Genomic DNA, 57,671 nt, shown 5'->3' on the forward strand with positions numbered 1-57,671 from the left:
TAACCGGAAATCGAAAAGAAGTCGTGGTTATTCGCCAGTATCCGCACGGTACCGAAATGCATACGATCAACCTGACCGATGCCAAAGCCATGAAATCACCGTATTATTATATTCAGCCGAATGATTATATTTACGTTAAACCACTTAAACAAAAATCATGGGGAACCGGAACAACCGGAATGCAGACTGTTGCAACGGTAATTTCGGCGATGTCCCTTGTAACAACAGCGTTATTACTCTTTAAAAACCTATAGTATATGCTCAATGCTAAAGACTTTTCCTTATTTGAAAATCAGAATAATTTTGATTTTAAAGGATTTCTTTTAAAAATTATCAGTTATTGGAAATGGTTTTTAGCCTGTCTTATTGTTACGTTTTTCATAGCGTATCAGGTGAATATCCGTAAAGAAAAAATTTACGGAATGGATGCATCTATAGTGGTAAAGGATGAAAATAATCCGTTTTTCACATCGAATACCAGTTTGGTGTTTAATTGGGGCGGAACTTCCGATAAAGTGCAGACTGTTATCAATACACTGAAATCACGTACCCATAATGAATATGTAGTCGATAAACTGGAATTTTATATGGATTATCTCCGAAAAGGAGAATATAATTTTCAGGATATATACGGAGAAACACCATTCTATATTCAAATTGATAAGAATAAAAACCAGTTAGCCGGAATACCGGTTCAGATCAAATTTCTGAACGAAAAAGAATACCTGCTATCCGTTCCGTTTGACGAAAACGCTTCCGTAGAAACGTTTAATTATGCACAGGGTATTACTGAAAAAGTAAATGTGGCATCAGGAACTTTTGAGAAAAAATATACCGTTGGTGAAACGGTGCATTTGCCTTTCCTTAATTTTAAATTACTGATTAATAATAATCCGGGAATGTATACCGGGAATGAATATTATATCCGTTTTAATAGCTTTGACGGTACTGTAGCCAATTATAAAGGAATTAATGTTGATATTGATACCAAAGCGGCTTCAATTGTGCGTTTGTCATTGCAGGGAACGAATAAAAAACGTTTGGTTGACTATCTGAATATGACGGTTGAAGTACTAAAGAAAAATCAACTGAACAGTAAAAACCAGTTTGCAAAAAATACCATAGCTTTTATCGACAGTACGCTGATTGCAATGGAGGGACAATTGAAGGATTCTGAAAAAGAATTAAAAGATTTCAGAAAGGATAAAAATGTTTTTCAATTACAGGGCGGAGGAGAAAAAATCACAGAGCAATTAACGGAGTTTGATATCGAAAAAGATGCTATCACACGAAAAATCAACTATTATAATTCATTAAGTAGTTACCTGCAAAAAAGCACTGATTATTCGAAGTTACCGGCGCCTACAGTTGCCGGAATTGAAGATCCGAATATTGTAATGAATGTAGCAAAGCTGATCCAATTCTCACGGGAGCGATCGGAAATGGCGTATTCGGTGAAAAGTCAAAAGCTTTTTAATGAGTTCGACAACCAGATGAACGCAACAAAAAGAGTTTTGTTGGAAAATATCAGTTCGGCAAAAAGTGCCATCATGATGGATTTAGGGTTGATCAATAAAAGAATCGGTCAGGCAGAAAGTACGATCAGACAATTGCCTGAAGAACAGCAGGAATTGATGAAGATTACCCGGAAATATGATCTTAATGATAATATATATAATACATTTCTACAAAAGAGAAGTGAAGCTGATATCGTAAAAGCGTCGAATGTTTCCGATATCGAATTTATTGATACAGCAAAAGATATCGGCGGGGGATTATTGGGGCCTAAAACCAGTGTTAATTACATCTTAGCATTGTTGTTGGGTATTCTGATTCCGTTGGTGGTTGTATTTACGATTACAATACTGGACAATTCGATTCATGCTACGGAAGATATAGAACGTCTTACGGCCATTCCGATTATTGGAATTGTAGGTAAAAAGCATACAGAATCCAATATGGCGGTGTATGAAAAGCCAAAATCTCCATTGGCAGAGTCATTCCGTTCTATTCGTTCTTCACTCCAGTTTTTATACAAAAAACAAAAAGTTGACGGAACTAAGATATTGATGCTGACTTCTTCTGTGGGAGGAGAAGGGAAAACATTCTGCTCGATCAACATGGCAACAGTATTTGCATTGAGTGAGAAAAGAACGGTTATCGTTGGTCTGGATTTAAGAAAACCGAGAATTTTCGGCGACTTTAATATTGAAAATAATGTTGGTGTTGTTAATTACCTTATCGGACAAAAAAGCATACAGGAAATTGTACAACACACCCATGTGCCGTATCTGGATGTAATTACTTCCGGTCCGATACCGCCAAATCCGTCTGAATTACTAATTAGCCAGGCGATGACTGCCATGATTGAAGAATTAAAAGAATTATATGATTATATCATTCTGGATACGTCACCGGTAGGATTAGTTTCTGATGCACTGGAACTGGCGCAATATTGTGATGCAACCTTATATGTAGTGCGACAGGGAGTAACCAAAAAAGGAATGTTGGCCATCGTAAATGAAAAACACAAAAGAGGGGAACTTCACAATATCAGTATCGTATTGAACGGCTTTGAAAACCGATCTCAATATAGTTATGGTTACGGTTATGGCTACGGCTACGGAACCTATACGAATAGTTATATGGAAGAAGAAATAAGAGATTTGACGTTGTGGGAAAAAATTAAATCAAAAATTTTTAAAAGATAATAATGAATACTGAAGCTGCTGATAAAGAAAAATGGCTGTATGAAATTACACCCAAAGCAAAACTTTTTTCATTTGATTTCGGAGAAATATGGAAATATCGTGATTTATTAGTGATGTTTGTTAAAAGGGATATTGTTACCTATTACAAACAAACCATTCTGGGACCGCTTTGGTTTTTAATTCAACCGTTGGTTACTTCGATTATACAGTTTATCGTTTTCTTTAAAATAGCCAAATTACAGTCGGACGGAATACCGTACTTTTTGTTCGCATTAGCCGGAAACACCCTTTGGTTTTACTTCTCGGAATGCTTTAAAACAACTTCTGAAACTTTTAGAACCAATCAGAATATTTTTGGAAAAGTGTATTTTCCCAGAATTATCATGCCGCTTGCAATGACGGTGTCCAATCTTGTGAAATTCGGAATCCAGTTTTTATTATTTCTGGCGGTATTAGGATATTATATCTGGAAAGGGTTTCCGATAGAACCCAATTGGACAGTATTGTTAACGCCGGTTTTATTACTTATAATGGCACTCATCTCGTTAGGTCTCGGCATGATCATCTCATCGCTAACAACAAAATATAGAGATTTAACCTTTGTTGTGTCTTTTGGTGTTTCCTTATATATGTATGTAACACCGGTTATTTATCCGGTTTCACAAGTTATTCAGGAGTTGCCGGAAGGTTATTCCTGGTTGGTATATGTAAATCCGTTAACCAGTATTTTTGAGTTTTTTAAATATTCTTATCTGGGCAAAGGGACCTTTACAATGCTGGGACTTTTGTATTCGGTAGTCACTACTATTGGTATCTTTTTGTTAGGACTGATTATCTTTAATCGTACCGAAAGAAGCTTTATTGATACCATATAAATTATTACTTACAGGATCAAGCAGAGACAATAACCATTATATTTGTACCCGGTTTAAACGTTGCCGTAAACAAATAGAAAAACGTTTGTAATCCATCGTGATTTAAAAATAAAACAAGAACATTTAGATGAGTATAAAAAAAATATGTTGTATCGGGGCAGGATATGTGGGTGGACCAACTATGGCCGTTATTGCGCAAAAATGCCCGGATATTCAGGTGACAGTTGTCGATTTAAATGAAAGTCGAATTGCAGCTTGGAATGATGAAAATGTTGAAAATATCCCCATTTATGAACCCGGACTTAGCGAAATCGTAGCGTCCTGTCGTGGCAGAAATCTTTTTTTCTCGACCGAAGTAGATAAAGCCATCGATGAAGCCGATATGATTTTTATTTCGGTAAATACTCCAACCAAAACGTACGGAGTAGGTAAGGGTATGGCAGCCGACTTGAAGTACATCGAGTTGTGCGCAAGACAAATTGCAAGAGTGGCCAAAAATGATAAAATTGTTGTAGAAAAATCAACGCTGCCGGTACGAACTGCCAGCGCGATTAAAGATATTTTAGATCATACCGGTAACGGAGTTCAATTCCAGATTTTGTCAAACCCGGAGTTTTTGGCTGAAGGTACTGCCGTAGCTGATTTATTAGCGCCGGATCGTGTCCTGATCGGAGGAGATACTACAGAAGAAGGGCAAAAAGCAATTCAAAAGTTGGTCGCTATTTATGCAAACTGGGTACCGCAGGAACAAATCCTGACAACCAATGTATGGTCGTCGGAGCTGTCAAAGTTAACAGCGAATGCATTTTTGGCACAACGGGTTTCGTCGATTAATGCGATGTCGGAACTATGTGAAAAAACAGGAGCCGATGTAAATGAAGTAGCAAAAGCAATCGGAATGGATAGCCGCATCGGATCGAAATTTTTAAAATCATCCGTTGGTTTCGGTGGATCTTGTTTTCAGAAAGATATCCTGAATTTGGTATACATTGCTAAATCTTACGGATTGAATGAAGTAGCTGATTATTGGGAACAGGTTATCATCATGAATGATCACCAAAAAAGACGTTTTGCTAAAAATATAATCCAAACGCTATACAATACAGTAGCCGGAAAAAAAATCGCTTTCTTAGGTTGGGCCTTTAAAAAAGATACAAATGATACCCGGGAATCTGCTGCTATATATGTGGCAGACGACTTATTGAATGAAAGAGCTGAAATCTGTGTGTTTGACCCGAAAGTTTCGGAAGATCAGATTTTCTTCGATCTGGATTATCTTGAAACACGTACACCGGCAGAAAACAAAGCCGGATTACAAGTAGATGATAATCCGTATTCAGCAGCTGATAAAGCACATGCAATAGCTGTTTTAACAGAATGGGATGAATTTAAAACATACGATTGGCAACGTATTTACGATAATATGTTGAAACCGGCCTTTATATTCGACGGCCGAAATCTTTTAGATAAAGAAGCACTTGAAAAAATCGGATTCGTTTACCAGGGAATCGGTTCCTAGTGAAAAAAGTATAACTAATAAAAAAGCCTTTCTTATTTTAATATAGGAAAGGCTTTTTCCTTTTTTAATGATCATTTTTAAAGAGCAGAAAAAAAATAGAAAAATAGTTTTCTTTTAAAAATAACGAGTACTTTTGTTGCTCACAATTGTAAGTATGTTAGAATCTTTAATAACATCGAAAACCCGATTGCGGTTGTTGCTTAAATTCTTTATCAATGCTGCTAATCACGGACATTTGAGAGGATTGGCTGAGGAGTTCAGTGAGTCAACCAATGCAATACGTAAAGAACTGAACAACCTTTCGGAAGCCGGTTACCTGGAAAAAGAAGCTGTTCGGAATACAATCTCGTATCGGGCCAATACCAATCATCCGCTTTTTTCGTTACTTCAAAGTGTTGTAAGAAGAACAATAGGACTCGATACGATTGTTGCTACAATATTGGAACGAATGGGAGCTGTAAAAAAAGTGTATTTAGTTGGTGATTATGCAGAGGGGAGAGACACCGGAACGATTGAAGTGGTATTAGTAGGCGAAATGCTAAATGAAGAATATGTCGATCAGTTAGCCTATAAAATTGAAGGAGAAATTAAACGAAAAGTAAGATTTATACTGGCGGATAATTTTGATAAAAAAGGATTATTGCTTTTTGGAAGTGAAGATTAATCTTTGCTAATCCTATGCGATTGTCCGGTAGAATAGTTGAACAACAACTTTTAAACCTGAAAAAACGATTTAAAATGAGCAAGCTTTTAATTACCGGCGGAGCGGGTTTTATCGGATCCAATCTGGTTGAATATTTTCTGAGTAAAAACCATACCGTGGTTTGCCTGGACAATTTTTCAACCGGTTACAAACATAATATTGCGCCTTTTTTGAACCACCCTGAATTTACACTTATTGAAGGTGATATCCGGGATCTGGCAACTTGTAAAAAAGCTGTAGAAGGAGTTGATTATGTATTGCATCAGGCCGCATTAGGATCGGTGCCGCGTTCTATTGATGATCCGATTACGACAAATGAAGTCAATGTGTCCGGTTTTCTAAATATGCTGGTAGCTGCCAAAGATGCCGGAGTTAAGCGATTTGTATATGCCGCAAGTTCGTCGACTTATGGTGATTCTGAAAGTCTGCCGAAAGTAGAAGATTGTATAGGGAAACCGTTGTCGCCCTACGCAATTACTAAATATGTAAACGAATTATATGCTGATGTTTTTAGTAAAACATACGGAATAGAGACAATCGGGTTGCGCTACTTTAATGTTTTCGGAAGAAGACAAAATCCGAACGGAGCTTATGCGGCTGTTATTCCGAAGTTTGTTATGCAGTTTATGAATCACGAAAGTCCGGTGATTAACGGTGACGGTGAATTTTCAAGAGATTTTACCTATATCGACAACGTAATACAAATGAACGAACGGGCACTGAAAACCACTGATAAAGCGGCTGTAAATACAGTGTATAATACAGCTTATGGTGATAGAACAACATTAAAGCAACTGGTAACCTATTTAAAAGAATACCTTTCGGAGCAGGATCCGGAAATTGCCGATGTTGCAATCGTATACGGACCTAATCGTGCCGGTGATATACCACATTCTCTGGCAAGTATTGATAAAGCCAAAACATTATTAGGGTATGCACCCGAATATTCAATAAAAGAAGGATTAAAAAAAGCCGTTTCCTGGTATTGGGAAAACTTAAAATAAAATTATCGAACGATTTACATGGAAACTAAAATTGCTGTTATAGGTTTAGGATATGTAGGCTTGCCACTCGCAAGATTATTCGCTACAAAATATGCTGTTGTTGGTTTTGATATCAACCGGAAAAGAATTGAAGAACTGAATTCCGGAATAGATACAACACTCGAAGTTGATGAAGCAACGTTAAAAGAAGTATTGGTTAATCAGGATAACAATACCGGAAAAGGATTGTTTTGTTCGGCCGATCTGAAAGATATAAGTGATTGTAATTATTATATAATTACCGTTCCGACTCCGGTAGACCGACACAATCGCCCGGATTTGACACCGCTTTATAAAGCCAGTGAAACAGTCGGGAAAGTGCTGAAAAAGGGTGATATCGTAATTTATGAATCTACCGTATATCCGGGTGTTACAGAAGAAGAATGCGTGCCGGTATTGGAAAAAATATCAGGATTAAAATTCAATGATGATTTTTTTGCCGGATATTCTCCGGAACGAATCAATCCGGGAGATAAACAACATACCGTTGAAAAAATCCTGAAAATTACTTCCGGTTCAACTCCGGAAATCGGACAAAAAGTAGATGAGCTATACAATAGTGTAATCATTGCCGGTACCCATTTGGCACCCACTATAAAAGTAGCTGAAGCCGCTAAAGTGATCGAAAATTCACAACGTGATATTAATATTGCTTTTGTCAACGAACTGGCTAAAATTTTTAATATTCTGGAAATAGATACGCAGGCTGTTTTAGAAGCAGCCGGAACCAAATGGAACTTTTTACCGTTCCGACCGGGATTGGTAGGCGGACATTGTATCGGTGTCGATCCGTATTATCTGGCACAGAAAGCACAGGAAAAAGGATACCATCCGGAAATCATTTTGGCCGGACGCCGTTTAAACGATAGTATGGGAGAATACGTAGCCTCTCAGGTGGTTAAGTTAATGATTAAAAAAGGCATTTCGGTTAACGGAGCACGTTTACTGATGATGGGAATTACCTTTAAGGAAAACTGTCCGGATGTTCGAAATACCAAAATTGTGGATGTAATCCATTCATTAAAAGAATACGGAATTACAGTGACGGTATATGATTGTTGGGCGAATGCCGATGAGGTAAGACATGAATATAACATTGAAATGACAACCGAATTGCCGGCAGAAAAATTTGATGCGGTAGTTTTAGGTGTAAGTCATAAAGAATTTTTAACCGTAGATTTTAAATCATTACAGGCAGAAAATAGTATTCTGTATGATGTAAAAGGAGTTTTAAAAGAAAAAGTAGACGGCTGTCTGTAAAGAATACAAAAACAACTCGAAGTAAAACGAGTTCAATGAGACGGGAGAGCGTCAGGATTTACAATTAATAATACTATTTTGATAAAAAGATTATTGCAAAATAAAGAGCGGTTTTTTCTGTTGCTGTCACAAATTGTGATTGCAGTTATCGGTTTGGTAACAGGTAAAATTATTGCTATTTATTTTACACCCGCTGATTTCGGATTATTTAACCTGCAATTTGCAGTGTATACTTTCTTCATGACATTATTGGTGTCTCCTTTTATCCAGTATATGAAAACGGTTTCGAAAACACTTTTGCCCAAATTGGGATACCAGTTTTTTCTTTACCTCGCGATCCTGTTGATGATCGTTTTTTATAGTGCTCTTTTAATCGTCTTTGCATTAAATTACGGTATCGATTATTATTTATTCCTGATTCTGGCGATTATGATTCCGTCGAATTTATTGTTTAATCTGATTTCGGATTACTTTAATATTCAAAACCGATTGAATTTGTTTTCAGTTAGTAATCTGCTGAAAAATTTAGGCGGTTTACTCTTTTTAGGAGTTTTATTCCTGATCAATTATAAATATTCCGATGGTTCCTCAATATTATGGTTGGTTCAGGTAATTGGTTTCTTAATCGGAGGACTTTTGTTTTTACCGTATTACCGGTTTAAATTTTCAAATGTTTACAAAGTCTCCTTTAAAAGATTCTTCAAAAAATATAGCGTTTATGCCTGGCCATTGACAATATTGGCGTTTTGGTCGTGGATGAATAACTACTTCGACCGGTTTGCGATCGAGTATTATTTAGATGTTAAAGAAGTAGGGATATACAATGCCAATTATACGGTCGGATCTAAGTTTTTTATCCTTTTAAATCCGTTTTTCCTGACCTTATTGATTCCGAATGTATATAATAAAAATACGATTCAGGTAAGGAAAGCAGCCATAAATAAATACGCGAAACTCTATACGCTAGCTTCGATACCGGTTTTATTGACAATATACCTTTTAAAAGACTTTGTCGGTAAGTTGCTGTTATCAGAAAGCTATCAATCCGGATTTTATCTGATCTTCTGGATCGCTTTAGCATACTTCTTTTTAACACTGGTTTATTTGTATGAGACTATATTTTATGCCGAAAGTAAAACAAAAGTTATCTTATACAGTAACATAATATCAGCCATTTTTAATGTATTGCTAAATGTATTATTAATACCGATTTATGGTTTAAACGGAGCTTTTATGGCTACTTTAATCGCATTTGGTATTCGGTTTATTGTTATACAATATTATTATAGAAAGTTATGAAAATTGCAATTATAGGTTCAGCCAAGTTTGACAGTCTGGAGTTTCATATCCAGGATGAATTGTTGGTTCAGGGGCATGAAGCCAAAATCTTCGATTATGAATCGGTCTTTTCAGGAAGAATGGATATGGGACTGTCGTTGATCAGTACGGCTTATGTGGACAAGAAAAACCGAAAATTGCTAAAAAATATATTGGCATTTGGCCCTGATTTTGTAATAGGCGTATACCGGCATATTCATCCTTTTGTGGTAAAAGCCATCAAACAGGAAAATATCAGGATAATTCATGTCAATCCGGATCAATTAACAACACTTCAAAATCAGCAATTATTCGTAGAACCTTATGATGTTTATTTTACAAAAGATCCTTATATGGTGAGCTTTATGAAGAATAAACTCAATCTGAATGCACGATTGTATTCGGAAGCGTTTAACGACAGAATTCATAAAAGACCAATTATGGATGCAATGGAATTGGAAAAAGAAATTGATATCGATGTTCTTTGTTTCGGAAACTTATATCCTTACAGAAACCGAATGTTGCATTTGCTGAAAGAAGATGGAATTAAGTTGACTTTGTTCGGAAATAAAGCCAAATATTTTGATCCGTTTCTGGAGACTGAGTATCAGAACAGAGGGATTTACGGAGAAGAAAAAGCAAAAATCCTAAATGGTGCAAAAATCGTATTCAATAATTTTCACTATGCCGAAATTGAATCGGTAAATAATAAATTTTTTGAGATTAGCGGAGCCGGAGCATTTCAGATTTGTGATTACAAACCGATTTTAAAAGAATTGTTACCGGTTGATCCGAAATTGGTCAGCTTTGAAAGTATTGATGAGGCCAAAAAGCTAATGCATTTTTACTTAAACAAACCGGAAAAACGCTATGAATTACGAGATATTATCCTGAATCATTTCAAGGAAAATTATACTTATAAACAACTGATAAAAACTATTTTGGAGTAAAGAATGGATTTTAAACTATCAAATAAAGCCTATATCTTAATTAAATCCTTTATCTGGGTTTTTTATCTGTTTTTTCTGGTCTATTTTTTTAATGGCGAACATTATAATGAAATTGTAATCAGTGTTTTGTTATGTGCTCTGGTAATCCAGATGACGTTGATTTCATTTGTCGATAACTGGTACCGGAATAAAAGACCGACCTTACTCGATTGGTTCCGGCTAACGACCTTTTTTGTTTTGATAATCAATTTTTTTGGAATCATAAAAAATATAAACCGACAGGAAAATTTTAACGGTTACATTCTTAAACCGGAATTTATTTTACTGGGAATAATAACCATATTAACAGGATTATTTGCCTTAAAAATCAGTGAGTTTTTATATGTGTTGCAACATCGTAAATCCGGAGGTAAAAAAAATCCGGAGGTAAAAATAATATATGATCTTCGAAGCCCGAATCTCTTTTTTCTGTTTACAATAGCTTTAGCCTTTATTCAGATTTATCTGGTATTAAGCGGACAGGTGGGATATGGGACTTTTCAGGAAAATACGACTTCGGATCTTTCGTTTTTATTTCAGATTGTATTTATTCTTACCAATTTATTTTTAACCGTATTAGCCATTTTTAAATACCAATATGCTACGAAAAACAAATATCTCGGAATTGTATTTTGGTTTTTCTTCTTTATACAGGTGTTGTATGGCTTTTTAACCGGAATGAAAGAAGCGATAATTGTTCCCGTTGTTATTGTGTTGATTCCATATTTGCTGGCCGGAAGAAAACTGCCTAAAAAATTAATATATATAGGTTTTATAGCGCTTTTATTGGTTTATCCTTTGAATAATAATTACAGAGATATTCTTAACGGCTATCCGAATCTGAAAAAAAATGAAGCTTTTGGATTGGCATTAGCTAAAACAATGGAACTTAGCTTTTCCGAAAATGTGAATCAGGGTAGTGAAAATTTTTCAGACCGGCTTTCGTTATTTCCATATCTGATTTATGCAGTTGAAAAAGAAGGAGAATGGAAGCAATATAAACACATGGATCGTTATGTGTATCTGCCGGTTGCATGGATTTTGCCGAGATTTGTAATCCCTGACAAACCGAAATCAGAAAACGGAGCCATTTTAAATGAGATGATTTTCGGATATTCAACCAATTCGTTAACCGTTACAACTTACGGATGGGCCTTTTTGGAAGGTGGATTGGTATATGTCTTTTTTGCCTTTTTACTGTTTGGTTTTTTTATCTCCTATTTTCAGTATAACCTGGGCGTTACTAATTTTTTCGGATTGCTTTTATACATCGGAATATTGGTCAGTTTATTAAAAGTAGAAAGTGATATTTACTTTATAATAACCGCTGTTTTGCATCAGATATTGATCTGCTTTTTGTTCTATAAGTTTATGATTAAAAAACAAGTACTAACAAAAACGAGGCAAGTATCATGAATAAGACCGGATTAGTATATAGAAGCCCGCAAAACAAACGCTATAGTATAGAAACGTTGTTTAGCCCGCTGGATCAAGATGATGAAATCGAGAAAATTGTATTGCCGGAGAATTTAAATTCATTTGGAAACTTAATCCGAATTATCCGTTTTGGAGTAAAGATTAAACCCAAACTCATTCATATTACCGGTGATGTCCATTATCTTGCTTTTCTGTTGTTCTGGAAAAAAAGTATTATAACGATTCATGATTTAAACCATTATGAAGAATTACAAGGAATCCGAAAGTTTATATATGGGCTAATCTGGTTTTATTTGCCGTTGAAAGCAGCCAAAAAGATTGTAGCAATATCTCCTTATACAAAAGAACAACTGCAAAAACATTTCCGGATTAAGGAACAGAAAATTGTTGTTATTCCGAATTCGTTTTTAAAGTTTGAAACAACGGCATCCGATGTTGTGGAAAAAGATAAAAATAACTTTCAGATACTCTGTATCGGAGGTAATACAAATAAAAATATCGGACGTTTAATAGAAGCGATAGAAGGTGTTGAAGGTGTTTCAGTCCGAATCATCGGAAAACAGAATCCCACCATAATGGATCAATTGAAAAGTAAAAAAATCAACTATTCGATTGTATCCGATTTATCAAGAACGGAATTGGAGGCAGAATATAAAGCTTCGGATGTTTTATACTTTGCTTCAACAAAAGAAGGTTTCGGATTACCGATTCTTGAAGCGCAATCATTAGGAATTCCGGTGATAACTTCCACTACAACGGCAATGCCTTATGTAGCCGGTACCGGAGCCATACTAGTCGATCCTTATAATATAGAATCGATTCGAAAGGCACTATTATTATTGATCAATAAAGAAATAAATAGTGACGATTTAAAAGAAAAGGGATATAAGAATACGGAACGATTTTCTGAATCCAATTTTATAAAAGCATATAAGAATCTATATAAATCAATGCTATAGTGAAAATATTTTTCCCCATTGGTGCATTTTATCCTTCTCAAATAGGAGGGCCGTGTAATACGGTGTATTGGCATACCTGCGAATTAGCGAAACAGGATATTGCAGCTCAGGTTGTGACAACAACAATAGGAATAAAAGAAGGACAGGTAAAAAGTGATACAGCTTATTCCGAAAAATGCGGAACGGTATATTACGGCAAAGGCGGATCCGGAAACCCGCGTACGATAATGGAAGCCCTAAAAAGCGTTAAGAAAAATGACTTGATTCATTTAAACAGCCTGTTTAACCTGTTATCAATAATCGTGTTTTTTTATACGCGGACTTTCGACCGTAAAAAACAAATCATATGGTCGGTTCGGGGAGAATTAAATCAGGGAGCCTTAATTTATAGCCGTAGAAAAAAGAAGCTGTTATTGTTTTTTTATAAAAGAATGTGCAAAAACGTAGTGTTTCATTGTACATCCGAACAGGAAGCAATCGATACAAAAGCAGTGTTTCAAAATGCGCAAATTATTCAGATTCCAAATTTGATCAAACCATCAGAACGCTTTTCGGAAGTCGTAAATGAAAAACAATTGCTTTATGTCGGAAGAATTCATCCCATTAAAGCCCTGCATAAAATTATAGAAGGATTAGCCTTAAGTCCTACATTTGTAACAACCAACGCGAAACTCGTTATTGTAGGCAAATACGAAGAAAGACACAAGTCGTATTATGAAAGTCTTTTAAAATTGGTTCAGGAAAAAAAACTGGAAGATAAAGTCGAATTTAAAGGACACTTGGTCGGTAAAGAAAAAGAACGAATCTATGCCAAATCCTATTTTACTTTATTAATGAGTGAAACGGAAAATTTTGGTAATGTTGTCGTAGAGTCGCTCAATCAGGGAACACCGGTTATGGCTTCGTTAGGAACACCATGGGGAATCCTGGAAAACTATAAATGCGGTTATCATATCGCTAACGATCCGGAGGTTATAGGACAACATATTGACAGACTCTTACAATTGGACTCGGAAACGTATGCCGAATTAAGAAAGAACGCTGTAAAATTGATTGAGAACGAATTTGATATAAAAACACAAATACATCGTTGGATTAACGAATATAAAAAGTACGCAAATGTTAAAAAATAAAACACTATTAATAACAGGAGGAACCGGTTCGTTCGGTAATGCTGTTTTGAACCGTTTTTTACATACCGATCATTTTAAAGAAATCCGCATTTTTTCACGCGATGAGAAAAAGCAGGATGATATGCGAAACCAGTTGAAAAATGATAAACTCCGGTTTTATATCGGCGATGTTCGGGATTATAATAGTATTGAAAGAGCTATGCGTGGTGTGGATTATGTATTCCATGCAGCTGCTTTAAAGCAAGTGCCTTCTTGTGAATTTTTCCCGATCGAAGCAACGAAAACAAATGTATTCGGCACGCAAAACGTAATCGATGCAGCAGCTGCTAACGGTGTGAGTAAAGTGATTTGCTTAAGTACTGATAAAGCGGCTTATCCGATTAATGCAATGGGAATTTCGAAAGCTTTAATGGAAAAAGTAGCAATTGCTGCTTCAAGGGATTTAAAAGATACAACGGTTTGTCTGACACGATACGGAAATGTGATGGCATCCCGCGGATCCGTTATTCCGCTTTTCCTGAAACAAATTAAAGAAGGACAACCGATTACAATAACCGATCCGGGTATGACACGTTTCCTGATGTCATTGGAAGAAGCGGTGGAATTAGTATTGTTTGCTTTCGAAAACGGAAATCCGGGCGATTTATTTGTCAATAAAGCACCGGCCGGTACCATTGGTGATCTGGCTCAGGCGTTAAAAGAAATGTGCAATGCCGATAATGAAATCAAAATTATCGGAACACGTCACGGTGAAAAATTATACGAAACCTTATGTACGCGTGAGGAAATGGTAAAAGCGGAAGATATGGGTGATTTCTATCGTATTCCGGCCGATAACCGGGATCTGAATTACGCTAAATATTTCTCGGAAGGAGAACAGGATGTCTCAAAAGTGGAAGACTATCATTCCCATAATACCGAACAACAGGATGTGGAAGGTATGAAACGCTTGTTGGCACAATTGCCGTTAATCCGAAAAGAAGTTTTCGGAGAGGAAATTTAATAAAGAGAATGATGAAACCGCAACTATTTAAAGGCGATCTTTTTTCGGACACAAGAGGAAAACTATCATTTAATAACGGATTTGATGCTTCGGTTATTAAACGAATTTATTGCATAGAAAATACGGATACGGAATTTATAAGAGCGTGGACAGGTCATCGTATTGAACAACGATGGTTTGCCGCAACTTCAGGAAAATTTGAGATTAAACTGATTGAAATTGATAATTGGGATAATCCAGGCAAAAACCTGACACCGTTCTGTTTTGAACTCAGCGAAGGTGCATTGGATATCGTACACGTTCCCGCAGGATATGTGAGCAGTATTCAGGCGATAGAAGAAGGCTCTAAATTATTGGTAATGGCCGATTATCTTTGGGGAGAAGTTAAGGACGAATACAGATTTGATAAAGACTATTTTGAACAATAAACAACTACAATGCTAAAAGTTGGTATCACAGGACAAAAAGGGTTCGTAGGAACACACCTTTTTAATACAATAGGATTATATAACGAAGAATTCGAACGTATCGAATTTCAAAAAAACTTTTTTGAGAATAACGAAGCATTAGATGCTTTTGTAGCACAGTGTGACGTAATTGTTCATTTGGCTGCAATGAACCGACATGAAGATCCGGAGGTGATTTATACTACCAACGTAGAATTGGTTCAAAAGTTGGTTGCGTCATTACAACGAACAGGAAGCAAGGCTCACGTATTGATGTCGTCGTCGTCTCAGGAAGTGCGCGATAATTTATACGGAAAATCGAAGAAAGAAGGACGCGAATTGTTAAGTAATTGGGCGGATGTAGTCGGAGCTACGTTTACCGGAATGGTAATCCCAAATGTTTTCGGACCGTTCGGACAACCGTTTTACAATTCGGTGGTAGCTACTTTTTCGCATCAGATAACAAACGGTGAAACACCGCAGATTCAGATCGACGGCGATTTAAAGTTAATTTATGTTGGCGAACTGGCTAATGTGATTCTGCAAAAAATCCGCGAAAAGAAACACGAACCGTATTGCAATGTGGAGCATACGGCTGAGGCCAAAGTTTCCGAAATTTTAAGATTATTAAAAAGCTATAAGGAACTATATCAGGATAAAGGAGAAATTCCGGAGTTGCATAATACATTCGAATTAAACTTGTTCAATACCTATCGTTGTTATATGGATATTAAAAATTATTTCCCAGTTAAGTTTACACAGCACACGGATCCGAGAGGTTCTTTTGTTGAGGTAATCCGATTGGGAATAGGCGGACAAGTATCGTTTTCAACAACTGTTCCGGATATCACAAGAGGAAATCACTATCATACCCGAAAAATTGAACGCTTTGCCGTAATCAAAGGAAAAGCACTGATTCAGTTGCGAAAAATAGGAACCGATGAAGTGTTGGATTTTTACCTGGACGGAGAAGAACCGGCTTATGTGGATATGCCGATATGGTATACACATAATATAAAAAATATAGGCGAGGAAGTATTGTATACAAACTTCTGGATTAACGAACCGTATAATCCGGAAGATGCCGATACCTATTTCGAAAATGTATAATTTGGATTTGGAAAAATAATAAAAGATGACAAAGTTAAAAGTAATGACGGTCGTGGGAACGCGCCCGGAAATAATACGTTTATCCAGAGTAATGGCTGCATTAGATCATTCTGAAGCAATTGATCATATTTTAGTGCATACCGGACAGAATTATGATTATGAACTGAATCAGATCTTTTTTGATGATCTGGGTATTCGTAAACCCGATCACTTTTTAAATGCTGCCGGTGCAACTGCAACCGAAACAGTGGGACAAATCCTGATTAAAATTGATCCGTTACTGGAAAGTGAAAAACCGGATGCCTTCTTGGTTTTAGGGGATACCAATAGTTGCCTTTGTGCTATCCCGGCTAAAAAAAGACATATTCCGATCTTTCATATGGAAGCCGGAAACCGTTGTTTTGATCAGCGTGTACCGGAAGAAACAAACCGTAAGATTGTAGACCATGTATCGGATATCAACTTAACCTATAGTGATATTGCAAGGGAATATCTGTTGCGTGAAGGTTTACCGGCTGACAGAATTATTAAAACCGGATCGCCAATGTATGAAGTACTGATGCATTATCTGCCGTCAATCGAGCAGTCGGATGTATTGGATCGCCTGAAATTGGAAGAACGTAAGTTTTTTGTGGTATCATCACACCGGGAAGAAAACATCAACAGCGAGAAAAATTTTAACGGTTTGATGGAAGCCTTAAACCGTATCGCCGAAAAATACCAATATCCGATTATTGTGAGTACGCATCCTCGTACCCGAAACATGATCGAAAAGAAAAATATTAAAATGCGCCCGGAAGTTCAGTTCTTGAAACCGTTAGGCTTTAATGATTATAATGCACTTCAGATGAAATCTTTCGCTGTACTTTCGGATAGCGGCACAATTTCGGAAGAATCATCAATATTGAATTTCAGAGCACTTAATATAAGAGACGCACACGAACGTCCGGAAGCAATGGAAGAAGCCTCGGTGATGATGGTTGGCCTGGATCCGGAAAGAATTATGCAGGGATTAACACAATTGCAATATCAGAAAATCGGAAAAGAACGTAGTTTCCGACCGGTTGCGGATTATTCGATGCCAAATGTTTCGGATAAAATGGTACGTATCATTTTGAGTTATACAAGCTATATCAAACGGGTAGTTTGGGGAGAATAAACCGGGATTAAATAGAAAAAATAAATGAACATACTTTTTTTGACATTGGCCCGTATTACAACGTTAGATGAACGGGGTATTTACACGGACTTATTGCGAAAATTCAGAAATGAAGGGCATCATGTTTATATCGTTAGTCCTTTTGAACGCCGGGAAAAGAAAAAAACCGGAGTAGTTCAAGAATCAGGAGCGACAATTTTAAATGTGAAAACGTTTAATCTGCAAAAAACCAATCTGGTCGAAAAAGGGATCGGTACATTGGCGATAGAATACCAGTATCTCAATGCTATCCGGAATCATTTTGCAAATGAGAAATTTGATCTGGTTTTGTATTCCACACCGCCGATCACGTTCTCAAAAGTAATTTCATTTGTCAAAAAAAGAGATAATGCCTTTGCTTATCTTCTATTAAAAGATATTTTTCCGCAAAATGCAGTTGATATGAAAATGCTGCGGGAAAACGGGATTTTACATCGGTTCTTTAAACAAAAAGAAGAGAAGTTATATGCGTTGTCGGATACGATTGGTTGTATGTCTGATGCCAATAAAAATTATATTATCCGACATAATCCTAAAATAGCCGAATCGAAAATAGAGGTGAATCCGAATTCGATTGAACCGATTCGCGCTGAGATAACGACCGAAGAACGAATTGCAATCCGGAAAAAATATGAGCTACCGGTTAACGCCCGGATTTTAGTTTACGGAGGAAATCTTGGAAAACCGCAAGGTATCGGGTTTCTGTTGGAAACAATAAAAGCAACAACAGCTGAAGAAGTGTTTTTCTTGGTTGTAGGTTCCGGAACAGAATATGAAAGTATTCGTAAATGGTTTTCAGATCAGCAGCCGACCAATGCTAAATTGTTAAAAGGATTGCCTAAAAATGATTATGATACATTACTAAGAGCTTGTGATGTCGGATTGATTTTTCTGCATAAGGATTTTACGATACCGAATTTCCCGTCAAGGCTTTTGTCCTATCTGGAAATGGCAATTCCTGTTATTGCGGCAACCGACCCGAATACGGACATCGGACAGATTATAGAAAAGGAAAAATGCGGGCATTGGGTAATTTCAGGGGATAATACGCAAATGCAAAATGCGATTCAGGCTATATGTAGTAATGAAAACTGTGAAATGATGGGAGCAAACGGATGGAACCTGTTACAAAGGGAATATAAAGTAGATCACTCTTATGAACTCATCCAAAAAAGAATACAAAATGTATAAAAACGGGATTAAAAGGCTATTGGATTTTATAGCGGCACTAATTGGTTTTTTACTGCTTAGTCCGGTGTTTATTGTTGTATGTGTTGCGTTGTATTTTGCGAATAACGGTAAACCTTTTTTCTATCAAATTCGACCGGGGAAAAAGGAAAAATTATTCCGGATTATTAAATTCAAAACAATGAATGATAAAAAAGATCCGGACGGTAATTTGCTACCGGATGCTGATCGGATGACTCGTGTAGGAAGTTTTGTACGTAAAACATCACTAGATGAAATACCACAATTGTTAAATGTAATAAAAGGCGATATGAGTTTGGTAGGACCACGTCCGTTACTTCCGCAATATTTACCTTTGTATAATGAAACACAAAAGAAACGACATTGGGTTAAACCGGGGATTACCGGATGGGCACAAGTAAATGGTCGAAATGCTATTAGTTGGCAGCAAAAATTTGAATATGACGTATGGTATACCGAGCATATTAGTTTGGCACTTGACCTGAAAATTATGTTGCTAACAGTAAAAAAAGTGTTTATAAGAGAAGGAATAGCTGCTGAAGGAATGGCTACAACCGAAGCATTTAAAGGAAATTAAGATGAAAAATATAGCAATTATCGGTGCCGGAGGTTTCGGCAGAGAAGTAAAAACAATTCTTGATGATATTAATGCAAGAGAACCGGAATTTCAGTTTGTCGGTTTTTATGATGACGGAGTAGCAAAAGGAACAATAGTAAACGGCTATCCGGTCTTGGGAGGTGTTGAAGAATTAAACGCTGTTTCGGAACCGTTGTGTATTGCTATGGGTATTGGTGATCCTAAATTAAAAATGAAGATCGTCGGAAAAATAAATAATTCCAATATTCAATATCCTACAATAGTACATCCTGGAGCCATTATCGGAAAAGATGACGTAACTATTGGACAAGGTACAATCATTTGTGCCGGATGTATCCTTACTTGCAATATTAATATTGGAGCATTTGTTACATTAAACCTGATGTGTACAGTTGGACATGATACCCGAATCGAAGCTTTTTCATCTTTTATGCCGGCTGTTAATATTTCCGGGGAAGTACTGATAAATGAAAAAGTTTATGTAGGTACCGGTGCCAAGATTATTAATCAACTGGAAATTGGTACCGAAACTATTGTAGGAGCTGGAGCTGTCGTCTCCCGATCCCTTCCTGAAAAGTGTACAGCTGTAGGTATTCCGGCAAAACCGATCAAGTTTCATGAATAAACGTTTAAAGAAGGTAAATCAATTCTAAGATTGTAAATCTTGAATTTTATGATAAAGAGGCTTTTTGATATTGTTTTTGCATTGCTTTTACTGATTGCTTTTTCCGGCATTTTAGTGCTCACATGGTTGATCTCAGCCTGGGCAACACGATCCGGTGGAATTTTCCTTCAGCAACGAATCGGACAATATGGAAAACCTTTTACGATAATAAAATTAAAAACAATGCGTTTTCTTGCTGCCGACACAGATCAAGTCAAAGCAATAATTCCTCCGGTTTCCGCCTTTTTTCGAAAGTATAAACTGGATGAATTGCCGCAATTGATTAATATTTTGATCGGACAAATGAGTTTTGTGGGACCGAGACCGGATATTCCCGGTTATTACGACAAGTTGATCGGAGACGAACGTAAAATTTTAGAATTAAAACCCGGATTAACTTCAGAAGCGAGTATTAAGTACTCAAATGAAGAAGAAATATTAAAAAATATTCCCAATCCTGAGAAATTTAATGATGAGGTTATTTTTCCGGATAAAATAAAAATGAATTTGCATTATTATTATAATCGCAGCTTTATAGGGGATCTTAAAGTAATATTTAACACATTGTTACGTTTTTGTTAAAAATAAATATTATTTAAACAGGTTTTTTATATAATATTCAGGTTTTACCACACTATATAAATAAGTATAATGTTAACATTGAGAAAAGAATAATTATTTTTGCAAAAAGAATTGTTCTTTTTTTAAATAAATATGGAAAAAAATGAGTTCTGCTAAGATTTGGCTTTCTTCACCCCATATGGGCGGAACAGAGCAAAAATATATTAATGAAGCTTTTGAAAGTAACTGGATTGCTCCGTTGGGACCAAACGTTACCGGCTTCGAAAATACATTACAGGAATATCTGGGAGGTCAGGTTGAAGTTGCTGCTTTGAGCGCAGGAACGGCAGCGCTGCACTTATCGTTAATTATGCTGGGTGTACAACAAGGAGATGAGGTAATTTGCCAGTCGATGACATTTTCAGCTTCTGCAAATCCGATTGCCTATCAGGGAGCAACTCCTGTTTTTATCGACAGTGAACCGGAAACCTGGAATATGTGTCCAGTAGCATTGGAAAACGCAATTAAGGAGCGTATCGCTTTAGGGAAAAAACCAAAAGCAATTATTGCGGTGCATCTTTATGGAATGCCTTATAAAGCAGATGAGATTAACCGAATTGCTGAAGCCTACAACATACCGGTAATTGAAGATAGTGCCGAGGCTCTTGGAAGTACCTATAAAGGAAGAGCATGCGGAACTTTAGGAGAATTCGGGATTTTATCATTCAACGGAAATAAAATTATAACCACTTCCGGCGGTGGTGCTTTAGTAGTAAAAGATCCGGAATTAAAAAAGAAAACCATTTTCCTTTCCACACAGGCAAGAGATGAAGCACCTCATTACCAACATAGCGTAATCGGGTATAATTACAGAATGAGTAATATCTGTGCCGGTATCGGAAGAGGGCAGATGGAAGTACTGGACGAGCATGTGGCATTGCGAAGAAAAGTAAACGCATATTATGCCGAATACTTTAAAAATACAGAAGGTATAACCGTATTGCAGGAGCCTGATAATGATTATTTCTCTAATCATTGGTTAACGGCTATTCATATTGACCCGTCTGTTTACGGAAATACAGCTGCAGAGGAATTGCGTTTAATGTTGGAAGCCGATAATATTGAAAGCCGACCACTTTGGAAACCAATGCACCTGCAACCGGTGTTTGAAAAAGCACCTTATTACGGAGGAACGATAGCGGAAGATTTATTTAAAAACGGATTGTGTTTGCCATCCGGATCGAATATGACGGAAGCCGAAATAAAAAGGATTGGAACAGTTCTTGATAAGTTTTTTAAGACAAAACTTTCAGAAGCATTTTAATCCGTCTAAATCAGAAAAATTAATGAATAAAAATACAGTTGAACTTGAAAAATAGTGTGTTGCACGGTCTGTACTCTAACTTACAACAGGCCACATCAACTTTTAGGGAAGATTTTTCTTTGCAAAGTTTACGCTATTTGCCTAGATGGATTGTCTTGTTTATAGACATTACCGTCGTTATGATTGCTTCGGTGATCAGCTATTTCTTGTTGGATGGTTTAGGAATCCAGTTCCGACTTGCGTTGGATAAAGATAAGTTCATCTACGTGGTTTCCGTGTACCTTTCGGTAACCGTATTCTTCTTTTGGCTGTTCCGTACTTATTCCGGAATTATCAGACATTCAACTTTTATCGATGGTATTCGTTTGTTCTTTGCACAATCGTCTACCTTTCTGGTTATGTTTTTTATCAATGTCTATTTCGAACAGGCTATAGGCGATAAATTATTCCTGAATACCCGGTTGTTGCTTAATATCATTATCTCCTTTATGGGATTATTCCTGTATCGGATCGTAGTGAAACAAATTTTTGAGCATTATTTAACCGAGTCTAAAAAAATAAAACTGGAAAGAGCCGTGATTTACGGTACGGAGTCTAATGCAATTGCAGTAGCGAATGCTTTACGTACAGAAAGACCACAACGATTCAAGTTGTTAGGTTTTATTGATCATGATGAATCCAATACCACAAAAAGAATTCTCGATCTGCCTATTTATACAATTCGGAAGCGTGTACCGGTGATTTTAAGATCATTGGGTGCTAATACGTTGATCCTGGCAACGAATGACATGGAGGAGGATAAAAAGATGGAATTGGTGGATGAATGTTTGGAATACGGATTTAAAGTATACACAATTCCTGTTGTTGCCGACTGGTCTGATGCGAAAGATATCTCTAAAAAAGTAAAATCCATACAGATTGAAGATTTACTGGAACGGTTACCAATCAAACTGGACAATACGGCGATACAAAAGGAAATAAATGACAGAACCGTTGTAATTACCGGAGCTGCCGGTTCCATCGGTAGTGAAATTGTCAACCAGGTAATTGCCTTTTCTCCTAAAAGAGTCGTGTTAATCGATCAGGCTGAAACGCCGTTATACCATTTAACACTGGAATTAAGTAAAAAGAAAACGGATGTAATGATCCATTCTTTTGTAGCGGATATACGGAATAAAAAAGAAATAGAATCCATATTCGCTAAATACAATCCGGATATTGTGTTTCACGCTGCTGCTTACAAACATGTTCCGATGATGGAAGATCACCCGATTCAGGCGGTCTTTACAAATGTAATGGGAACCCGAAATCTGGCCGATTTATCAGTTGCTTATAAAGTGGCAAAATTTGTAATGATCTCGACCGATAAAGCGGTAAATCCAAGTAATGTGATGGGAGCCAGTAAGCGAATCGCAGAAAAATATGTGCAGACATTAAATTCGCATTTGCATAGCAACGGATTAAAACAAACGAAATTTATTACCACCCGATTTGGAAATGTTTTGGGATCAAACGGATCTGTAGTACCATTGTTCAAGCAACAGATTGCAAATGGTGGACCGATAACGATTACACACCCGAAAATCATACGCTATTTCATGACAATCCCGGAAGCATGCCAGTTGGTATTGGAAGCCGGAGCAATGGGAAGTGGCGGTGAAATCTATATTTTCGATATGGGAAAACCGGTGAAAATTATAGATCTGGCCCGTAAAATGATTCGAATGGCCGGATTACAACCGGATAAGGATATTAAAATCGAATTTGTCGGATTGCGCCCGGGTGAAAAATTATACGAAGAACTATTAAATGATTCGTCTAAAACATTGCCGACACATCATGAGAAAATTATGGTGGCCATAGAAGTTTTTGATACGTTTGAATCAATCTCTCAATCCGTAGATTTATTAATCAATATGACCGAAGAAGGGCAGGAATTGTCCAGTATTGTAATGCAAATGAAAACCATTGTGCCGGAATTCAGAAGTATGAACTCTTCGTTTTCGACTTTGGATGTTAATTAAAAATCAAACGCGTATTTTTGCGCAAAATTTATTATTTATGGAAGGAATTTCTCGTTTTTTTTGTTTTATGGCTATAGGAGCTCTTTTATTTTTGTCCTCCTGCGCACAAAAAAAAGACATTGTTTATTATCAAAATATTGACCAGTTTTCAAGAGAAGGATCTTCCATAACATTTGAACCTAAATTACAACCGGACGATTTGTTGATGATTATTGTATCGGCAGAAAACCCGGAAGTTGCGGCACCTTTTAATCTCTATGCCGTTACAATACAAAACACTGCCGAAACTGCCGCAAGTCAACCGCGTCTTCAAACGTATCTGGTTGACTCAAACGGTGAAATTTCCTTTCCGGTTATCGGAAATATCAAATTGGGCGGATTAACCCGAAGTGAAGCCATGACTAAATTAAAAGGCCTGTTAGGGAATTATATTAAAAACCCGACTGTCAATATGCGGATCCTGAATTATAAAGTAACCGTTCAGGGAGAAGTAGTCAGACCGGGAACTTATCCGATTCAGTCGGAAAGAATCACCTTACCGGAAGCGTTGAGCCTGGCGGGCGATCTTACGGTTTACGGCAAACGAAATAATATTCTTGTGATTCGCGAAATGGAAGGAAAAGTAACGACAACACGTATTGACCTGACGAATCCTGACTTTATTAATACGCAATTCTATTACCTGAAACAAAACGATGTGGTTTATGTGGAACCGAATAAAACCAAAGTCAACTCATCGGTAATCGGACCTAATATTACAGTAGCTATTTCAGCAATTTCTTTATTAATAACCATCGTTGCCCTAACGACAAGATAATTATAGATGAATCAGGAATTTAATACTATCGACGAACAGAATGACAGCAGCTTTTCCATCAGGGAACAAATTGATAAATACCTGATTTACTGGCACTGGTTTGCTGTTGGCGCAGTAGTGGCACTCGTAGTTGCTTTTCTTTACTTACGTTATTATACCACGCCCAATTACAAAGCAGTAGCGACTATTTTAGTTAAAGATGATAAAAAAGGAGGTATTGCTTCTGAATTGGCTGCCTTTTCCGATATCGGTATGCTAACCGGTGTAAAAAGTAATGTCGATAATGAAGTAGAGGTTTTGAAGTCCCGAACACTGGTTGAAAATGTAGTGAAACGACTTGACCTGAATATTTATTATATCGCTGAAGGAAGAGTTAAATCGACATTCCTGTATAAAAAAGCACCGATTGAAGTGGTGTTTCTGAATAAAAAAGATGACTTCTATAAAAAAGAATTCAACTTTATAATAGAAAATCATTCCGATAATAAATTTACGATTTCGAATGAAGATAAAAAATTGGGGGAATATGCTTTTGGAACTACAATAAAATCAGAAGCAGGTGATTTTATCGTTAAGAAGAATGATGCTTATTCGGAACTCAATCATGATAAAACAGTTAAGTCTTCACTTACAAGAGTGAAAATAGTACCGTTGACAAAAGTGACGGAAAGCCTTAAAGCGCGTTTAATGGTTAGTCCGTTGAGTAAAAATACCAGCGTGATCGAATTGTCGTTAACCGATCCTGTAAAAGAAAAATCAGAAGATTTTTTAGATGCTTTGGTTAGAATGTATAATGAAGATGCTATAGCAGATAAAAATTTTATCTCCGAAAATACATCCCGTTTTATCTCGCAACGTTTAGAATTGATTACGCAGGAACTGGACGGTGTTGAGAAAAATGTAGAAGGTTATAAAAAAGAAAATAAAATCACTGATATTGCTTCTGAAGCCGGATTGTTTCTTGAAAATGCCAGCCAGTATGAAAAGAATGTTATAGAAACCGAAACCCAGATGAAAGTGGTGGCTTCTATGAAAGATTTCCTGAAAAACAGTAAAAAAGGAGACCTGCTACCGAGTAATCTTACTACTGACGCTACGGCTTCATCATCCATCGATGATTATAATAAACTGGTACTGGAAAGAAACCGTATATTAAAAAGTTCGACACCGAATAACCCGGTGATTATTGCACTGGATGAAAAAATTGCTGCGCTGAAAATAAGTGTTGATGAAAGTCTTGCCCGAATGCAATCGGCTTTAACAATTAAAAAACGGGATTTAGATCGTCAGGAAGGATTGTTGGGAGGACGTATCTCCCGTATTCCTACTCAGGAAAGAGAGTTTAGAGTATTACAAAGACAACAGCAAATAAAAGAGTCCCTATACTTATACTTATTACAAAAAAGAGAAGAAACCGCAATTTCTTTAGCGGTAACAGCTCCGAATGCAAAAGTTATTGATGCGGCCAAAGCTTCGGATATACCGGTTTCACCTAAAAAAAATATGATTTATTTAGGAGCATTACTGATCGGTTTGCTAATTCCTTTCGGTATTGTTTATTTGATGGATTTGTTAGACACGAAAGTGAAAACACGTCAGGATATAGAAGCGAAAATCAAAGCACCGTTTTTGGGCGATATACCACAGTCGCTTTCGGCTAATGAATTAATAACAACGACAAGTAGAAGTAGTGCTGCCGAAGCATTACGAATCGCCAAAACGAATCTGGAATTTATGTTGAATCATGTTCCGGAAGGACAAGCTAAAACAATTTTCCTGACATCAACATTCCCGAAAGAAGGGAAGACGTTCATTACGGCGAATATTGCGGCTACAATTGCATTGTCCGGAAAAAAAGTATTACTGATCGGTATGGATATCCGTAACCCGAGACTAGATGATTATATCACGATTCCGGCTAAAGGATTGACCAATTATCTATCGTCTAAAGAAGATAATATTAATGACTATATTATTAAACATAGCGGTTTTGAAGAGTTTTATGTATTGCCTTCCGGGGTGATTCCTCCGAATCCTGCAGAATTACTGATGAGTAAAAAGGTAAATGCACTTTTTGATCAGTTAAAAAAAGAATACGATTATATTGTCGTGGATACCGCTCCGGTAAGTTTAGTAACCGATACATTGTTAATCGCACATCTGGCAGATGTATTTATTTATGTAATTCGTGCCAATTATCTTGATAAGCGTATGCTGAGTGTACCGCAAACAATCTATAGAGAGAAAAAACTACCAAACATGTGTTTCTTGTTAAATGACACAGATACCACTAAAGGTTACGGTTATGGATACGGTTACGGTGCCGATATCGAAGAAGAAAAACCATGGTGGAAAAAACCATTTAGCAGATAATAAAATACAATCATAAAAAAAGCCCTTTCATATTATATAAAAGGGCTTTTTTAGTTTTTATTGGAAAAAGACGTTTCGTTTCATCGCAGCAACAAGAGGTTGCTCGTCGACTTTTATCTTTTTAGAAAAAGAGGCAATGTGATTTTTATGATGAATATCCGAACCGGTAAAATCAATCATATCATTTTTAAATAATTTTTCAACGGCTTTAGTAACATGTTCACCATAGTATCCAACTGTTGATAGCAGGTTAGCCTGGAACAAACAACCGGCTTTTTTTAGTTTGTTATAAGCCTCAAAATTATTATGGTAAAAATTATAACGTTCGGGATGAGCCAATACAGGTTGATAACCGGTCACTTGTAGTTCGAATAAAATATCGAATAACTGAATCGGCGGATTGATATAGGACATTTCTACTAGAACGTAGTTGTCTTTTAAAGTAAGCAACTTTTCGTTTTGAAACAATTTAACAAAGGTATCATCCAGCATGTATTCCGAAGCTGCTTTAAGATTCAGAGAGGTTGAATGCTCGGGTAAAAGCTGTCGGACTTCATCTAATTTATTTTCAATCCCTTTACGGGTATTCTCCCAAACGGAACTACAGGTATGTGGCGTGGTGATCATTTGGGAAAAACCTAATTTCTGACACGATTCCAATAAGTAAGAAGTATCTTCAACGGTTTGAGCTCCGTCATCAATTCCGAAAAGTAAATGGGAATGAATATCGATATATCCCTGAGGTATAATTTCCTCTAAATGAGGTTTGGATTTGAAAAATGATAACATAATGCAAATATAACCATTTCATGATGGATTTTGAATGTAAATACAACGATAAAAAATAGGTATGTGGTAAAGAAAAGGTAATTTGAAGGACTTTATTTGCCTAAATTTGATTCCGTTTAAAATAATAGAATAAGTTTGCAAACTATTAACATTATAACTAGTAATAATAACCATTGAAAGATATAATTCTAAAAGCCGAACATATTTCCAAACAATATCGATTGGGAACGGTTGGAACCGGAACTTTAAGTCATGACCTGAACAGATGGTGGCACAGAATACTGGGTAAAGAAGATCCCTATCTTAAAATTGGAGATATTAACGATCGATCCCAGAAAGGGAGTAGTGATTATGTATGGGCATTACACGATATCAATTTTGAAGTAGAAAAAGGAGAAGTACTGGGAATCATCGGGAAAAACGGTGCCGGAAAGTCAACACTGCTGAAAATTCTGTCCCGGGTAACGGCGCCAACTACCGGAGTTATTAAAACCAGAGGTCGTATTGCCTCCTTACTTGAAGTAGGAACCGGTTTTCATCCGGAAATGACCGGTAGGGAAAATATTTACCTGAATGGCTCAATATTGGGAATGACACGGGAGGAAATTACGTCCAAAATAGATGAAATTATAGCATTTAGCGGTTGTGAGCGTTATATTGATACGCCGGTAAAAAGATACAGTAGCGGAATGACGGTACGATTGGCCTTTGCTGTTGCTGCCCACCTGGAACCGGAAATTCTGGTAGTCGATGAAGTATTGGCTGTAGGTGATGCGGAGTTTCAGAAAAAGGCCATCGGTAAAATGCAGGATATCGCCAAAGGGAAAGGACGAACAGTACTGTTTGTAAGTCATAATATGGCAGCTGTAAAAAGTCTTTGTACTAAAGGGATTGTGATGGAACATGGCCGCGTAGTTTTTCAGGGTAGTGTAGACGATTGTATCGAAGAATATCTGAGAGAATCGCAACAAAGTGCCGCCAGACAATGGGAAAGTAACCATCCCGGATCAGAGAATTTCCGATTGTTAGGAGCTGAAGTTTTAAATCAGAACAAGGAAATCGCATTAAATCATATGATCTCAAATTCGGTAATGATCCGGTTTACCTATGAAGTATTGAAAGACGATTTACTGTTTACGCACGGTTTTAATTTGTTTAACAATCAGAATGTACACATACTCAGTTCACACGATAAGGATTCCGATACGTTGAATCAGCCACTGAAAAAAGGGATACATAGCAAAACCATAATAATACCGGGTAACCTTTTGTCAGAAGGAGGTTATACCTGTAGTTTTGCTATTATGCGATACAGCCCGTTTCATGTTGAATTCCACGAAATGGAAGCTGTAGGTTTTAATATTATTGATGAAATGGGAGAAAATACCGCCAGAGGAAATTACTCAGGGCGATTCCCGGGCTTGGTACGTCCGTTATTAAATTGGGAAAAAATATGAAAAAAAAATGGACAGGTGAACGCCTGGAAACATTTATATATAGTAGAGATACAGTTGATCATCTACATCGTTATGCCGTTGCGCAACCTTATGTAAAAGGAAAAACAGTTCTTGATATCGCCAGTGGAGAAGGATATGGAACTCATCTTTTAAGCGAAACAGCGGCCTTTGTTTATGGCGTCGATATAGATGAAAGTGCTGTGGAAGCAGCAAAACAAAAATACAAGAAAGAGAATGTTCGTTTCCAACAAGGAAGTACAAGTGCTATCCCATTGGATGATCATAGTATAGATATAGTGATCAGTTTTGAAACGATTGAACATCATGATCAACACGAAATGATGCTTTCCGAAATTAAACGGGTTTTACGTCCGGACGGAATATTGATCATATCAACTCCTGATAAATTATATTATTCGGACAAACGAAATTTTAACAATCCGTTCCACGTAAAAGAACTGTATCAGCATGAGTTTACGTCATTGTTGTCGAACTATTTTGGTAACCAACAATTACTGACGCAACACCATAGTAATGGAAATTCTTTGATAGCAGATGTAAAAAGTCAGAATGTGCCGAAATTTTTAACCGGAAATTACAATGCGTTACAACAAATCGATGTGCCGGGATTGTACCTGATTGCAATTGTTTCGGATAAATTATTTGATCATACAGATATTTCGATATTTGACGGCGGGAGCATTATTGAAAAGGAATACCAACAAAAAATAGCAGAAATTTATAATTCGAATTCCTACCGTTTCGGACATTTTTTACTTCTTCCGGTAAAGTGGGTAAAAAAAATCTTTAAACGATAAAATGCTCGCGATTGTAATCCCATATTATAAGATCGCATTTTTTGATCAAACGCTTTTATCATTGGCTAATCAGACAGATAAAAGGTTTAAAGTATATATTGGCGATGATGCCAGTCCGGATGATCCTTCGGAACTATTGAGCCGCTTTGAGGATCGGGTACCTTTTTATTATCATCGGTTTGCAACCAATAAAGGCGGAAGTTCGTTGGTTGAACAATGGAATCGTTGTGTCGGATTGACCGCAGGAGAAGAGTGGATCATGATATTGGGAGACGACGATATGTTGTCTGAAAATGTAGTAGCAAACTGGTACCGCGATTTTGAAGCGTTTGAAGGAAAAAGCAACGTTGTCCGGTTCGCCTCTCAGTTAATCTATGAACAGAATAAAACATTTTCTAAAGTGTTTACACATCCGGTTTGGGAAAAAGCCTCGGATGCCTGTTATCGAAAGATGAAAGGGAAAACCAGAAGCTCGCTTTCGGAATATATTTTTACAAAAGAAGTTTATACCAAATACGGATTTTATAATTATCCGCTGGCTTGGTATAGTGATGACAGGGCATGGGTTGAATTTACAGAAGAAAAAGCTATTTATGCTATAAATGATAGTGTCGTTTTGGTGCGAATTTCAGAGGAAAATATCTCAGGGCAAACCAATAATAAAGCAGAAAAAACCGAAGCGTGGAATCAATATGCAAAGGGATTTCTGTTAAAAAATCTTTGGCGTTTTAAAAAACAACAACGGTTTCGATTATTGTTGGAATATGAAATGGCAGCGAAAGAAAAAGGGAAAATGACAAAAGCAGAATGGTTTTCGTTAATAGCTTTGTATATAAAAGAAATGCGTTTTCTGCCTTTTGTAAAAGTGATAAGGCGATTTGTTCTGGATTTGTAATACAGAGATCAATGAAGGATGATATTTAATAGGAGAAAATAAACGGAATCAGTACTAAAAATGTATATTTGATCATACATTTTTTAATAATAATACAAGGCTTATTATAAATGCGAGTTGGTTTTAACCCACAAAAAAATAAGGAACAGCATCAGGATCATTACTTCCATCAGGTAATTCTTCCGGTTTATATTCCGTCCTTTGAAGGCTACTTCAAAGAAAGCTTTGCCATATTACAATATTGTATCGACTCGCTATTACGGACGATTCATTTTAAAACAACAATAACTGTCGTGAATAACGGAAGCTGTGATACGGTTGTCGTTTATCTCAACGAATTATTACAATCCGGAAAAATTCAGGAGCTGATTCATACCACTAATATCGGAAAAATGAATGCAGTTTTAAAAGGGCTTTCAGGAAATCGGTACGCATTAGTTACGGTGGCCGATGCCGATGTATTGTTTTTACCCGGATGGCAAAAGGCTACGTATCAGATATTGGAAAACTTTCCGAAAGCAGGAGCTGTTTGCCCTACGCCATCATCTCGTTCCTATAAAACCTTTACGAGTAATATTCTTTGGGACTATTTCTGGTCCGGAAAATTGAAATTCACAGAAGTAATCAATCCGGAAGGGTTAAAAGCTTTTGCTCATAGCGTAGGCAATGATGATTTCTATAATGAATATCAATTACAAAAATATCTGACAATTACAGAAAATAATTGTCGCGCAGTTGTGGGAGCCGGACATTTTTTGGCGACCTACCGAAAAGAAATATTCGGAGATATACTGCCAAAGTATACCAAATACAACTTAGGAGGAACCAGTGAACAGGATATACTGGATGTACCGGTTGTTAAAGCGGGGTATTATCGGTTGTCAACAGAAGATAATTACGCTTTTCATCTGGGAAATGTAAAAGAACCCTGGATGACAGATGCATTGGATAAAGTTAAAAATACACCGGTTACGGAAGTGAATCAACCCGATTTCAAAATCATAAAAGCTACCGGAGTAGGGTACTTTATAAAGATAAGATTGTTTTCAAAGATTATATTTCATAAAAGTATTTTATCTTTATTCTTTCGTTTTAAAGGATTGCCGACTCAGATGGTACAGACTTATTTGAAAAATTAAGAAAAGTGGAATGGTAGATAAAAATAAAATTGCAATTGTAACCACAGTAGCCAGTTTTAAACTGTATACAAAAACAGCCACTTTGTTTCCCGAAGGAATCACAAAAATTGTGATCGACGGAACGCAGGGAATGTATGGAATAGAAAGTATTCACTATATGTTCCGGAAATTAAAAAACAAAGGGGTCGAATGGATCATAATGGCTGATGAAGATATTTTCTTTTATGATTCCGAATTGATTTTTGAACTGATTGAACATATGAAATCCAATGATCTGGATATCTGTGGTGTAAGAGATGGTGGAATGATAGGTCATCGAAATAACAACCCTGAAGCGATTAATACTTTTTTTTCTGTTCTCAATTTTAAAAAAATTGCGGAAAAGTATAACCAAAAGGAAATAATGACGTACCAACGCTATTATCCGGATTTATATCAAAGTAAGGATTATACAGCGTTACCTTATAATTATGATGTTGCAAGTCTTAAGGAACCATACTATTGTTTTTATTTCTGGGCTCATCACAAAGGATATCAATTTCTGTATTTAGATACAATAAATCCGGTTGGAGATGATACGGTAGGTAATATAATCCTGATGCCCGACGGACGAAAAATAGCATTTCATAGCTGGTATGCCCGGGCTTATGAAGTATTTGAAGATCAGACACTTCGGATAGGTGGTTTTTTGAAAGATTTTAAAATAAACGACATAACGGTCGACTGGACAATGATCACAGTTTTGAAAGACAATCTTCATAACTGGAAAAAAAGATTCAGAAAAGTGATCAAAAAACTGATTAAGGCATCATGATTACCGTTATCTATCCCTATAGAAACCGCGAATTGGAACGTGTTAGGCGTTCGTTGGACTCCTTGAAAAACCAAACGGATACGAATTTTAAAACCATATTGGTCGACTATGGTTCGGATGAAACAACAACTCGTGCCTTACAGGAACTAATTAAACAGTATCCTTTTGTAGATTATCAGTACCTTTTTACCGGAGATCAACCCTGGAGCCGAAGCATTGCGTTGAATTATGCTATTCGGAGAGCAGATACGGAATATTGTTTTATGGCCGATATCGATATGATTTTTGCTCCGGATTTTATTGCTTTTGCTAATTTAAACAGTCGTCCGGATCAGGGATTATACTTTCCTGTCGGTTTCCTGTCCGAGGAAGAAAGCCTTTCCGAAAAATTATATGATCATTATAAAATAAAGTTCTCCAGCACCAGTGAAGCTGCGGGAATGTCACTGTTTCCGACAGAAAAATTGCATCAGGTTCGGGGATATGATCAGTTTTTTCATTTCTGGGGATCGGAAGATAACGACATTCATAATCGCTTGAAGAAAGTTGGATGTACAATCCGGTTTTGCGACGATAAGATTAGAATGGTACACCAATGGCATCCGAATTACAGACAAACAGAAACCCGTAAGCTAAACAGAGAATTACAACTGTCAGGTGTCGTGGAGTTGAATCAACAACATATGTGGTTTAACAGAAATCAGGAACTAACTGTTGTCAATTTCGAAAATTGGGGTATTGTAATTAGTGAAACCCAATATAAAATCCTTTCTACTTTGCCGGTGCAGAAAGTGACCAATAAAAAAAGTGAGATAGAACATTTGTTAACCGCTCGCTTCACCAAATTAAATGAAGGAACGGCAATTAGTGTACGAATAGAAGAAGATCCGTTTCATAATAGTATTAAATACAGACTGAAAAAAATACTGGGTAAAAAAGTACCGCAATATTATACTTTAAAAGAAATAAATGATCTGATATTAAGACAAGTGGTGACAATGTATGGACATTTGCCATATACTTATAAAATAAGCGAAAACTGTAAAAGCATCGAGTTTAAAATAACAAAATAGAAGCTATATTTTTTATATTTTTACGAAATGTTAGCAAATATTCCCAAGGTGATTCTTATTTCTCAATTACCGCTTCCTTATCCTAAAATAGGAAGCTGGACAACATTGTATAAGAATTATTTAGACGATGATCATCAGATAAACTATATCGTATGTGAAACACCAGAAAAACAATTTGAAGGTGTGGAATATGCATTCGTAGAAAATACATTACGGGCAAAAATCATACGGAAATGGAAGAAAAACCGCTATATCGGTTATTTAAATGCGTTGGAAAGCTTGTTGCAATCTGATCAGAAATATATCATTCAGATTGTCGATAATTACGGAATTGTGAAACCATTAGCGGAAATGCTTACAATAAAAGGGCTTCGACAGAATTGTTACCTGCAATTTTGTTATCACGGATTTCCGCCTTTTCACGAAAACTTTTCCGGAAGATGGTTTTTTGAAACAATCGATGAAATGGTGTTGTTAACGCATGATTCCTATAAAGTCCACAAAAATTACTATACCATATTACCAACCCGTTTCTCAGTACTGTATAACGGTATCGATACTTCTCGTTTTTACTCGTTGTCAAATGAGGACAAATTGAAGAAAAAAGAAGAGTTTGGTGCTGAAGGAAAAACCGTTTTTGTCTGGTGTTCTCAGGATCGTCCCAAAAAGGGACTACATCTTCTTTTAGATGCCTGGAAACGAGCATATCAAAAAAGACAAGATATCGAACTTTGGGTAGTCGGTACAGAAAAACAATATACGATGGCGGGAGTCCGTTTTTTCGGAAGAATCCCAAATGATGAATTACCGAAATATCTTCAAACATCCGATTGTTATTTATTCCCGACCCTTTGGCATGAAGGCTTTGGATTAAGCCTTATCGAAGCGTTACACTGTGGAAATTATTGTATTGCATCTGCTTTAGGAGGTGTACCGGAAGTCCTACAATATGGTAAATTCGGAAAGCTGATCGAAAGTCCGCATTTTGTATCCGAATGGGAACAGGCTATTTTGGATTTTGCAGAAAATCCGTCACAATCTTTTGATTTTGATAGAGCATTGTATACGACCGATAGTTGGAATAAAGGAATGAATACCATTATAACAGCTGCTCAAAAGAGTTTATCCAAATGAAAACGATAGCAATAATCCCGGCTCGGGGCGGATCAAAACGCTTACCCGGTAAAAACATAAAAAGACTAGGTGAAAAACCGCTTATTGCACATTCAATAGAATATGCCAAAGCGAATCCGGATATAATTGATGCAGTGGTAGTGAGCACTGATGATCCGGAAATTAAAAAAGTAGCTCTCTCTTATGGTGTAATAGTAATTGACAGACCGGAAGTGCTTTCGGGAGATTTAGAACCTACCGTAACAGCATTAAAACACGTATTACAAACGTTAGAAATAGTACCGGAGAATGTAGTGCTGTTACAAGCTACTAACCCGCTAAGACCGGAAACTTTATTAAAAGACAGCTTTGAAAAGTATAGAAGAAGCGGAACGGATAGTCTTTTTTCGGTAACCCCGATAATCCGTAAATTAGGAAAAATAACCGATCAGAAATTTGTTCCGTTTAATTATCAGATCGGACAAAGGAGTCAGGATATGGAACCGTTGTATTTTGAAAACGGTTTATTGTATATCAGTAAAGCGGAACTTATTCTAAAAGAAGAAAAAATTATTAGCGAGCAAGCAATTCCATGGATTGTGGAACACCCGTTTGCCGACCTTGATATCGATACGGAAGCCGATTTTGAATATGCGGATTATCTGTATCATAAATATAAAATACAAAACTAATGAACCCATATATTGAAATAGCCGGTAGAAAAATCGGAATGGATTACCCGCCTTTAGTTATTGCCGAAATCGGAATTAATCACGAAGGATCACTGCAAACTGCAAAAGAAATGGTAGATGCGGCCTATCGTGCAGGTGTTGAAGTTGTAAAGCATCAGACGCATATTGTGGAAGATGAAATGAGCGGAGCCGCTAAAAAAGTGATTCCCGGTAATGCCGATGTTTCGATCTATGAAATTATGGAACGTTGTGCCTTAAATGAAACCGAAGAAAAGGAACTGAAGGAATACGTTGAAAGCAAAGGGATGATTTTTATATCAACCCCTTTTTCAAGAGCAGCGGCAGAACGATTGCGAAAATTTGATATTCCGGCCTATAAAATCGGTTCCGGAGAATGTAATAATTATCCGTTATTGGAACATATTGCTTCTTTCGGAAAACCGGTCATTCTGAGCACCGGAATGAATACGATTGAAAGTATCCGTAAAGCGGTAGCAATCTTTGATAAACATAAGATTCCGGTTACATTATTGCATACAACAAATTTATATCCGACACCAATTCATTTGGTACGATATGGTGCGATGACCGAAATGCACGAGGCTTTTCCGGATAAAGTTTTCGGATTAAGCGATCATACCCTTAATAATAACGCTTGCTTAGGTGCGGTAGCATTGGGAGCATCAATATTGGAGCGTCATTTTACCGATCATATGAATCGGACCGGACCGGATATTATTTGTAGTATGGACGAGCAAAATTGTGCTGATTTAATACGTAATTCGGCTGAAATCGCTTTGATGCGGGGAGGAAGCAAACAACCGGCAAAAGAAGAACAGGTAACAATCGATTTTGCTTTTGCAACCGTATGCTCAATTAACAATATTAAAAAAGGAGCCGTTTTTACAAAAGAAAATATCTGGGTTAAACGTCCCGGAACAGGGAAAATATTGGCCGAACATTTCGACAGTATTCTCGGTAAAAAAGCAACCCGGGATATCAGTAACGATGAACAGCTAATTTGGGAAGATATCGAATAAGCGAATGACAGGTATGAAGAAAATAGTATTTTTAACCGGTACACGGGCTGATTTCGGAAAAATTAAATCCCTGATTCAGGCTTTAGAAAAGCATCAGGATTTTGTTCCGTATCTTTTTGTGACCGGAATGCACCTGCAAAAGGAATATGGATATACGCTGATCGAAATTGAACGTTGCAGTTTTACGAATCTTCATGCTTTTGAAAATCATACCCACGAAACAACAATGGATCTTACACTGGCTAAAACGATAGAAGGTTTGTCGGCTTATTGTAAGGAAGTGGAACCGGATATGATTGTGATTCACGGTGACAGAGTTGAAGCTTTGGCCGGAGCGATTGTCGGATCCCTTAATAATATTCTGGTAGCACATATTGAAGGAGGTGAAATTTCCGGAACAATTGATGAACTGATTCGCCACTCAACCAGTAAAATGAGCCATGTTCATTTTGTGTCGAATGATACCGCCAGAAAACGACTCATCCAAATGGGAGAGCTAGAAGAATCTGTCTATGTGATCGGATCACCGGATTTGGATATTATGTTTTCGGATGCACTTCCGGATTTGGAAACAGTGAAAAAATATTATGAAATTGATTTCGAACAATATGCAGTGGCGATGTTTCATCCGGTTACAACCGAGTTTCACAGTATGCAACAATATGCAGACGATTTTGTCGTGGCTTTATTAGAAGACGATCGAAATTATATCGTGATTTATCCCAATAATGATCTGGGTAGTGCTGCTATAATTCAGGCTTATGAAAAATTAAAAAGCAATCCTCGTTTCCGGATTTTTCCGTCATTGCGATTTGAGTATTTTCTCACCCTACTTAAAAATGCCGGTTTTATTATCGGTAATAGTAGTGCAGGAATTCGGGAAGCACCCTATTATGGACTTCCGATTGTCAATATTGGAAGCCGACAACAAAATCGATCATTAAATAGCGATATTGTGAATGTCGGATATGATCAGGGAGCGATAACAGAAGCTTTAAAGGTAATCGGAAATCATACGATTCAAAAAGTAACAGGTGATTACGGTACTGGAAATAGTGCAGGATTATTTGTAAACTCGTTGGAAGAGGAAAATTTGTGGAAACTAAACCACCAGAAACAATTTAGAGATATTTAAAAAAGATGTCGAAAAGCAAGATTTTTATTTTACTTCCGGACGGAGTCGGACTTCGGAACTTTGCCTATTCCAAATTTCATGAACTGGGTATTGAGCAAGGACATGAAGTGATCTTTTGGAATAATACGCCTTTTCAGCTTTCGGATCTGGGATTTGAAGAAATCGTAATCCGTAATGGAAAAAGTAATAAACGTACAGAAGTTTATAAAAACGCCCGGAAACAAATAGAATTAAACCGGAATAAAAAACAATTTAACGATGCGGTTTATGATTATTATCGTTTTCCGTATTCTTATAGAAACATAAAAACTGCCCTTAAAAATATTGCAACTCAATGGTTGACATTACGATATACATCTGATGACGGACTTCAGACAATACGACAACGGGTCAAGGAATTGGAAAAACAAACTTCGTATTTTCGGGAATGTTTGGAAGTGCTGAAAAAAGAAAAACCGGCAATGGTATTTTGTACCAATCAACGCCCGATGACGGCAATTGCACCACTTTTAGCGGCTCAGGAACTGGGAATTCCAACCGCAACATTTATTTTTTCCTGGGATAATTTGCCGAAAGCAACTATGGTTGCTGAAACCGATTATTATTTTGTATGGAGTGATTTTATGAAAGCCGAGCTTTTAAAATATTATCCGTATATCGGAGAAGAAAGCATTTTTGTTACCGGAACACCACAATTTGAATCCCATTACGAAAAAGAAAGATTAATCTTAAGATCCGATTTTTTTCAGGCAAACGGATTGGATCCTGATAAAAAATATATTTGTTATTCCGGAGATGATATTACAACATGTCCGGACGATCCTAAATACCTGGAAGATGTTGCCGAAGCTGTAGAAAACCTCAATGCCGAAGGATACAAACTAGGAATTTTGTTCCGAAGATGCCCGGTTGATTTTTCAGATCGTTTTGATCGGGTATTGGAAAAATACAAAGCTATTATTGTACCGGTAAAACCGAAATGGGAGAAAAAAGGCGGAATGTGGAATACAATTCTACCTACACCGGAAGATATGAACCTGCAGGTTAATACAATTGCACATACCGAAATGGTGATCAATCTCGGATCATCAATGGTGTTTGATTATGCCGCACATCATAAACCGTGCGCTTACATCAATTATGATGTAAAAAATAAAGTGGCACCTGATTGGTCCGTACAAAAAATTTATAAATACATTCATTTTCGTTCTATGCCGGATCCGACTACGGTTCTCTGGTTAAACGAAAAAAACGATATAAAGGAAACAATTAAGAAAGTAGTTACCGGTCAGCACAGCAATACGGAAATGGCTGAAACGTGGTTTCGTATTATTAATGCCTTTCCGCCAAAAGCGGCTTCTAAAAAAATATGGGATGCCATTAATACAATAGTTTCATGATGCATATTGCTTTTTTAACACCCGAATATCCGCATGAAAAGGTACGCCATAGTGCCGGTATCGGAACCAGTATTAAAAATCTGGCTGTTGCACTCGAACAAAAAGGGGTAACGGTGTCAATTATTGTTTACGGGCAAAGTGAAGACAATGTTATAAAAGAACAAGGGATTACTATCCATTTGGTGAAAAAGAGAAAATACAAATGGGCAACCTGGTATTTTTATCGGAAATATCTGGAACGCTATCTGAATGCGTTAACTATTTCGGAAAAAATAACATTAATTGAAGCACCGGATTGGACCGGAATAACCGCTTTTATGAATTTAAAAGCACCGTTGATAATCCGTTTTCATGGGAGTGATGCCTATTTCTGTCATTTAGAAAACAGAAAGCAAAAACGTAAAAATTTCTATTTTGAAAAATGGGGAATCGGAAAAGCAAAAGCCTATATCGCACCGACTGCTTTTGCAGGGAAACTGACACAAGAGATTTTTAATATTAAGGATAGAGAAATCGCAACTATTCATAACGGAATCGATACAGTAAAGTTTCGCAGTAGCGAAACAATTATAGCGGAAAAAGGATTGCTGCTCTATATCGGTACATTAATCCGAAAAAAAGGAGTTCTGGAATTTCCGGGAATTATGAAGTATGTAATGGAACGAAATCCGGAAGCACATTTAATTCTGATTGGGAATGATTCGTCTGATATTAAAACCGGATCGGCTTCTACATGGAAATTATTGGCAGATAGTTTAGATGATAAACTTAGCGAAAGAATACAATATTTAGGTCAGATTCCATATGAAGAAGTACGGAGTTATATTGAAAAAGCACAGGTTTGTTTATTTCCGACATTTGCAGAAACATTAGGAATGGTGACAATCGAATCGATGGCAATGGGAAAACCGGTAGTTAATAGTAATATAGGTTGGGCGAATGAACTGATAGTGGATAGCGAAAGCGGTTTTTTAGTGCATCCGACCGATCATAAGTTATATGCAAATCGCATTGTACAGTTATTAGAATCAGAAGAGATGCGAACTGCTATGGGAAAGAAAGCAATAGATCGGGCACAGGAGCGATTTAATATTACAATAACTGTTGAACAAAATATAGCTTTTTACAAAAAGATAATTGGAACATGATTGTAGTATATCATCATCAAAATAACGTCACGACAGTCATTGACTTACATAAAGGAAAGACAATCAGTATTCCGGATCGCCAAAATATTGCCAATTGTTTTTTAAAACTGGCAATAGATTATCCCGATCGTTTATTGCTTTGGTGTGCTACCGATTATCAGAAAGAATTGAATATTGAAATGCTGTCTGTGCTTTTTTCGCATGAAAAAAAAATGCTATCCTATGGGATGGAGAATTTTATACCAGATGCAATTGGTTATGTCGATGAAAGTTTATTTATAAACCCTAATCGTAAGATTGTGTTTCCAACCTGGCAGATGCATAGTGACGTAGGCGGAATATATTCCGAAACACTAAATGCGCTAAATGGTTTGAAAGCTGATCCTAACTTTGCGTATTTTTTGTGTTCACTAGCCAAACGGGGAATGGCTGCCGGATTAGAATGTTGCTCGGAACCCTTGTTGCTCCGCGATTATAAGAACAAAGAAATTAAAACCAATCCGAAAGCATCGTATAAACTGCTTTTCCGGTTTGTAAAACAGCATTATCGCAGCCGATGGATTTTCTTCTTACTGCTAAATCTATGGTTATATGAAAGAAAAATAGCTGTAATCCCGTTTATACGATCCATGTTTTATAAGCGGAGGATGCCTTTTAGACAGTCACTAAATACTATTTCCGAAACAATAACCGACATACAGCCTTTTGATATTGATGTTATCATTCCTACTATCGGACGGAAAATGTTTTTATATGATGTGTTAAAAGACTTATCCATTCAGACAAGAGTACCCATAAGGGTTATCATTGTGGAACAAAACCCAGAAGTAGATAGCAAAAGCGAATTGGATTATATAACCCAGGAGTCTTGGCCTTTTGAAATTATACACCGTTTTATACATCAAACAGGAGCTTGTAATGCTCGGAATATTGCTTTGTCATTTGTGCAGAGTGAATGGGTGTTTTTGGCAGATGACGATATTCGTTTTCAACCCGATTTTTTAGAAAATGTAAGTCAGGAGATTGGTAAGTCAGGAGGTAAGGTTTTTACAATCTGTTGTTTACGTGAAGGGGATTCATCCAGCTACGAAAATCGATTCCAATGGGGGACGTTCGGATCGGGCTGTAGTATCGTAAGTAGAGAGGCTATCTTGGGGTTACAATTCGATAGACGGTTTGAAAATGGTTTTGGAGAAGATGCCGATTTTGGAATGCAACTTCGTAATAAGGGATATGATGTTTGGTACCTGCCACAACCAAAAATATTGCATCTGAAAGCTCCTGTTGGTGGTTTCAGATTTCAACCTGTTTTGGAATGGCAGTCAGATATAATTCAGCCAAAACCATCACCTACAGTGATGTTATTCCGGATTTTATACCATACAAAACAACAGCTATCGGGTTATAAGACCACACTTTTTATTAAGTTTTATAAACAGCAATCCGATAAAAATCCGTTAAGTTATTATAGAAAGTTTCGTAAAGCCTGGAGTCAAAGTGTCCATTGGGCAAACGTTTTAAAAGAACGATAATGAAAAATACACTGATTATTTGTACCTATAAAAGAGCACAATCGCTATTGCAGTTGTTGCAATCAGTAACTGTACAAACCTGTTATCCCGATACAATTATTATTGTGGATGGTTCCCCGGACAATAAAACTGAAATCATTTTGCAGGAAAACAAATTCCGAAATTTAAAATATCATAAAGTAGCCCCGGAAGAGCGAGGACTTACCAAACAACGTAACATCGGGATAAATCTGACCGATTCCGACAGTGATATCATTTGTTTTTTAGACGATGATACGATTTTGGAAATAGCGTATTTTGAGGAGTTGCTTAAAACGTATATGTTATATCCTGATGCCAAAGGGGTGGGCGGCTATATAACCAACGAAGTAAAATGGCAACAGAACACACCGGGATATAGCGCTACACCAAAAGAATTTGAATACGACGGATGGGTACGTTCGGAAGGAAGTCGTTTTGTTTTACGAAAAAAACTAGGATTAGATACGGATGTGCCACCGGGTTTTTTACCGAAATTTTCCCATGGTCGTAGTATTGGTTTTCTGCCACCATCCGGAAAAATTTATCCGGTTACGCACTTAATAGGAGCGGCTTTCTCTTTTAAAAAAGAAATTTTTCAAAACTTCCATTTCTCCGAATATTTTGATGGTTACGGACTTTATGAGGATGCTGATTTTTGTCTTCGGGTAGCAAAAACCGGAAAACTATATGTGAATACTAAGGCTCGACTGGAACATCATCACGATGCTTCCGGTCGACCTAATCAATATAACTATGGTAAAATGGTTGTGCGTAATGGTTGGTATGTATGGCGTGTTGAAAATGAAAAACCTTCTTTTAAAGATAAATTAAAATGGCATTTAATAACATTACTTTTAATAGTAGTGCGATTTACAAATATCTTTACTACAGATAAGAAAAAGGAAGCATACACAGAAACTACCGGAAGAATGGTCGGATGGTTTAGCCTGTTGTTTAATAAACCTCGATTAAAATGACATTATATCAACTTATTCAATCGGACTATGATAAGTATAAAAAATATGGAGGAAACCTATTAGGTGTAATTTTTCTTACACAAGGTTTTTGGGCTATATTTCAATACAGAATAGCGCATTTCTTTTTTACACGGGTGCGTATATTCGGACTACGTCATTTTTTACTGGTTTTTTGTTTATTGTGGCAAAAAATAATTGAAATAATGACCGGAATATCAATACCGGCGTCGGTTAGTATAGGTGGATCTTTCTATATAGGTCATTTTAGCGGCATCATTTTAAATGGCAAAACTGTTATTGGTGATAATTGTAATATTTCACAAGGGGTAACTATAGGTTTTTCCGGAGTTGGTGAATATAGAGGTGTGCCGGTTATTGGGAATAATGTTTATATTGGTGCGAATGCAGTTGTAGCCGGGAAAATAGTAATAGAAGATAACGTATTGATTGGAGCCTGTTCATTGGTAAATAAGTCAGTTCCTGCAAATAGTATAGTGGTTGGTGTACCCGCCAAAGTCATTTCATCAAAAGGATTAAAAGGATCAAAAGGATATATTTAATGAAATTGCTTGTAATCTCATCAGCCTCTTTTATTCGTTCTGACTCCGGTTGGCAGGCCTATACACCCTACGTAAACGAAATGGAAATCTGGCAGCGATACTCCGATGAAATTCAATTTTGTTGCCCGATATGGGAATCCGACAGAGGTTTGTTTGTCAGAAAAGTGCCGTTTGTTATGAACGAACCGGTAGTTTTGGAAGAGTTTAATATTAAGTCGGTATCAGCTATATTAAGAACTGTTTTAATATTGATACCAAATTCCGTTCGTATTTTTAAAGCAATTAGAACAGCTGATCATATTCATTTGCGATGCCCCGGAAATGTCGGACTTTTAGCTTGTTTTGTACAAATCCTGTTTCCGAATAAGATTAAAACGGCTAAATATGCCGGTAATTGGGATCCGAAAAGTAAGCAGCCCTGGAGCTACCGACTACAAAAATGGATTTTAAATAATACCCGACTTACAAAGAATATAAAAGTGTTGGTGTATGGAGAATGGGAAGGAGCCAGTGCGAATATCAAGCCTTTTTTTACAGCTACCTATACCGAAAAGGATAAAAAAGAAACTCCGTTGCGAATTCCGGAAGGGACTATAAAGCTTCTTTTTGTCGGGACATTGTCTAAAGGAAAGCAACCGCTATATGCTGTGAAATTAGCTCATAAATTATTGGAGTCAGGCTATAATGTCCGTCTCGATCTATATGGTGAAGGAGCAGAACGAGAAAATCTAACGGCATATATTCAAGAAAATAAGTTGCAGCAAAATATCGAATTGCATGGGAATCAGAAAGCAGAAATGATAGAAAAAGCATATCAGGAGAGTCATTTTTTAATATTACCTTCGCAAAGTGAAGGGTGGCCAAAAGTGGTAGCTGAAGCTATGTTTTGGGGATGTGTACCGGTAGCAACAAAAGTATCTTGTGTACCGACTATGCTGGCTAATAGTGAAAGAGGAATACTGTTGACTATGTCTGAAAAAGAGGATATAAAATTATTGAAGCAATGTATTGATCATCATCATGATTACAAAAAAAAAGCAATACAGGCGATGGAATGGTCACAGCAGTTTACACTGGATTATTTTGAAAATGAAATACAAAAAATACTAACGAATCACTAATGATAAAAAAAGTCGCTTTATTTGGGGTGCTAAGCATTGTATTATTATTAGTGATCAATAATAGAACACCTTTTTTACAACCGGAAGGAGGACCATGGTCGGTAGGATTTGGAAAATCGGCTGTATTCCCGCATAAAATACCGGTTGAAAAAAATCCGCGGTATACTCTTGAACAATTAAAAAAACAAGAAGATAGTACAATATTTTTGGCTGATCCGTTTTTTATTAAAGAAAGAGATACTTTTTATCTGTTTGTCGAACATAAAAAAACAAAGCCAAACGGGGATATCGCATTGTTAACCTCTGTTGACGGAGTAAATTACAATTATAAAGGAACGGTACTTACCGAAAAATTTCACTTGTCATATCCTCAGGTTTTTAAATATAAAAATGAGTTTTATATGGTGCCGGAAACGAAAGGCGCCGGACATGTATTACTATATAAAGCCGAACATTTTCCTTATGGCTGGAAAGTTTGTGATACCTTGGTTAAGAATAGAATACTAAAAGACCCGTCTATTTTCTTATCCGATACGTTAAATATTTTGGTTGGATCTGATGATCATCTAAATATGTATCTCTTTGAAGCTGACTCTCTGTTTGGGAAATGGATGCCTCATAAAAAAGAAAAAGTACTGATGGGAACCGAAGCAAGAGCCGGCGGACGTTTTTTTGCGGACAAAAAAGGTCTATTGTTGCCGGTTCAGAATTCAACGGAGGGTTATGGCTTTGGATTGTCATTATATCGTTTTAAATTTGATAAAGGAAATTATACGGTTAACAGGGAATATCCCTTTTTCCTGAAAAAAAGTGAGACAATAAAAGAGTTCAATGCCGGAATGCATCAGATCGATATTCAGTTAATCGGCGGGAAATATTATTATGTATATGATGGAAACCGTTTGCAGAGCAGTGAACAGAACCTAAATATAAGAGGACCGTTAAAATGGAATTATGTCGATTTTAAAAACTGGTTATATCAACAATGCGAATCGTTCAATTAATAGATAGTCTGGAACCGGGCGGAGCCGAAAAAATGGCAGTAACTTATGCTAATGTTTTGGCTTCGGAAGTTTCATTTTCTGCATTGATCACTACTCGTAAAGAAGGAGCCCTTAAAAAAGAACTGGATTCTGATGTATCATACCTTTTTGCTAATCGGAAATCAGTATTTGATGCCAGGTCGATATGGCAGGTGCGAAAATATCTGAAAAAAAATAGAGTCTCAATTATTCAGGCGCATAGTAGTTCTTTTTTCTTCGCATTGCTCCTTAAAATAACAAAACCGTCATTAAAAATAGTCTGGCACGATCATTACGGATTTAGTGACTTTGTATCGGAACGAAAGAATAAAAAGGCAATCCAATTGGCATCTTTGTTCTTCTTTCGTATAATCACAGTTAATGATAAACTGAAGGTTTGGGCTGAAAAGAATTTGTATTGTAAAGCGATAAAATACCTCCCCAATTTTGTTTCAGTTACGAATAATGATGATGGAATCCGACTAAAAGGTGCTGAGGGAAAGCGTATTCTTTGTTTGGCCAACCTAAGAGAGCAGAAAAACCATTTACTGTTATTGAAAGTCGCTAAAAAAATAAAAGAAATCTATCCTGACTGGACTTTTCACCTCGTGGGGAAAGATTTTGGAGATACTTATTCGGCAACGTTACGGGAACGTATTAGCGTTTTGGAATTGGAGAATACTGTGTTTTTGTATGGGAGCACAGATAATTCGGGTTATGTGATCAAGCAATCACAAATAGGGGTTTTAACCTCTGTTTCGGAGGGACTTCCCGTTTCTTTACTCGAATATGGTTATTTTAGCCTACCGGTTGTAACAACAGCGGTTGGTGAAATTCCGTCTATTATAAAGGAGACAAACGGAATTTTGGTACCGGAAGGTAATACCGAGTTATTTAGTGAAGGATTACTAAAGCTGATTGCAGATTCGGATTACCGACAAAAAATCGGAAGCGCATTTAAAAACGATATAGAACAGCATTATACAAAAGAGTCCGTGCTGAAAGATTATTTGAATTTTATCAATAATGGGAACTAACAAACAGATTACCTATATAACATTGTTATTGCTGCATATGGCTATTGGCGGTGTTATTTATGTTCTGCCGTTTTTAGCGAAATTGTTAACAGTGCTGATTTTTATAATCGGGTTGATTGTACTGCTCAAAACACGAAATAAAAATAATGAAGCCTTATATCTTTCGGCTTATGTAGTAGGAATCGAAGTGTTTCTGCGAATGACCGATGGAATGATTTTTAATGAGTTTGGTAAATATGCAGTAATGCTCTTTCTGTTAATCGGAATGTTTTACCGTGGTTTTTCTAAAAACGCCTGGCCATACTGGATCTTTATTATATTATTAGTTCCCGGAATTATTCTTTCCACAGTAACCTTATCGTATGAAACCAATTTACGGAAAGCAATTGTGTTTAATATTTCCGGTCCGGTTTGTCTCGGTGTAGCAGCCATTTACTGTTTCGGAAGAAAGATAACGATGAAACAAATGCTCGGTTTGTTAACAGCATTTGCGATGCCTGTAGTAACAATGGTAACCTATCTGTTTTTTTATACACCAAGTATACGGGATGTGGTAACCGGCACGCAATCAAATTTTGAAACATCCGGAGGTTTCGGACCTAATCAGGTATCAACAATATTGGGATTGGGTACCTTTTTGTTTTTTAGTCAGTTTCTGTTGAATTCACCGACTAAAAGAATACAACTTATCAATATAGCATTGACGTTGATTACAGCTTATCGCGGAATTATAACATTCTCAAGAGGCGGGATGATAACCGGTTGTATAATGATCTTGTTGCTGGTGCTATTGGTTTATTTCCGATTGAGTAAAGCAGGAAAAAGTAAAATGCTGGTTGTGTTGATTTTTACGGTATTGGCCAGCTTGAGTGTCTGGATTTACAGCTCGTATCAAACGAGTGGTATGATCGATAAGCGATATGCTAATCAGGATGCTTTGGGAAGAGAGAAAGAAAGTAAATTATCCGGTAGAGAAGAATTGATCAAAACAGAAATACAGATGTTTATGGATCACCCGTTTTTAGGAATTGGTGTCGGTAAAAATAAAGAATACCGAGAGGAACTTACCGGTATTCAGTTGGCGACTCATAATGAAATTACCCGGATGTTGGCTGAACATGGTATGTTAGGTGTGATCAATTTATTAATTCTGTTTATAGTTCCCTTGTTATTAAGCTTGGACAATAAGTATCACTTCTTTCTGTTTTGTTTTTTTGCTTTCTGGCTGCTTACCATTAATCATGCTGCCATGCGATTGGCTGCGCCGGCTTTTGTCTATGCATTGTCTTTATTAAAAGTTTATCCGGATGAAGAAGAAAATAGTTTATATCGGGAATAAGCTGGCCGTTCATGGGCATAATCCGACCACAATTGACACTCTTTCGGAGTTATTTATTCAGGAAGGTTATCCTATTATTGCAGCATCGTCAAAGAGAAATAAAGTATTTCGGATTCTGGATATGATGCAAACTGTGATAAAGCATTCCCGAACAGCCGATTTTGTGGTTATTGATACCTATAGTACCGCTAATTTTTGGTATTCGTTGATCATAAGTCAGCTTTGCAGAGTGTTGAAAATAAGATATATTCCTTTTCTACACGGTGGTGATTTGCCGAAAAGATTGAAGCGAAACCCGCATTTATGTCGGATGATTTTTGAGAATTCGTATAAGAATGTAGTGCCATCGGCTTATTTAATGGATCAGTTTCAGAAAAATAACATACCGAATCTAATGCAAATACCCAATTTCCTGGAATTGGATCAATATAGTTTTAAAGAAAGAAAAACGATCAAACCACGATTGCTTTGGGTAAGAGCTTTTGCTGCATTATATAACCCTAAAATGGCAGTTGATGTAGCTGAAAGTTTGAAAAACAGATATCCGGATGTGGAGTTATGTATGATAGGGCCGGATAAAGACGGTAGTTGGGATGAGGTTAAAAAATATGCTGCTTTAAAAAAGGTTGATGTCCGTTTTACCGGAAAGTTGACTAAAGGGGAATGGACAGCTTTGGCATCGGATTATGATGTTTTTATTTCAACTTCGCATTTTGATAATATGCCGGTTAGTGTCATGGAAGCTATGGCATTGGGATTAGCTGTTGTAACAACAAATGTTGGCGGAATTCCTTTTTTGTTAGAGAATGATGTTGACGCTTGTCTGGTCGCTGATAATGATGTTGCAGGAATGGTAAACGCAATCAAAATAGTAATTGAATCCCCGGAAAAAGCACAAAAACAAATTATAGCAGCTCATTTAAAGGTACAAAAAATGGACTGGAAAGAAATCAAAAAGCAATGGGAAGTATTGTTTGAGGATTAGTAATATTATTGTAAGTTTGTTTCGTTAATCGATGATTAATTCTGAAAAAACAGAAGCAAATTGTTTTAATTAAGTAAAAACCTGTTTTTATAGAAATTTACGCCATTGAGCATGAGTAGCAAAAAAATACATTTTGAAATTTCGGAAAGGAAGTTACTGTTGCGTTTAATGGATGTTGTTACTGTGTTTGCAGCATTATACCTTTTATCGTTTTACTTTCATTTCGATTATTTTTCCTTTAAAGACTCCTCTATAGCTTCAATCCTTTTTTTAGGGATTTATCTCAATTTGTTCGGGACGATATTCGAAATGTACAACTTACAGGTCGCCAGTAACCAGTTTCAAATGGTTAAAAGCGTTATACTAACTGCCTGTTTTACTGTTTTCTTTTATTTGCTGACACCGGTTTTTACTCCTTTTTTGCCATCAAACCGATTACAGATTATCTATTTCTTTTTTGCAATCTTGTCGAGTCTTTTTGCCTGGCGTTTCTTTTACCTGCATTTTCTGGCTTCCAATCGATTCGTTAAAAGAGTCGTTTTTGTATGTAGTCGTGACGGTATCTCACAGTTAGCATTGGAATTAGGTAAAGCCGATCCGCATTATGAAATTGCCGGATTTGTTTCTTCGGAAAATACGGCTGATGAGAATAGAAATAAAAGTGATTTTCAGGAAATCGATTTTTCAGAATTAGAATATTTTGTAAAAAAACATTCTGTAGCTGAAGTCGTGATAGCCTTAAAAGAAACAAAATCTATCGCTCCTGATCTGTATCAACAACTTTTAAATTTACTGGAAAAAGGAATTGTTATCCGGGAATATATGCAGGTTTACGAACAGGCTACACAACGTCTCCCGATTCTTTATGCCGAAAAGGATTTCTATAAATTATTCCCGTTTAGCCGAAGTAATCAAAATCGATTGTATTTAATTATGGTAAGAGGTTTTGAAATTTTGTTTTCAGTGCTAGGACTGTTGTTGGGGTGTTTATTATTGCCAATTGTTTGTATAGGAAATCTAATCAGTAATAAAGGACCGCTTTTCTATACGCAGGAAAGAGTCGGTAAAAACGGAATACCTTTTCGTATTTATAAATTGCGTTCGATGATCATCAATGCTGAGCAGGACGGTGCAGTATTTGCAAAAGCGAATGATGTTCGGGTAACCCCTTTCGGGAAATTTTTACGTCGCTCTCGTATCGACGAATTTCCTCAGTTTATAAACGTGCTAAAAGGCGATATGGCGGTTATCGGACCACGACCGGAACGACAGGTTTTTGTAAAAGAAATATCAGAAAAAATGCCTTTCTATGAGATACGCCATATTATTAAACCGGGACTTACCGGTTGGGCACAAGTAAACTATTCTTATGGTGAAAACATCGAAGATAGCATGGTAAAGCTACAATATGACCTGTATTATATCAAACACCGAAGTATTTTTCTCGATGTGAATATTATCTTTAAAACGCTGAGTACTGTATTGTTTTTCAGAGGTCAATAATTACAATTTTTCTTTTCGTAACAAACGAACTAATATTAGAACGTTTGCTATAAGTATCGGTGTCATTAATAAGAAATGATCTTTATTAAAGGCATAGCCGATAAAAATCAGCATACTGATAAAACAGCTATAAGCACTGATTTTAAATCCTTTTTTGTTTCCGGTAAGTAAGAAGAATAATGATATAAGTAATATCGGACTAACTAATAAAGCGTTGTAATTAGAGGAAACTTCTTCATGAAAGGAGTAGAAACCAACCAATGAAAGGAAAAGTCCCATAAAACCCGTAAAGGCCAGGTAGATAGCAGAAACAGGTTTTTTATGCGCAAATACAACGAATAATAGAAGTATACCAATAAACGTATAGCTGTTATTCCAGATGGAACCGGAAGATTCATTAGGTTGTTGCGTGTATACAGTAATGGTTTCCGGTGCTAATGGCGTCTGACCGATTTTAGTTTTGGAAACACCTTCCATAAGTTCGGATGGAAGGAATAATTTATCCGATTGTTTGTCGACCTTAGAACCGAAAATTAAATTAATTCCCAGTTTCTCATAAAAGCTATTCGCTAGATAAGAGTTCAGAATGGTGCGATAATCCTTTTTTGTGTCCGGAATATCGGTGTTAATTTTAGCTGTTGACAGAATACTGTTGATTCGATCGGCAACCATAGTGGTACAGTTACGATCGATAAATTTATAAGTATAATATTTCTGATCAGATGATAATACGACAACCAGCTCATTAATCAATTGCTGTTTTTGTACAGGCGATAAAGCAAGCTTTTGTTCGTAAATCGATCGGTTTTCATACTGATAATTCTGAACAAACTCGTCATATGATCCGGTCGCTACAAAATATTGAAGATCACCTTTTACAAATTTCAGATAAAAATTAGGCGTGCCGAAATCAAAAGCACCATAATTAAATACAACATCAACACCGTTTTCAGCATTGTGAATACGTAGCGCAGTATGTCCGAAAAGAGAATGTAACTGACTTCCGGAACCACAAGTTAATAAACTGACTTCAGTCTGATCGGACAATAGCAGATTTGTTTGTGCCGTAGTTCTAAAGGAGAACAAAAAGAAAAAAATCAGAATAGAAAAGGTAAAAGAACGCATCGTGAGTTTGTTTAAAATTATTTGCTGAAAATGCCTAAATCAACTTTTAAAGAAAATATATTGGAATACAGTGCGGCACTTTGGTCACCGATGTCTGTTAGCGCGTAATCGACCTGAATGCCTTTGTATTTAAAACCAAGACCTAAATTAGGTTGGAAATTCAACTTTTCGGAATTGTCAATTTGTTTTACATTTTGGAAGTTACCCACACCGGCTCGTAAAAAAACAAGATCGGTATAGCCAAATTCAAAACCGGCAGCAGGATCAATACTTACAGCATTGGTTGAAATGATATCATTAGTTCGGGCAAAGCGCATGTTTAACTGCGTTGCAGCCAAAATACTGTAATCGTAACGAATGATAAATTTTTTAGAAAGACCAACCTGTAGTTTCGGAAGGGTGATTTCGGTAGTTTCCGGTGGCTCCTGGTTTTCACCCGGTACGGCATCTTTTATTTTGTTGAATTCATCTTCATCGATAGTCCAGACATTATAGGTAGTCGTGATATCACGAACCATTAAACCTACTTTCCAATCGTTTTTCTCATATTGAATACCCAAATCAAATCCAAATCCCCACGAACTGGCAAAATCCCCGATTATTCGGCGAATGATCTTAGCATTAACGCCATAATTAAAACCGTCCAATGGTAAAGCCCGGGCATAAGAGAACGTTAAACCGTAATCCGCAGCAGAAAAAAGACTAATCCGGTTATAATCAATATTTCCCTGGCTGTCGATCAACTGAGTCGTGTTCAGGATATCATCTACACCAAAACGGATAAGTGATACACCTAACGCACTACGCTCATCAATTTTCATGGCAAAACCGGCATAATCATACTGGGCAATATTGGCAAAATAACTGGCATGCATCAAACCAATCTGCTTTCCTTCCACTTTTAATAACCCGGCCGGATTCCAATATCCTGAATTTACATCATCAGAATGTGCTACTACGGCATTAGCCATTCCCAAAGCGGCAGCATCCACACCAATATTCATGAATTCGTTGGAATACTTTCTAATGGTCTGACTGTAAGAAAGAAAATGAAAAGAAAGAAATAATAGTAATAAGGTTTTTTTCAAAGCCGTTTATTTTATACAAATATGAAATAAAAATCTCAAATACTAAACTCTATTTTGTATTAACTTATTGTATTACCTTTGTCATAAAATTTGTAATTTGGTCTCTTGTGACAAGAGTTTCAATAGTTCTAAAAATTAATTTTATATGTCAATAAAGAAACACATTCCTAATGTTATTACCCTTTTAAATCTTTCTGCCGGAATTTTTGCTTTAATTCATGCTTTTAACGGGAATTATAATGAAGCTTTCTCCTGCGTTTGCGTTGGTATATTTTTTGACTTTTGGGATGGTTTTGTTGCAAGACTGCTAAAAGTGCAAAGCCCGCTTGGTGTACAGTTGGATTCCCTGGCTGATATGGTAACCAGTGGAGTAGTACCGGGTGTGGTAATGTATAAAATGTTGGCCGATATTCAGGAAAATCAACCGGATTATAACCTGACACCGGAGACGTTTTATATGGGAATTGTACCGTATTTAGGGTTTTTAATCACATTAGGTTCTTGCTATCGACTGGCTAAGTTTAACATCGATACCCGTCAGACAGACTCTTTTATTGGTTTGCCAACACCGGCTAATGCTTTATTTATTATGAGCTTGCCGATGATCTTATTCGATAACCAGTTTGAAGCGCTTTCCAACTTATTGAGCAATCCTTATGTTTTAGTTGGTATCAGTTTGTTCAGTGCTTATATTTTAAATGCTGAAATTCCGTTGTTTTCGTTGAAAGTAAAATATTTCAGCTGGGCGAACAATAAAACTCAGGTGATATTTATGTTGATATCAGCGCTGTTTTTAGTATTCTTCCAATATTTAGGTATACCAATGATTATCTTGTTTTATGTGTTACTTTCTGTAATTACCAATAAGATGGGGACAAATAACGGGAGTCCGTATAAGGCAAACTAAGCAGTTCAATCTCAAATGAACAGGCGTCCGGCACCTAGAAAAAAAACAACAGTATCCCGTAGTTCAAAAGCAAAATCAAAAAATAAAAAAAGCTTTCCTGTCGGGAAAATGATCTTGTATAGTGCTGCAATTGCTTTAGCAATTACACTCGTTGCGACGGTTTATCAATATCGTAACGGTTTTCTGTATTACCTCGGTTTTAAAACAGATAAAATAGCAGGACGATTAAGTCCGGAAGAACGTAAAATTGCGGATGTCCGTATTTTTGAAATACTGAGTCGGCATGATACGCGACTAGTCGGATTTGACGTGTCTGAATATCAGGATAAAATTGACTGGGAAGCAATTGATAAAATCGAAGGAGAATTCCCGTTGAGCTTTGTTTTTATCCGTTCGACAGCAGGAAAAGATTATGTTGACAGTCGTTTTGATGAAAATTGGAAAGCGGCTAAAAAGCATCATTTTGTACGGGGTGCCTATCATTATTACCGTCCGAATGAAAACTCACTGGAACAGGCTGAATTATTTATTAAAACCGTAAAATTACAAAAAGGTGATTTTCCGCCGGTTTTGGATATTGAGCAATTGCCCGAAAATCAATCGATGGATAGCCTTAAAACGGGATTGAAAAGATGGTTAAAACGAGTTGAAAAACACTATGGCGTTAAACCGATTATTTATTCCGGAGAAAGCTATTATAACGACTTTTTAAAAGAAGAATTCAAGGGATATAAATTCTGGATTGCAAATTATAATTTCTTTGTAGAGAATATTAAAGACGAATGGTTGTTGTGGCAATTCACTGAAAAAGCGGAAGTAAACGGGATTAAAAGTCTTGTGGATGTCAATGTTTTTAATGGTAACGGAGAGGATTTGCGAACACTTACAATAAAAAAATAAGGGCTGTTAAACAACAGCCCTTTATATTTTTAAAATTCCAGTTTTTTACGTCTTAACTCAAAGTTCTGACCTAAATATACTTTTCGTACCATTTCATCTTCTGCTAATTCTTCCGGGATTCCGGCTTTAAGAATTCCGCCTTCAAACATCAAATAGGTTTTGTCGGTAATCGCTAGTGTTTCCTGTACGTTGTGATCGGTAATCAAGATTCCGATGTTTTTATTTTTTAGCTGTGCTACGATACGTTGAATATCTTCTACAGCTACCGGGTCAACTCCGGCAAATGGTTCGTCCAACAAAATGAATTTAGGATCGGTGGCAAGAGCGCGTGCAATTTCAGTACGGCGTCTTTCTCCTCCGGATAATAAATCTCCGCGGTTGGTACGGATGTGTTGTAAGCTGAATTCATCAATCAAGGATTCCATTTTAGCTTCCTGTTCTTTTTTAGATAATTTAGTCAGTTGCAATACACTTAAAATATTGTCTTCGATACTTAATTTTCTAAAAACAGAAGCTTCCTGAGCCAGATAGCCAATTCCGTTTTGCGCCCGTTTGTACATCGGGAAGTCGGTAATGTCCATATCATCCAGGTAAATGTTTCCGCTGTTTGGTTTTACCAGACCTACGATCATATAGAAAGAAGTTGTTTTTCCGGCACCGTTAGGACCTAATAATCCTACGATTTCACCTTGGTTCACTTCAACGGAAATGCCTTTTACAACACTCCTCTTTTTGTAGGTTTTGATTAGGTTTTCAGCTCTTAATTTCATTTTTATACTATTATAAAATTGCGTAAGGTCTTATTTTTAACCGAAAAACGCCCTGCAAATAAACAAATAAAGGCGTAAATGCGGAATAAATTAACAATTAATTATTCTCTAAAGCTTCCCAGAATTCGTAAGCACGTCGCAAATGCGGAATTACTATCGTTCCGCCAACAAGAGTGGCAATTCCCATTGCTTCCATCATTTCTTCCCGGGTGATCCCGTTCTTATAAGAAGTTTCCAAATGATATTTAATACAGTCGTCACAACGTAATACAGCTGAAGCAACTAATCCCAGTAGCTCTTTTGTTTTGACATCCAGTGCGCCTTCCATATAAGCATTGGTGTCCAGATTAAAGATACGTTTGATAATCTTGTTGTTGTCGTTTAATAACTTATCGTTCATTTTAGAACGGTAATCGTTAAATTCCTGTACTATATCGCTCATAATTAGGCTTCGTTTTTAAGTTCTTCTTTCTTAGTTACAAATTTGGAAATAAATATACTTAGTTCGTATAAAATCACCAATGGAATGGTTACAATCATTTGGCTGATAACATCCGGTGGTGTTACAATGGCGGCTATGATTAAAATAATTACGTAAGAATATTTTCGGTAGGTTCTTAAAAAGTTAGGAGTGACAATACCTAAACGGGATAAGAAATAAATTACAATTGGCAGTTCAAATACAAGTCCGGTAGAAAGAGAAGTCGATTTTACCAGTCCGATATAAGATTGAATGTCGATTGAGTTAACAACGAATTTGCTGATTGTTAAGTTAGCAAGGAAGTTGATCGATAATGGTGTGATTACAAAATAACCGAACATAACGCCCAGGAAGAAAAGCAATGACGAAACAAAGATAAAATAGCGGGCGTTTCGTTTTTCTTTTTCATATAGTGCCGGACTGATAAATTTCCATAATTCCCATAAAATAAAGGGGAAAGCAAGAATAAAACCTACTGTTATTGAAGTCCAGATTAACATAGCAAACTGACCTTCCATAGTACGGTTTTGTAATTCAAAAGGAAGTTCAGTCATACAGAAACTTTGATCCAGATCATATTTTTGAGCCAGTTCACAGAAAAAACGATAGGTTACGAAATTACCGTCTTTCGGACCGAAAATAATGCTGTCAAAAATAAAATCACTGTAATAGTAAGCTACGCATCCGCCTATTAAAATTGCAATTGTGCTTCGTATCAGGACCCAACGGAGTTCTTCCAGATGGTCGAGAAACGACATCTCTTTCATAGTCTTTTTCTTTGCCATTAGATAATGCCTTCTTTTAGAATGTCATGAATATGTATAATACCGATATATTGCCCTTCATTAGCTACAACGAGCTGTGTAATGGAATTGTTTTCCATGATGTTGAAGGCGTCAACTACCATATCGGTGGATTTGACCATTTTCGGATTTTTAGTCATAATGTCTTTGGCAGACAAGTCGTTGAAAGTGTCTCTGCTGTTCAGCATTCTACGGATATCACCGTCTGTAATGATACCGACGATTTTGTCATTTTCAACAACAGCTGTTACACCTAAACGCTTTTCGGAAATTTCCATAATCACGTTTTTAATACTGGCATCCGGAGTAACGAAAGGCTTGTGCGTATTGTCAAGCATATCGCTCACGCGTAACAATAGTTTTTTGCCCAAAGCACCGCCGGGATGATATTTGGCGAAATCTTCACTTTTAAAATTGCGAAGTTCCATCAAACAAACAGCTAGCGCATCACCTAAAACAAGCTGTGCGGTTGTACTGTTAGTTGGTGCCAGATTGTTCGGACAAGCTTCTGCTTCAACATAGGCATTTAAAACATAATCCGATTCTTTGGCCAGGAAAGACGACTTACTTGCAGTCATTCCGATAAGCGTATTTCCGAAACGTTTTAACAACGGAACAAGAACTTTTATCTCCGGACTATTTCCGCTTTTGGAAATACAAATTACCACATCGCCGGGTTGTACCATACCCAAATCACCATGAATCGCTTCGGCG

The 57,671-nt window shown here is 36.7% G+C and carries 54 protein-coding genes (2 of these 54 cut by a window edge); 47 read left to right on the forward strand and 7 right to left on the reverse strand.

Features of this window, described 5'->3' with window-relative positions; genetic code table 11:
• From NOX80_RS07360 to NOX80_RS07475, 24 genes are all read left to right on the forward strand, one after another.
• Nucleotides 1-254, forward strand: partial view of a polysaccharide biosynthesis/export family protein gene (locus NOX80_RS07360; RefSeq protein WP_256552646.1) — the 3' end only. The gene continues 544 nt to the left of window position 1, outside the view; the window shows 254 of its 798 coding nt (coding positions 545-798); its start codon lies beyond the left edge, outside the window; it ends in the stop codon at nucleotides 252-254.
• A 3-nt stretch (nucleotides 255-257) separates the two neighbouring features.
• Complete coding sequence (locus NOX80_RS07365; RefSeq protein WP_256552647.1) at nucleotides 258-2,711, forward strand: exopolysaccharide transport family protein; 2,454 nt, start codon at nucleotides 258-260, stop codon at nucleotides 2,709-2,711.
• A gap of 2 nt (nucleotides 2,712-2,713) precedes the next feature.
• On the forward strand, nucleotides 2,714-3,586 hold the full coding sequence (locus tag NOX80_RS07370; RefSeq protein WP_256552648.1) for an ABC transporter permease: 873 nt from the start codon (nucleotides 2,714-2,716) through the stop codon (nucleotides 3,584-3,586).
• 127 nt (nucleotides 3,587-3,713) lie between these two features.
• Nucleotides 3,714-5,105, forward strand: coding sequence for a UDP-glucose 6-dehydrogenase (locus NOX80_RS07375; RefSeq protein WP_256552649.1), 1,392 nt, complete (start codon nucleotides 3,714-3,716; stop codon nucleotides 5,103-5,105).
• 154 nt (nucleotides 5,106-5,259) lie between these two features.
• The gene (locus NOX80_RS07380) at nucleotides 5,260-5,769 is read left to right on the forward strand and encodes an ArsR family transcriptional regulator (protein WP_256552650.1); all 510 of its coding nucleotides are present in this window, start codon (nucleotides 5,260-5,262) and stop codon (nucleotides 5,767-5,769) included.
• Nucleotides 5,770-5,843: 74 nt separating this feature from the next.
• Complete coding sequence (locus NOX80_RS07385) at nucleotides 5,844-6,812, forward strand: SDR family oxidoreductase (protein ID WP_256552651.1); 969 nt, start codon at nucleotides 5,844-5,846, stop codon at nucleotides 6,810-6,812.
• A gap of 18 nt (nucleotides 6,813-6,830) precedes the next feature.
• Complete coding sequence (locus NOX80_RS07390; RefSeq protein ID WP_256552652.1) at nucleotides 6,831-8,111, forward strand: nucleotide sugar dehydrogenase; 1,281 nt, start codon at nucleotides 6,831-6,833, stop codon at nucleotides 8,109-8,111.
• A 78-nt stretch (nucleotides 8,112-8,189) separates the two neighbouring features.
• Entirely contained in the window at nucleotides 8,190-9,410 is a 1,221-nt protein-coding gene (locus NOX80_RS07395) for an oligosaccharide flippase family protein (RefSeq protein WP_256552653.1), read from the forward strand.
• Nucleotides 9,407-10,378 (forward strand): CgeB family protein, encoded by a 972-nt coding sequence (locus tag NOX80_RS07400; RefSeq protein WP_256552654.1) that lies wholly within the window; start codon nucleotides 9,407-9,409, stop codon nucleotides 10,376-10,378. The genes NOX80_RS07395 and NOX80_RS07400 overlap by 4 nt, the downstream gene beginning before the upstream one ends.
• Before the next feature lie 3 nt (nucleotides 10,379-10,381).
• Entirely contained in the window at nucleotides 10,382-11,833 is a 1,452-nt protein-coding gene (locus NOX80_RS07405; protein ID WP_256552655.1) for a hypothetical protein, read from the forward strand.
• Nucleotides 11,830-12,813 (forward strand): glycosyltransferase, encoded by a 984-nt coding sequence (locus NOX80_RS07410; RefSeq protein ID WP_256552656.1) that lies wholly within the window; start codon nucleotides 11,830-11,832, stop codon nucleotides 12,811-12,813. The genes NOX80_RS07405 and NOX80_RS07410 overlap by 4 nt, the downstream gene beginning before the upstream one ends.
• A complete protein-coding gene (locus NOX80_RS07415; protein ID WP_256552657.1) occupies nucleotides 12,813-13,946 on the forward strand; it encodes a glycosyltransferase family 4 protein in 1,134 nt (377 codons plus the stop codon). Before NOX80_RS07410 ends, NOX80_RS07415 begins: the two co-directional genes overlap by 1 nt.
• Nucleotides 13,933-14,949: a polysaccharide biosynthesis protein gene (locus NOX80_RS07420; RefSeq protein WP_256552658.1), complete on the forward strand. Its 1,017-nt coding sequence runs from the start codon at nucleotides 13,933-13,935 to the stop codon at nucleotides 14,947-14,949. The genes NOX80_RS07415 and NOX80_RS07420 overlap by 14 nt, the downstream gene beginning before the upstream one ends.
• A gap of 11 nt (nucleotides 14,950-14,960) precedes the next feature.
• Complete coding sequence (locus NOX80_RS07425; protein WP_256552659.1) at nucleotides 14,961-15,377, forward strand: WxcM-like domain-containing protein; 417 nt, start codon at nucleotides 14,961-14,963, stop codon at nucleotides 15,375-15,377.
• Nucleotides 15,378-15,386: 9 nt separating this feature from the next.
• Nucleotides 15,387-16,505: a polysaccharide biosynthesis C-terminal domain-containing protein gene (locus tag NOX80_RS07430; protein WP_256552660.1), complete on the forward strand. Its 1,119-nt coding sequence runs from the start codon at nucleotides 15,387-15,389 to the stop codon at nucleotides 16,503-16,505.
• Between the two features lie 25 nt (nucleotides 16,506-16,530).
• A complete protein-coding gene (gene wecB / locus NOX80_RS07435; protein ID WP_256552661.1) occupies nucleotides 16,531-17,664 on the forward strand; it encodes a non-hydrolyzing UDP-N-acetylglucosamine 2-epimerase in 1,134 nt (377 codons plus the stop codon).
• A gap of 24 nt (nucleotides 17,665-17,688) precedes the next feature.
• A complete protein-coding gene (locus tag NOX80_RS07440; protein ID WP_256552662.1) occupies nucleotides 17,689-18,894 on the forward strand; it encodes a glycosyltransferase family 4 protein in 1,206 nt (401 codons plus the stop codon).
• Complete coding sequence (locus NOX80_RS07445) at nucleotides 18,887-19,489, forward strand: sugar transferase (RefSeq protein ID WP_256552992.1); 603 nt, start codon at nucleotides 18,887-18,889, stop codon at nucleotides 19,487-19,489. The genes NOX80_RS07440 and NOX80_RS07445 overlap by 8 nt, the downstream gene beginning before the upstream one ends.
• A gap of 1 nt (nucleotide 19,490) precedes the next feature.
• A complete protein-coding gene (locus NOX80_RS07450; RefSeq protein ID WP_256552663.1) occupies nucleotides 19,491-20,135 on the forward strand; it encodes an acetyltransferase in 645 nt (214 codons plus the stop codon).
• 48 nt (nucleotides 20,136-20,183) lie between these two features.
• A complete protein-coding gene (locus NOX80_RS07455) occupies nucleotides 20,184-20,756 on the forward strand; it encodes a sugar transferase (protein WP_256552664.1) in 573 nt (190 codons plus the stop codon).
• A gap of 142 nt (nucleotides 20,757-20,898) precedes the next feature.
• Nucleotides 20,899-22,059 carry a DegT/DnrJ/EryC1/StrS family aminotransferase gene (locus NOX80_RS07460; RefSeq protein WP_256552665.1) on the forward strand — a complete coding sequence of 387 codons (1,161 nt, stop codon included), beginning with the start codon at nucleotides 20,899-20,901 and terminating at the stop codon, nucleotides 22,057-22,059.
• Between the two features lie 44 nt (nucleotides 22,060-22,103).
• On the forward strand, nucleotides 22,104-24,083 hold the full coding sequence (locus NOX80_RS07465; protein WP_371926082.1) for a polysaccharide biosynthesis protein: 1,980 nt from the start codon (nucleotides 22,104-22,106) through the stop codon (nucleotides 24,081-24,083).
• Between the two features lie 37 nt (nucleotides 24,084-24,120).
• The gene (locus NOX80_RS07470; protein ID WP_256552666.1) at nucleotides 24,121-24,900 is read left to right on the forward strand and encodes a polysaccharide biosynthesis/export family protein; all 780 of its coding nucleotides are present in this window, start codon (nucleotides 24,121-24,123) and stop codon (nucleotides 24,898-24,900) included.
• A gap of 6 nt (nucleotides 24,901-24,906) precedes the next feature.
• Nucleotides 24,907-27,273: a GumC family protein gene (locus NOX80_RS07475; protein ID WP_256552667.1), complete on the forward strand. Its 2,367-nt coding sequence runs from the start codon at nucleotides 24,907-24,909 to the stop codon at nucleotides 27,271-27,273.
• A 57-nt stretch (nucleotides 27,274-27,330) separates the two neighbouring features.
• Here NOX80_RS07475 and NOX80_RS07480 read toward each other — a convergent pair whose 3' ends face one another.
• Nucleotides 27,331-28,062, reverse strand: coding sequence for a tyrosine-protein phosphatase (locus NOX80_RS07480; protein ID WP_256552668.1), 732 nt, complete (start codon nucleotides 28,060-28,062; stop codon nucleotides 27,331-27,333).
• A 173-nt stretch (nucleotides 28,063-28,235) separates the two neighbouring features.
• On the opposite strand from NOX80_RS07480, the gene NOX80_RS07485 reads away from it, so the two are divergent.
• From NOX80_RS07485 to NOX80_RS07585, 21 genes are all read left to right on the forward strand, one after another.
• Nucleotides 28,236-29,519, forward strand: a complete 1,284-nt coding sequence (locus tag NOX80_RS07485; RefSeq protein WP_256552669.1) for an ABC transporter ATP-binding protein — start codon at nucleotides 28,236-28,238, stop codon at nucleotides 29,517-29,519.
• Nucleotides 29,516-30,337 carry a class I SAM-dependent methyltransferase gene (locus NOX80_RS07490; RefSeq protein ID WP_256552670.1) on the forward strand — a complete coding sequence of 274 codons (822 nt, stop codon included), beginning with the start codon at nucleotides 29,516-29,518 and terminating at the stop codon, nucleotides 30,335-30,337. The genes NOX80_RS07485 and NOX80_RS07490 overlap by 4 nt, the downstream gene beginning before the upstream one ends.
• 1 nt (nucleotide 30,338) lies before the next feature.
• Nucleotides 30,339-31,232: a glycosyltransferase family A protein gene (locus NOX80_RS07495; RefSeq protein WP_256552671.1), complete on the forward strand. Its 894-nt coding sequence runs from the start codon at nucleotides 30,339-30,341 to the stop codon at nucleotides 31,230-31,232.
• Nucleotides 31,233-31,342: 110 nt separating this feature from the next.
• Nucleotides 31,343-32,371, forward strand: a complete 1,029-nt coding sequence (locus NOX80_RS07500) for a glycosyltransferase family A protein (RefSeq protein WP_256552672.1) — start codon at nucleotides 31,343-31,345, stop codon at nucleotides 32,369-32,371.
• A gap of 10 nt (nucleotides 32,372-32,381) precedes the next feature.
• A complete protein-coding gene (locus NOX80_RS07505; protein WP_256552673.1) occupies nucleotides 32,382-33,185 on the forward strand; it encodes a hypothetical protein in 804 nt (267 codons plus the stop codon).
• The gene (locus NOX80_RS07510; RefSeq protein ID WP_256552674.1) at nucleotides 33,182-34,258 is read left to right on the forward strand and encodes a glycosyltransferase family 2 protein; all 1,077 of its coding nucleotides are present in this window, start codon (nucleotides 33,182-33,184) and stop codon (nucleotides 34,256-34,258) included. The genes NOX80_RS07505 and NOX80_RS07510 overlap by 4 nt, the downstream gene beginning before the upstream one ends.
• 27 nt (nucleotides 34,259-34,285) lie before the next feature.
• A complete protein-coding gene (locus NOX80_RS07515) occupies nucleotides 34,286-35,392 on the forward strand; it encodes a glycosyltransferase family 4 protein (RefSeq protein ID WP_256552675.1) in 1,107 nt (368 codons plus the stop codon).
• Nucleotides 35,389-36,063: an acylneuraminate cytidylyltransferase family protein gene (locus NOX80_RS07520; RefSeq protein ID WP_256552676.1), complete on the forward strand. Its 675-nt coding sequence runs from the start codon at nucleotides 35,389-35,391 to the stop codon at nucleotides 36,061-36,063. Before NOX80_RS07515 ends, NOX80_RS07520 begins: the two co-directional genes overlap by 4 nt.
• Entirely contained in the window at nucleotides 36,063-37,103 is a 1,041-nt protein-coding gene (neuB, locus tag NOX80_RS07525; RefSeq protein ID WP_256552677.1) for an N-acetylneuraminate synthase, read from the forward strand. Before NOX80_RS07520 ends, neuB begins: the two co-directional genes overlap by 1 nt.
• A gap of 13 nt (nucleotides 37,104-37,116) precedes the next feature.
• A complete protein-coding gene (neuC, locus tag NOX80_RS07530; protein WP_256552678.1) occupies nucleotides 37,117-38,238 on the forward strand; it encodes a UDP-N-acetylglucosamine 2-epimerase in 1,122 nt (373 codons plus the stop codon).
• 5 nt (nucleotides 38,239-38,243) lie between these two features.
• Nucleotides 38,244-39,638 carry a UDP-glycosyltransferase gene (locus NOX80_RS07535; protein ID WP_256552679.1) on the forward strand — a complete coding sequence of 465 codons (1,395 nt, stop codon included), beginning with the start codon at nucleotides 38,244-38,246 and terminating at the stop codon, nucleotides 39,636-39,638.
• On the forward strand, nucleotides 39,635-40,786 hold the full coding sequence (locus NOX80_RS07540; protein WP_371926083.1) for a glycosyltransferase family 4 protein: 1,152 nt from the start codon (nucleotides 39,635-39,637) through the stop codon (nucleotides 40,784-40,786). Before NOX80_RS07535 ends, NOX80_RS07540 begins: the two co-directional genes overlap by 4 nt.
• Nucleotides 40,783-42,318, forward strand: coding sequence for a glycosyltransferase family 2 protein (locus tag NOX80_RS07545; RefSeq protein ID WP_256552680.1), 1,536 nt, complete (start codon nucleotides 40,783-40,785; stop codon nucleotides 42,316-42,318). Before NOX80_RS07540 ends, NOX80_RS07545 begins: the two co-directional genes overlap by 4 nt.
• Entirely contained in the window at nucleotides 42,318-43,316 is a 999-nt protein-coding gene (locus NOX80_RS07550; RefSeq protein ID WP_256552681.1) for a glycosyltransferase family 2 protein, read from the forward strand. The genes NOX80_RS07545 and NOX80_RS07550 overlap by 1 nt, the downstream gene beginning before the upstream one ends.
• Nucleotides 43,313-43,876 (forward strand): serine O-acetyltransferase, encoded by a 564-nt coding sequence (locus NOX80_RS07555; protein WP_256552682.1) that lies wholly within the window; start codon nucleotides 43,313-43,315, stop codon nucleotides 43,874-43,876. Before NOX80_RS07550 ends, NOX80_RS07555 begins: the two co-directional genes overlap by 4 nt.
• Complete coding sequence (locus NOX80_RS07560) at nucleotides 43,876-44,997, forward strand: glycosyltransferase (protein ID WP_256552683.1); 1,122 nt, start codon at nucleotides 43,876-43,878, stop codon at nucleotides 44,995-44,997. Before NOX80_RS07555 ends, NOX80_RS07560 begins: the two co-directional genes overlap by 1 nt.
• Nucleotides 44,997-46,001 (forward strand): glucosamine inositolphosphorylceramide transferase family protein, encoded by a 1,005-nt coding sequence (locus NOX80_RS07565; protein WP_256552684.1) that lies wholly within the window; start codon nucleotides 44,997-44,999, stop codon nucleotides 45,999-46,001. Before NOX80_RS07560 ends, NOX80_RS07565 begins: the two co-directional genes overlap by 1 nt.
• On the forward strand, nucleotides 45,983-47,056 hold the full coding sequence (locus NOX80_RS07570; RefSeq protein ID WP_256552685.1) for a glycosyltransferase family 4 protein: 1,074 nt from the start codon (nucleotides 45,983-45,985) through the stop codon (nucleotides 47,054-47,056). The genes NOX80_RS07565 and NOX80_RS07570 overlap by 19 nt, the downstream gene beginning before the upstream one ends.
• Complete coding sequence (locus NOX80_RS07575) at nucleotides 47,046-48,395, forward strand: O-antigen ligase family protein (RefSeq protein WP_256552686.1); 1,350 nt, start codon at nucleotides 47,046-47,048, stop codon at nucleotides 48,393-48,395. The genes NOX80_RS07570 and NOX80_RS07575 overlap by 11 nt, the downstream gene beginning before the upstream one ends.
• Nucleotides 48,364-49,380 (forward strand): glycosyltransferase family 4 protein, encoded by a 1,017-nt coding sequence (locus tag NOX80_RS07580; RefSeq protein WP_256552687.1) that lies wholly within the window; start codon nucleotides 48,364-48,366, stop codon nucleotides 49,378-49,380. The genes NOX80_RS07575 and NOX80_RS07580 overlap by 32 nt, the downstream gene beginning before the upstream one ends.
• A gap of 111 nt (nucleotides 49,381-49,491) precedes the next feature.
• A complete protein-coding gene (locus NOX80_RS07585) occupies nucleotides 49,492-50,883 on the forward strand; it encodes an exopolysaccharide biosynthesis polyprenyl glycosylphosphotransferase (protein ID WP_256552688.1) in 1,392 nt (463 codons plus the stop codon).
• Here the strand turns inward: NOX80_RS07585 and NOX80_RS07590 are convergent, their stop codons facing one another.
• Nucleotides 50,884-52,008 (reverse strand): lipoprotein N-acyltransferase Lnb domain-containing protein, encoded by a 1,125-nt coding sequence (locus NOX80_RS07590; protein ID WP_256552689.1) that lies wholly within the window; start codon nucleotides 52,006-52,008, stop codon nucleotides 50,884-50,886. It abuts the gene before it with no gap.
• Nucleotides 52,009-52,025: 17 nt separating this feature from the next.
• Nucleotides 52,026-53,096 carry a putative type IX sorting system protein PorV2 gene (locus tag NOX80_RS07595; RefSeq protein WP_443134977.1) on the reverse strand — a complete coding sequence of 357 codons (1,071 nt, stop codon included), beginning with the start codon at nucleotides 53,094-53,096 and terminating at the stop codon, nucleotides 52,026-52,028.
• A 145-nt stretch (nucleotides 53,097-53,241) separates the two neighbouring features.
• Between NOX80_RS07595 and NOX80_RS07600 the strand changes: the two genes are divergently transcribed.
• Complete coding sequence (locus NOX80_RS07600; protein WP_256552690.1) at nucleotides 53,242-54,003, forward strand: CDP-alcohol phosphatidyltransferase family protein; 762 nt, start codon at nucleotides 53,242-53,244, stop codon at nucleotides 54,001-54,003.
• A 15-nt stretch (nucleotides 54,004-54,018) separates the two neighbouring features.
• Nucleotides 54,019-54,903, forward strand: coding sequence for a glycoside hydrolase family 25 protein (locus tag NOX80_RS07605; protein WP_256552691.1), 885 nt, complete (start codon nucleotides 54,019-54,021; stop codon nucleotides 54,901-54,903).
• A 29-nt stretch (nucleotides 54,904-54,932) separates the two neighbouring features.
• On the opposite strand, the gene lptB is transcribed toward NOX80_RS07605, so the two are convergent.
• From lptB to NOX80_RS07625, 4 genes are all read right to left on the reverse strand, one after another.
• Nucleotides 54,933-55,673, reverse strand: a complete 741-nt coding sequence (gene lptB, locus NOX80_RS07610) for an LPS export ABC transporter ATP-binding protein (protein ID WP_256552692.1) — start codon at nucleotides 55,671-55,673, stop codon at nucleotides 54,933-54,935.
• Between the two features lie 97 nt (nucleotides 55,674-55,770).
• Complete coding sequence (locus NOX80_RS07615) at nucleotides 55,771-56,115, reverse strand: carboxymuconolactone decarboxylase family protein (RefSeq protein WP_256552693.1); 345 nt, start codon at nucleotides 56,113-56,115, stop codon at nucleotides 55,771-55,773.
• Between the two features lie 2 nt (nucleotides 56,116-56,117).
• On the reverse strand, nucleotides 56,118-56,939 hold the full coding sequence (tatC, locus tag NOX80_RS07620) for a twin-arginine translocase subunit TatC (RefSeq protein ID WP_256552694.1): 822 nt from the start codon (nucleotides 56,937-56,939) through the stop codon (nucleotides 56,118-56,120).
• Nucleotides 56,939-57,671 carry the 3' portion of a KpsF/GutQ family sugar-phosphate isomerase gene (locus tag NOX80_RS07625; protein ID WP_256552695.1) on the reverse strand. 233 nt of this gene lie beyond the right edge of the window, so the window shows 733 of its 966 coding nt (coding positions 234-966); the start codon falls outside the window, past its right edge; the stop codon is at nucleotides 56,939-56,941. The genes tatC and NOX80_RS07625 overlap by 1 nt, the downstream gene beginning before the upstream one ends.

The organism is Flavobacterium cerinum, assembly GCF_024496085.1.
Lineage (GTDB): Bacteria > Bacteroidota > Bacteroidia > Flavobacteriales > Flavobacteriaceae > Flavobacterium > Flavobacterium cerinum_A.

Excerpts from the sequence above, each read along its gene's own strand:
- NOX80_RS07580 (WP_256552687.1), top strand. The coding sequence starts at position 48,364 with ATGAAGAAGAAAATAGTTTATATCGGGAATAAGCTGGCCGTTCATGGG.
- lptB (WP_256552692.1), bottom strand. The coding sequence starts at position 55,673 with ATGAAATTAAGAGCTGAAAACCTAATCAAAACCTACAAAAAGAGGAGT.
- NOX80_RS07370 (WP_256552648.1), top strand. The coding sequence starts at position 2,714 with ATGAATACTGAAGCTGCTGATAAAGAAAAATGGCTGTATGAAATTACA.
- NOX80_RS07430 (WP_256552660.1), top strand. The coding sequence starts at position 15,387 with ATGCTAAAAGTTGGTATCACAGGACAAAAAGGGTTCGTAGGAACACAC.
- NOX80_RS07420 (WP_256552658.1), top strand. The coding sequence starts at position 13,933 with ATGTTAAAAAATAAAACACTATTAATAACAGGAGGAACCGGTTCGTTC.
- NOX80_RS07575 (WP_256552686.1), top strand. The coding sequence starts at position 47,046 with ATGGGAACTAACAAACAGATTACCTATATAACATTGTTATTGCTGCAT.
- NOX80_RS07480 (WP_256552668.1), bottom strand. The coding sequence starts at position 28,062 with ATGTTATCATTTTTCAAATCCAAACCTCATTTAGAGGAAATTATACCT.
- NOX80_RS07500 (WP_256552672.1), top strand. The coding sequence starts at position 31,343 with ATGCGAGTTGGTTTTAACCCACAAAAAAATAAGGAACAGCATCAGGAT.
- NOX80_RS07540 (WP_371926083.1), top strand. The coding sequence starts at position 39,635 with ATGATGCATATTGCTTTTTTAACACCCGAATATCCGCATGAAAAGGTA.
- NOX80_RS07475 (WP_256552667.1), top strand. The coding sequence starts at position 24,907 with ATGAATCAGGAATTTAATACTATCGACGAACAGAATGACAGCAGCTTT.
- NOX80_RS07425 (WP_256552659.1), top strand. The coding sequence starts at position 14,961 with ATGAAACCGCAACTATTTAAAGGCGATCTTTTTTCGGACACAAGAGGA.
- NOX80_RS07455 (WP_256552664.1), top strand. The coding sequence starts at position 20,184 with ATGATAAAGAGGCTTTTTGATATTGTTTTTGCATTGCTTTTACTGATT.
- NOX80_RS07520 (WP_256552676.1), top strand. The coding sequence starts at position 35,389 with ATGAAAACGATAGCAATAATCCCGGCTCGGGGCGGATCAAAACGCTTA.
- NOX80_RS07385 (WP_256552651.1), top strand. The coding sequence starts at position 5,844 with ATGAGCAAGCTTTTAATTACCGGCGGAGCGGGTTTTATCGGATCCAAT.
- NOX80_RS07510 (WP_256552674.1), top strand. The coding sequence starts at position 33,182 with ATGATTACCGTTATCTATCCCTATAGAAACCGCGAATTGGAACGTGTT.
- NOX80_RS07400 (WP_256552654.1), top strand. The coding sequence starts at position 9,407 with ATGAAAATTGCAATTATAGGTTCAGCCAAGTTTGACAGTCTGGAGTTT.
- NOX80_RS07585 (WP_256552688.1), top strand. The coding sequence starts at position 49,492 with ATGAGTAGCAAAAAAATACATTTTGAAATTTCGGAAAGGAAGTTACTG.
- NOX80_RS07550 (WP_256552681.1), top strand. The coding sequence starts at position 42,318 with ATGAAAAATACACTGATTATTTGTACCTATAAAAGAGCACAATCGCTA.
- NOX80_RS07505 (WP_256552673.1), top strand. The coding sequence starts at position 32,382 with ATGGTAGATAAAAATAAAATTGCAATTGTAACCACAGTAGCCAGTTTT.
- NOX80_RS07545 (WP_256552680.1), top strand. The coding sequence starts at position 40,783 with ATGATTGTAGTATATCATCATCAAAATAACGTCACGACAGTCATTGAC.
- NOX80_RS07460 (WP_256552665.1), top strand. The coding sequence starts at position 20,899 with ATGAGTTCTGCTAAGATTTGGCTTTCTTCACCCCATATGGGCGGAACA.
- NOX80_RS07440 (WP_256552662.1), top strand. The coding sequence starts at position 17,689 with ATGAACATACTTTTTTTGACATTGGCCCGTATTACAACGTTAGATGAA.
- NOX80_RS07390 (WP_256552652.1), top strand. The coding sequence starts at position 6,831 with ATGGAAACTAAAATTGCTGTTATAGGTTTAGGATATGTAGGCTTGCCA.
- NOX80_RS07590 (WP_256552689.1), bottom strand. The coding sequence starts at position 52,008 with ATGCGTTCTTTTACCTTTTCTATTCTGATTTTTTTCTTTTTGTTCTCC.
- NOX80_RS07600 (WP_256552690.1), top strand. The coding sequence starts at position 53,242 with ATGTCAATAAAGAAACACATTCCTAATGTTATTACCCTTTTAAATCTT.
- NOX80_RS07445 (WP_256552992.1), top strand. The coding sequence starts at position 18,887 with ATGTATAAAAACGGGATTAAAAGGCTATTGGATTTTATAGCGGCACTA.
- NOX80_RS07535 (WP_256552679.1), top strand. The coding sequence starts at position 38,244 with ATGTCGAAAAGCAAGATTTTTATTTTACTTCCGGACGGAGTCGGACTT.
- NOX80_RS07515 (WP_256552675.1), top strand. The coding sequence starts at position 34,286 with ATGTTAGCAAATATTCCCAAGGTGATTCTTATTTCTCAATTACCGCTT.
- NOX80_RS07470 (WP_256552666.1), top strand. The coding sequence starts at position 24,121 with ATGGAAGGAATTTCTCGTTTTTTTTGTTTTATGGCTATAGGAGCTCTT.
- NOX80_RS07380 (WP_256552650.1), top strand. The coding sequence starts at position 5,260 with ATGTTAGAATCTTTAATAACATCGAAAACCCGATTGCGGTTGTTGCTT.
- NOX80_RS07375 (WP_256552649.1), top strand. The coding sequence starts at position 3,714 with ATGAGTATAAAAAAAATATGTTGTATCGGGGCAGGATATGTGGGTGGA.
- NOX80_RS07565 (WP_256552684.1), top strand. The coding sequence starts at position 44,997 with ATGATAAAAAAAGTCGCTTTATTTGGGGTGCTAAGCATTGTATTATTA.
- NOX80_RS07365 (WP_256552647.1), top strand. The coding sequence starts at position 258 with ATGCTCAATGCTAAAGACTTTTCCTTATTTGAAAATCAGAATAATTTT.
- NOX80_RS07410 (WP_256552656.1), top strand. The coding sequence starts at position 11,830 with ATGAATAAGACCGGATTAGTATATAGAAGCCCGCAAAACAAACGCTAT.
- NOX80_RS07405 (WP_256552655.1), top strand. The coding sequence starts at position 10,382 with ATGGATTTTAAACTATCAAATAAAGCCTATATCTTAATTAAATCCTTT.
- NOX80_RS07490 (WP_256552670.1), top strand. The coding sequence starts at position 29,516 with ATGAAAAAAAAATGGACAGGTGAACGCCTGGAAACATTTATATATAGT.
- NOX80_RS07495 (WP_256552671.1), top strand. The coding sequence starts at position 30,339 with ATGCTCGCGATTGTAATCCCATATTATAAGATCGCATTTTTTGATCAA.
- NOX80_RS07560 (WP_256552683.1), top strand. The coding sequence starts at position 43,876 with ATGAAATTGCTTGTAATCTCATCAGCCTCTTTTATTCGTTCTGACTCC.
- neuB (WP_256552677.1), top strand. The coding sequence starts at position 36,063 with ATGAACCCATATATTGAAATAGCCGGTAGAAAAATCGGAATGGATTAC.
- tatC (WP_256552694.1), bottom strand. The coding sequence starts at position 56,939 with ATGGCAAAGAAAAAGACTATGAAAGAGATGTCGTTTCTCGACCATCTG.
- wecB (WP_256552661.1), top strand. The coding sequence starts at position 16,531 with ATGACAAAGTTAAAAGTAATGACGGTCGTGGGAACGCGCCCGGAAATA.
- NOX80_RS07615 (WP_256552693.1), bottom strand. The coding sequence starts at position 56,115 with ATGAGCGATATAGTACAGGAATTTAACGATTACCGTTCTAAAATGAAC.
- NOX80_RS07605 (WP_256552691.1), top strand. The coding sequence starts at position 54,019 with ATGAACAGGCGTCCGGCACCTAGAAAAAAAACAACAGTATCCCGTAGT.
- NOX80_RS07450 (WP_256552663.1), top strand. The coding sequence starts at position 19,491 with ATGAAAAATATAGCAATTATCGGTGCCGGAGGTTTCGGCAGAGAAGTA.
- NOX80_RS07570 (WP_256552685.1), top strand. The coding sequence starts at position 45,983 with ATGCGAATCGTTCAATTAATAGATAGTCTGGAACCGGGCGGAGCCGAA.
- NOX80_RS07555 (WP_256552682.1), top strand. The coding sequence starts at position 43,313 with ATGACATTATATCAACTTATTCAATCGGACTATGATAAGTATAAAAAA.
- neuC (WP_256552678.1), top strand. The coding sequence starts at position 37,117 with ATGAAGAAAATAGTATTTTTAACCGGTACACGGGCTGATTTCGGAAAA.